This window comes from Microcoleus sp. CZ3-B2 (assembly GCF_036705055.1).
GTDB lineage: Bacteria > Cyanobacteriota > Cyanobacteriia > Cyanobacteriales > Microcoleaceae > Microcoleus.
Map to the genome: position 1 here is coordinate 1 of NZ_JAUBTN010000014.1, position 57,671 is coordinate 57,671.

Annotated in this window: 48 protein-coding genes (1 of these 48 running past the window's edge); 21 read left to right on the forward strand and 27 right to left on the reverse strand. The window is 46.1% G+C overall.

Features of this window, described 5'->3' with window-relative positions; genetic code table 11:
* Positions 1–373: 373 nt before the first annotated feature.
* Positions 374–595, forward strand: coding sequence for a hypothetical protein (locus QUA97_RS08685; protein WP_194068015.1), 222 nt, complete (start codon positions 374–376; stop codon positions 593–595).
* Between the two features lie 51 nt (positions 596–646).
* On the opposite strand, the gene QUA97_RS08690 is transcribed toward QUA97_RS08685, so the two are convergent.
* On the reverse strand, positions 647–793 hold the full coding sequence (locus QUA97_RS08690; RefSeq protein ID WP_194068016.1) for a hypothetical protein: 147 nt from the start codon (positions 791–793) through the stop codon (positions 647–649).
* Between the two features lie 80 nt (positions 794–873).
* On the opposite strand from QUA97_RS08690, the gene hmpF reads away from it, so the two are divergent.
* Positions 874–2,619 carry a pilus motility taxis protein HmpF gene (gene hmpF / locus QUA97_RS08695; protein ID WP_333194382.1) on the forward strand — a complete coding sequence of 582 codons (1,746 nt, stop codon included), beginning with the start codon at positions 874–876 and terminating at the stop codon, positions 2,617–2,619.
* Here hmpF and tilS read toward each other — a convergent pair.
* The 3 genes from tilS to ccsB all read right to left on the reverse strand — a co-directional run bounded on the left by tilS (position 2,616) and on the right by ccsB (position 6,248).
* Positions 2,616–3,701, reverse strand: a complete 1,086-nt coding sequence (gene tilS, locus QUA97_RS08700) for a tRNA lysidine(34) synthetase TilS (RefSeq protein WP_333194383.1) — start codon at positions 3,699–3,701, stop codon at positions 2,616–2,618. The two genes, hmpF and tilS, sit on opposite strands and share 4 nt — an antisense overlap.
* Positions 3,702–4,339: 638 nt before the next feature.
* The gene (locus tag QUA97_RS08705; RefSeq protein ID WP_333194384.1) at positions 4,340–4,765 is read right to left on the reverse strand and encodes a KGK domain-containing protein; all 426 of its coding nucleotides are present in this window, start codon (positions 4,763–4,765) and stop codon (positions 4,340–4,342) included.
* A 424-nt stretch (positions 4,766–5,189) separates the two neighbouring features.
* On the reverse strand, positions 5,190–6,248 hold the full coding sequence (gene ccsB, locus QUA97_RS08710) for a c-type cytochrome biogenesis protein CcsB (RefSeq protein WP_333194385.1): 1,059 nt from the start codon (positions 6,246–6,248) through the stop codon (positions 5,190–5,192).
* A gap of 799 nt (positions 6,249–7,047) precedes the next feature.
* On the opposite strand from ccsB, the gene QUA97_RS08715 reads away from it, so the two are divergent.
* Positions 7,048–7,956: an Rpn family recombination-promoting nuclease/putative transposase gene (locus QUA97_RS08715; RefSeq protein ID WP_194068021.1), complete on the forward strand. Its 909-nt coding sequence runs from the start codon at positions 7,048–7,050 to the stop codon at positions 7,954–7,956.
* A gap of 96 nt (positions 7,957–8,052) precedes the next feature.
* Here QUA97_RS08715 and QUA97_RS08720 read toward each other — a convergent pair whose 3' ends face one another.
* The 3 genes from QUA97_RS08720 to QUA97_RS08730 all read right to left on the reverse strand — a co-directional run bounded on the left by QUA97_RS08720 (position 8,053) and on the right by QUA97_RS08730 (position 12,189).
* On the reverse strand, positions 8,053–8,211 hold the full coding sequence (locus QUA97_RS08720) for a hypothetical protein (protein WP_194068022.1): 159 nt from the start codon (positions 8,209–8,211) through the stop codon (positions 8,053–8,055).
* A 676-nt stretch (positions 8,212–8,887) separates the two neighbouring features.
* The gene (locus tag QUA97_RS08725; protein ID WP_333194386.1) at positions 8,888–10,627 is read right to left on the reverse strand and encodes a DUF3352 domain-containing protein; all 1,740 of its coding nucleotides are present in this window, start codon (positions 10,625–10,627) and stop codon (positions 8,888–8,890) included.
* 470 nt (positions 10,628–11,097) lie between these two features.
* Positions 11,098–12,189, reverse strand: a complete 1,092-nt coding sequence (locus QUA97_RS08730) for a hypothetical protein (protein WP_333194387.1) — start codon at positions 12,187–12,189, stop codon at positions 11,098–11,100.
* Between the two features lie 149 nt (positions 12,190–12,338).
* On the opposite strand from QUA97_RS08730, the gene QUA97_RS08735 reads away from it, so the two are divergent.
* The 3 genes from QUA97_RS08735 (at position 12,339) to QUA97_RS08745 (ending at position 15,550) form a co-directional block, all read left to right on the forward strand.
* Positions 12,339–13,577: an LL-diaminopimelate aminotransferase gene (locus QUA97_RS08735; RefSeq protein ID WP_333194388.1), complete on the forward strand. Its 1,239-nt coding sequence runs from the start codon at positions 12,339–12,341 to the stop codon at positions 13,575–13,577.
* A gap of 380 nt (positions 13,578–13,957) precedes the next feature.
* A complete protein-coding gene (locus tag QUA97_RS08740) occupies positions 13,958–15,277 on the forward strand; it encodes an alanine--tRNA ligase-related protein (RefSeq protein WP_194068025.1) in 1,320 nt (439 codons plus the stop codon).
* A gap of 114 nt (positions 15,278–15,391) precedes the next feature.
* Complete coding sequence (locus QUA97_RS08745; protein ID WP_194068026.1) at positions 15,392–15,550, forward strand: hypothetical protein; 159 nt, start codon at positions 15,392–15,394, stop codon at positions 15,548–15,550.
* Between the two features lie 44 nt (positions 15,551–15,594).
* Here the strand turns inward: QUA97_RS08745 and cofH are convergent, their stop codons facing one another.
* A complete protein-coding gene (gene cofH, locus QUA97_RS08750) occupies positions 15,595–16,740 on the reverse strand; it encodes a 7,8-didemethyl-8-hydroxy-5-deazariboflavin synthase subunit CofH (RefSeq protein ID WP_194068027.1) in 1,146 nt (381 codons plus the stop codon).
* 139 nt (positions 16,741–16,879) lie between these two features.
* On the opposite strand from cofH, the gene QUA97_RS08755 reads away from it, so the two are divergent.
* Together QUA97_RS08755 and QUA97_RS08760 are read left to right on the forward strand one after the other, a co-directional pair.
* On the forward strand, positions 16,880–18,094 hold the full coding sequence (locus tag QUA97_RS08755; RefSeq protein WP_333194389.1) for a glycosyltransferase: 1,215 nt from the start codon (positions 16,880–16,882) through the stop codon (positions 18,092–18,094).
* 150 nt (positions 18,095–18,244) lie between these two features.
* Positions 18,245–20,035, forward strand: coding sequence for a glycosyltransferase family 39 protein (locus tag QUA97_RS08760; RefSeq protein ID WP_333194390.1), 1,791 nt, complete (start codon positions 18,245–18,247; stop codon positions 20,033–20,035).
* Positions 20,036–20,128: 93 nt separating this feature from the next.
* Here QUA97_RS08760 and QUA97_RS08765 read toward each other — a convergent pair whose 3' ends face one another.
* Entirely contained in the window at positions 20,129–20,539 is a 411-nt protein-coding gene (locus QUA97_RS08765; RefSeq protein ID WP_333194391.1) for a hypothetical protein, read from the reverse strand.
* 151 nt (positions 20,540–20,690) lie between these two features.
* Between QUA97_RS08765 and QUA97_RS08770 the strand changes: the two genes are divergently transcribed.
* A complete protein-coding gene (locus QUA97_RS08770; RefSeq protein WP_194068030.1) occupies positions 20,691–20,948 on the forward strand; it encodes a helix-turn-helix transcriptional regulator in 258 nt (85 codons plus the stop codon).
* A 276-nt stretch (positions 20,949–21,224) separates the two neighbouring features.
* Here the strand turns inward: QUA97_RS08770 and QUA97_RS08775 are convergent, their stop codons facing one another.
* The 4 genes from QUA97_RS08775 to QUA97_RS08790 all read right to left on the reverse strand — a co-directional run bounded on the left by QUA97_RS08775 (position 21,225) and on the right by QUA97_RS08790 (position 24,835).
* Entirely contained in the window at positions 21,225–21,563 is a 339-nt protein-coding gene (locus QUA97_RS08775; RefSeq protein WP_333194437.1) for an HNH endonuclease signature motif containing protein, read from the reverse strand.
* Positions 21,564–21,679: 116 nt separating this feature from the next.
* Positions 21,680–21,952 (reverse strand): hypothetical protein, encoded by a 273-nt coding sequence (locus QUA97_RS08780; RefSeq protein ID WP_333194392.1) that lies wholly within the window; start codon positions 21,950–21,952, stop codon positions 21,680–21,682.
* A 47-nt stretch (positions 21,953–21,999) separates the two neighbouring features.
* Positions 22,000–22,605: a DUF3318 domain-containing protein gene (locus tag QUA97_RS08785; RefSeq protein WP_194068050.1), complete on the reverse strand. Its 606-nt coding sequence runs from the start codon at positions 22,603–22,605 to the stop codon at positions 22,000–22,002.
* A 652-nt stretch (positions 22,606–23,257) separates the two neighbouring features.
* Positions 23,258–24,835, reverse strand: coding sequence for a NupC/NupG family nucleoside CNT transporter (locus QUA97_RS08790; RefSeq protein ID WP_333194393.1), 1,578 nt, complete (start codon positions 24,833–24,835; stop codon positions 23,258–23,260).
* 221 nt (positions 24,836–25,056) lie between these two features.
* Here QUA97_RS08790 and QUA97_RS08795 point away from each other — a divergent pair, with 221 nt between their 5' ends.
* Positions 25,057–25,344: a hypothetical protein gene (locus tag QUA97_RS08795; RefSeq protein ID WP_194068034.1), complete on the forward strand. Its 288-nt coding sequence runs from the start codon at positions 25,057–25,059 to the stop codon at positions 25,342–25,344.
* Positions 25,345–25,427: 83 nt separating this feature from the next.
* Here QUA97_RS08795 and QUA97_RS08800 read toward each other — a convergent pair whose 3' ends face one another.
* Positions 25,428–25,622: a hypothetical protein gene (locus tag QUA97_RS08800; protein WP_194068035.1), complete on the reverse strand. Its 195-nt coding sequence runs from the start codon at positions 25,620–25,622 to the stop codon at positions 25,428–25,430.
* A gap of 61 nt (positions 25,623–25,683) precedes the next feature.
* Here QUA97_RS08800 and QUA97_RS08805 point away from each other — a divergent pair, with 61 nt between their 5' ends.
* Entirely contained in the window at positions 25,684–25,884 is a 201-nt protein-coding gene (locus QUA97_RS08805; protein ID WP_194068036.1) for a hypothetical protein, read from the forward strand.
* Between the two features lie 223 nt (positions 25,885–26,107).
* Complete coding sequence (locus QUA97_RS08810; protein WP_194068037.1) at positions 26,108–30,949, forward strand: CHAT domain-containing protein; 4,842 nt, start codon at positions 26,108–26,110, stop codon at positions 30,947–30,949.
* Between the two features lie 463 nt (positions 30,950–31,412).
* Here the strand turns inward: QUA97_RS08810 and QUA97_RS08815 are convergent, their stop codons facing one another.
* The gene (locus QUA97_RS08815) at positions 31,413–32,105 is read right to left on the reverse strand and encodes a hypothetical protein (protein ID WP_194068038.1); all 693 of its coding nucleotides are present in this window, start codon (positions 32,103–32,105) and stop codon (positions 31,413–31,415) included.
* A gap of 31 nt (positions 32,106–32,136) precedes the next feature.
* Complete coding sequence (locus QUA97_RS08820; RefSeq protein WP_228050053.1) at positions 32,137–33,519, reverse strand: GAF domain-containing sensor histidine kinase; 1,383 nt, start codon at positions 33,517–33,519, stop codon at positions 32,137–32,139.
* Positions 33,520–34,157: 638 nt separating this feature from the next.
* On the opposite strand from QUA97_RS08820, the gene QUA97_RS08825 reads away from it, so the two are divergent.
* Entirely contained in the window at positions 34,158–34,478 is a 321-nt protein-coding gene (locus QUA97_RS08825; protein WP_194011340.1) for a DUF3155 domain-containing protein, read from the forward strand.
* Positions 34,479–34,936: 458 nt separating this feature from the next.
* Here the strand turns inward: QUA97_RS08825 and QUA97_RS08830 are convergent, their stop codons facing one another.
* The 3 genes from QUA97_RS08830 to QUA97_RS08840 all read right to left on the reverse strand — a co-directional run bounded on the left by QUA97_RS08830 (position 34,937) and on the right by QUA97_RS08840 (position 36,794).
* A complete protein-coding gene (locus tag QUA97_RS08830; RefSeq protein ID WP_194011341.1) occupies positions 34,937–35,473 on the reverse strand; it encodes a cofactor assembly of complex C subunit B in 537 nt (178 codons plus the stop codon).
* A gap of 318 nt (positions 35,474–35,791) precedes the next feature.
* Complete coding sequence (locus tag QUA97_RS08835) at positions 35,792–36,184, reverse strand: PadR family transcriptional regulator (protein ID WP_194068040.1); 393 nt, start codon at positions 36,182–36,184, stop codon at positions 35,792–35,794.
* Positions 36,185–36,590: 406 nt separating this feature from the next.
* Positions 36,591–36,794 (reverse strand): DUF751 family protein, encoded by a 204-nt coding sequence (locus QUA97_RS08840; protein ID WP_194011343.1) that lies wholly within the window; start codon positions 36,792–36,794, stop codon positions 36,591–36,593.
* A 70-nt stretch (positions 36,795–36,864) separates the two neighbouring features.
* Here QUA97_RS08840 and QUA97_RS08845 point away from each other — a divergent pair, with 70 nt between their 5' ends.
* Positions 36,865–37,065: a hypothetical protein gene (locus tag QUA97_RS08845; RefSeq protein WP_194068041.1), complete on the forward strand. Its 201-nt coding sequence runs from the start codon at positions 36,865–36,867 to the stop codon at positions 37,063–37,065.
* A 111-nt stretch (positions 37,066–37,176) separates the two neighbouring features.
* Here QUA97_RS08845 and QUA97_RS08850 read toward each other — a convergent pair whose 3' ends face one another.
* The 3 genes from QUA97_RS08850 to QUA97_RS08860 form a co-directional block, all read right to left on the reverse strand.
* Positions 37,177–38,469, reverse strand: a complete 1,293-nt coding sequence (locus QUA97_RS08850) for a type II restriction enzyme (protein WP_333194394.1) — start codon at positions 38,467–38,469, stop codon at positions 37,177–37,179.
* A 2-nt stretch (positions 38,470–38,471) separates the two neighbouring features.
* Positions 38,472–39,362 carry a DNA adenine methylase gene (locus QUA97_RS08855; protein WP_194068043.1) on the reverse strand — a complete coding sequence of 297 codons (891 nt, stop codon included), beginning with the start codon at positions 39,360–39,362 and terminating at the stop codon, positions 38,472–38,474.
* Between the two features lie 162 nt (positions 39,363–39,524).
* On the reverse strand, positions 39,525–40,460 hold the full coding sequence (locus QUA97_RS08860) for a metallophosphoesterase family protein (RefSeq protein ID WP_333194396.1): 936 nt from the start codon (positions 40,458–40,460) through the stop codon (positions 39,525–39,527).
* Positions 40,461–40,559: 99 nt separating this feature from the next.
* On the opposite strand from QUA97_RS08860, the gene QUA97_RS08865 reads away from it, so the two are divergent.
* Positions 40,560–41,606 carry a hypothetical protein gene (locus tag QUA97_RS08865; protein WP_333194397.1) on the forward strand — a complete coding sequence of 349 codons (1,047 nt, stop codon included), beginning with the start codon at positions 40,560–40,562 and terminating at the stop codon, positions 41,604–41,606.
* 349 nt (positions 41,607–41,955) lie between these two features.
* Here the strand turns inward: QUA97_RS08865 and mrdA are convergent, their stop codons facing one another.
* Positions 41,956–43,770, reverse strand: coding sequence for a penicillin-binding protein 2 (mrdA, locus tag QUA97_RS08870; protein WP_194068046.1), 1,815 nt, complete (start codon positions 43,768–43,770; stop codon positions 41,956–41,958).
* A gap of 214 nt (positions 43,771–43,984) precedes the next feature.
* Between mrdA and QUA97_RS08875 the strand changes: the two genes are divergently transcribed.
* Positions 43,985–44,278, forward strand: coding sequence for a phage holin family protein (locus tag QUA97_RS08875; RefSeq protein WP_370589102.1), 294 nt, complete (start codon positions 43,985–43,987; stop codon positions 44,276–44,278).
* On the opposite strand, the gene QUA97_RS28285 is transcribed toward QUA97_RS08875, so the two are convergent.
* The 4 genes from QUA97_RS28285 to QUA97_RS08890 form a co-directional block, all read right to left on the reverse strand.
* On the reverse strand, positions 44,257–44,430 hold the full coding sequence (locus QUA97_RS28285; RefSeq protein WP_370589103.1) for a hypothetical protein: 174 nt from the start codon (positions 44,428–44,430) through the stop codon (positions 44,257–44,259). The genes QUA97_RS08875 and QUA97_RS28285 overlap by 22 nt on opposite strands.
* Before the next feature lie 73 nt (positions 44,431–44,503).
* Positions 44,504–45,178 carry an N-acetylmannosamine-6-phosphate 2-epimerase gene (locus QUA97_RS08880; RefSeq protein ID WP_194068047.1) on the reverse strand — a complete coding sequence of 225 codons (675 nt, stop codon included), beginning with the start codon at positions 45,176–45,178 and terminating at the stop codon, positions 44,504–44,506.
* A 196-nt stretch (positions 45,179–45,374) separates the two neighbouring features.
* On the reverse strand, positions 45,375–45,740 hold the full coding sequence (locus tag QUA97_RS08885; RefSeq protein ID WP_194068051.1) for a four helix bundle protein: 366 nt from the start codon (positions 45,738–45,740) through the stop codon (positions 45,375–45,377).
* A gap of 87 nt (positions 45,741–45,827) precedes the next feature.
* Positions 45,828–48,380, reverse strand: a complete 2,553-nt coding sequence (locus QUA97_RS08890) for a hybrid sensor histidine kinase/response regulator (RefSeq protein ID WP_194067643.1) — start codon at positions 48,378–48,380, stop codon at positions 45,828–45,830.
* Between the two features lie 249 nt (positions 48,381–48,629).
* On the opposite strand from QUA97_RS08890, the gene QUA97_RS08895 reads away from it, so the two are divergent.
* From QUA97_RS08895 to QUA97_RS08915, 5 genes are all read left to right on the forward strand, one after another.
* Positions 48,630–49,916, forward strand: coding sequence for a chemotaxis protein (locus QUA97_RS08895; RefSeq protein ID WP_333194398.1), 1,287 nt, complete (start codon positions 48,630–48,632; stop codon positions 49,914–49,916).
* Between the two features lie 474 nt (positions 49,917–50,390).
* A complete protein-coding gene (locus tag QUA97_RS08900; protein WP_333116346.1) occupies positions 50,391–52,310 on the forward strand; it encodes a response regulator in 1,920 nt (639 codons plus the stop codon).
* A 646-nt stretch (positions 52,311–52,956) separates the two neighbouring features.
* The gene (locus QUA97_RS08905; RefSeq protein WP_333194399.1) at positions 52,957–56,430 is read left to right on the forward strand and encodes a PAS domain S-box protein; all 3,474 of its coding nucleotides are present in this window, start codon (positions 52,957–52,959) and stop codon (positions 56,428–56,430) included.
* A 700-nt stretch (positions 56,431–57,130) separates the two neighbouring features.
* Positions 57,131–57,439, forward strand: coding sequence for a DUF1830 domain-containing protein (locus tag QUA97_RS08910; protein WP_333194400.1), 309 nt, complete (start codon positions 57,131–57,133; stop codon positions 57,437–57,439).
* Between the two features lie 69 nt (positions 57,440–57,508).
* Positions 57,509–57,671 carry the start of a late competence development ComFB family protein gene (locus tag QUA97_RS08915; protein ID WP_194008929.1) on the forward strand. It continues 182 nt past the right edge of the window, so only the first 163 of its 345 coding nucleotides appear in the window; the start codon lies at positions 57,509–57,511; its stop codon lies beyond the right edge, outside the window.

Genomic DNA, 57,671 nt, shown 5'->3' on the forward strand with positions numbered 1-57,671 from the left:
TCTATCCAATGTCTAAGAGTTTTGTTTCTGACAAATTGAGCCGTCCGAATCATGTCGTCGATGATTCGATATTGCTCCGCTTTGCCCTTCAACTTAAACTCTAAAACTATCATTGGAATAGTTTATCACTTTTGCTAAAACTTTTACTTATAAGTCTGTATATTTAACAAGTCTTCACACTTGTTGTAATTAAAGCCGTCCTATAAGGACGGGGCTTTAGACCCAATTTTTTGGTAAAATTATGTGCGGTCAAACATGGACACTCGATCGGGCTAAAGCCACGCTCGATTATTGCTTCTACGAATCGACTTGCTGATGCACCCATTACTTCAACTAGACAGTTTTTGACTGACCCCGACCAAAAACGGGTGGCGTGCCGCCTACTCCGATCGCGGCGATCGCCAATTTTGAAAAGAACGTTCCTGCTAGGGTGATTCATCTCCTGCAAGTAAATCGAAAATCGAAAATCGAAAACTTGTACAGCGAAGCCGAAGTATCGAAAACTTGTACGGCGACTCGTGCCCTGGGACTTGTGTCCAGCGAAGCCGAAGTAAGCCGCAGCAAGCGGAAAAATCTAAAATCTAAAATCGACTGACTTTTTTCGGCTTTGGGCTGTGAGAGTCGCTGCGGTTTTGCTAGTCTTGAATCAAGTGGCATTGAGACTGCTCTGCCATTCTTCCAGAAAGCGGGCGGTGGCAAGGTTTTCGAGACGCTCTCCGTTGGGGGAGTGTTGTGGGTGATTGCTGTGCGCGATCGGGGAAAGGATGCTATCCCCGGATTGGGAAAACGACACCAAAGACTACTTAGTATTTTCGGTCTTTAAGTAGCTTAAAGTATGTTTGGATAGGTTTTAGGAAGCAGAGGACTATTAGTGTGCTGTATCTAGCAGAAGTACAAAAACAGAGAAGCGGCTTTGGTCTCGGTGGCGGTAAGGCTGAACTGAAACTGCTAGCTTGTCAGCGGGGCGAACACAATTGGAGTGCCGTACCGGGGGATGATGCGATTCCAGTTGAGGAAGCTAATAAGTTTAACGACGGCACGCTGGTGCTGGTTGAGTTGAGCGCTAACAAGCAAGTACAGCGGATTCAGGAGGCTGCCCGCCAGTTGGTGAGCATTCTGCAAAATTTCTCGCGCTTGCAGGACAAGTTTAAGGATAAGGAAGAGGAAATTGAACAGTGGAAGGCTTCTCTGACGTTTTCGAGTCAGGAGCTCAATCGCCGGGAAATGGAAATGCAAGCCCGCGAAGAGCAGTTGGCTCAAATGGAGGAGGAGTTGGAGCGGCTGGAGGCTCAGCGCTCGGAAATTGAAAATACTCGCGATGAGGCTAACCGATTGCGGGATGAGGTCGATCGCAGCCGGGTGGAAATTGAGACGGCTTGGGAACAGTTACGGGGCGAACAGCAGCAGGTGGCTCAGCAGCAGTCTCAGATTCCGCAGGGGGCTGCGATCGACGAGCAGCAGGCACTGAGGATTCAGGAGTTGATGAACAAGCTGGGAGGTGCAATTTCTGCCGCTCAAGGGGTTCGGGAACAATTGAATCAGTCTTTTGGTGTTGTGGGAGCTCAGCAAGCAATTTTGGATTTGCACTGGCAGCAGTTGGAGCAAAAACGGGCCAATGCTCAGCAGCAGCAGGAAGAGGTCGAACGACAGCTTCAAAGCCTGCAAAGCCGCTGGCTGGAGTGGTATCAATCTCAAGATGTTTTGGGACAAGCTCGGGCGGATCTTAAGGGGCATCAAAGTACGCTCAGCGCTAAGCAGGATCAGGTTGAGTCGATGTATTTGCAGGTGCGGGCTGTTGAGGATATGTACGAGCAATTTTCTCGGTTCGCATCTGCTGCGGGTGCTGGGGGTATGGAGCAGGCAGTAGATGTGTCTGCTCTGGAGCAGATGCCGGTTGATGAGTTGCAGGGGCTGGTGCAACACTTGCAAGAGGATTTGGAAAAGGTGTTCCGCTTTGTTAACGATCAAGAGGAGGAGTTGACTCTCCAACGGGAGACTATTGAGGAGCTGCAAGGGAAAATTCAAGCGGCTTCGGAGTACGATCGCATGGCTTTGGAAAATGAAATGGCCGATGAGCTCGAAAGTTATCAGATGTTGAACGAAACTCTGGTGGGACAGCGGCTCCGCTTGCAGGAACGGGAGGATGTTTTGAAGCAGCATCAGGGGGTGCTGTGGCGAAGATTGGGTACTGCTAATGCTCCAAAACAAGATCCTGCTGATATTGATTGGGAGCCGATGGTTGCAAAGCTCAATTCTGTGCGCCAGCAGCAAAGCCAAGAACTGCAAAGGCTGGAAAATGAAATTAAGCAGGTGCGGGAACTCATATCTCAAATTGAGGAAAATGTCAACATCCAAAATGTAGAAAGTGAGTCGAAACGTTACGAACTCAAGCAGTTAGAGCAGAATTTGTTCAACCAAAAAGCTGCTGTGGCGGAACTCTGGGGCCGGGTGAATGTTTATCAAGAAATGTTGCAACCGGTGCAGGACAATTTGAGCGGGCTGCGCCTGAAGCTGGAAGCGGCGGGGGCGGAACTCGATCGCGTGCAGCATACTGGGGAGGAGCAAGATCGGGTAGTTTCGGATCTGCGACAAGTTTTTTCGGGCTTGATGACTGCTTAAAATTTAAGATCTAAAATTATCCAAGGTTTTTCAACTCGGGCGATCGCTCCTCCTGGAAATGGATCGGTTTGCGATCGGTTGGGCGCTGCGATTAAGCTGGTGAGTTTTTCTACGCTCTCAAAGCTGGGCGCTGAGGGTAATATTTGTTGCAGTAGCTGTCGCATAGCCCGTCGCTGCAACGCTAGGGGTGCTTCTCGCAAAATCGGGCGATTTAAGTTGACGGGCAGTTGAAATTTCACCTGCTCGCTGTCTGCAATGGGACAGATTGCTCGCTGTAGCAAGTCACGGGCTGCAAGTTCGAGATATTCGACGTCGGCGCGGAGGAGTTCGGCTGTTTGGGCGATCGCCTGTTGGGCTTTTGGATTGAAATGAGTTTCTAAGTAAGGCAATAATTCCGATCGAATGCGGTTGCGGGCATATTTTAAGTCTTGATTTGTGGAATCTTCCCAAATTGGTAGTTTTTGCTCTTGACAAAATTGACCGGTTTGCGAGCGGGTGATTTCGAGCAAGGGACGAACCAATCTAAAATCGGCCGATATTTGGGAGTTGGGATTTTCCTCGGAATTCTCCAATCCAAAATCTAAAATCGGCGATCGAAAATCGCACAGGGGGCGCGTCCAGGTGAGGGCAGAAAGTCCGTCGGCACCGCTACCGCGAATCAGGTTGTAGAGGAGTGTTTCGGCGCGATCGCTGGCTGTGTGGCCTGTGACAATGTAGGGGTAGTTGTGGGCGATCGCAATTTCGGTTAAAGCTTGATACCGCCACTGTCTTGCGGCCGCTTCGGTTTTGGGGACTAACAAGGCGGTTTGCAAATAATAGGATATGCCCCAATTTTTCGCTAAATTTTCTACATGACTTGCATTTAATTGAGAATCAGAACGCCAGCGGTGATCGCAGTGGGCGATCGCTAAATCCCAACCCCATTTTGGTTGCAAATCCACCAGTAATTTGAGCGAACACAGAGAATCTTGGCCGCCGGATACTGCTACCAACAATCGCTGATTTGAGGGCAATATTTGTCGCAGCAGCAGCGTCCGGTGCAGTTGAGCGTGGAGGTGCGTCCAATTGGAAGATTGAGCCATGAGAGCAGTTTTTCATGCAGTAAGTCATTGGGCATTGGCCCGCGCAGGGCATTAGTCATTAGTCATTAGTCATTAGTCATTAGTCATTGGTTATTGGTTATTGGTTATTGGTTATTGGTTATTGGTTATTGGTTACTTGCTACGAATTCCCAATTTCCACTTCTCAATTCCCAATAACAACTAACAAATAACAGTCAACAGTCAACAGTCAATAGTCAACAGTCAATAGTCAACAGTCAACAGTCAACAGTCAACAGTCAACAGTCAACAGTCATTAGTCATTGGTGCTGTCCTCCCCGAGCTTTCCGTCCAATGTCCAATGTCCGAAGAGAAATGGAAGAAGGAAGAAGGAAGTTCAGCGTACTCGCAGTCTAGCCTGCAAGCTATGGTAGTGCTGTCCACGAAGAGCGGTTAGACAAAACTCGCTCATCGCCGACACTAAGCCCGTGCTATATCGCGACAGCTTGCAAAGCGAAAAAAAAGCTTTTTGCAAAAATATGAGATGCTCCTAACAAATGGGTGTTGAGGGAATTGGGAATTGGGCGGAGCGAAGCGGAGGGATTGGGAATTGGTAATAGGGCAATTTCCCTTTTTTTCACTCACAATTGCCACTTTCCCATTCTCTAAATTTCTGCTTTTTAGCTCCACATTCCTCTACTTTGAGGGTTGCTGTCTGGATACCCAGACAAAGGATAATTGTCACTTATTTGTGTTGAATCGGCTACAGTTGGTTCATCATTAGTATCAGTTGGGAATGAGCTATTTTGGTCGTAGGCCTGCGCGGTGTCTGATGTTTCTGGGGAGGCTGGAAGGGCTTTTTGTTCTGTTACCTCAGATTCTATCGGGTAAAACTCCAGACGCATCCTAAGTTTGCCTTTTGTCCAGTTTTTTCCGGCACTTAAAACTTCGCAATCCATGCCGTCTGAAAACAAGTGTTGTTCTAGCAATTTTGACTGCATAATGGTCATAAATTCGCTAACTTTGAATGTACACTGATACATTAAAGCGCTGGCAGGAGCAGACAAAACATCGTCTTCTTTGAGAAATATTTGTGATTCGTCCATATCAATTGTCCTGTTAATGAAGGAAGACGGAAAAGGGAAGAGAACCCTTCGGCTACGCGAGCGGGTAAAAAGAAGGAAAAGGGAAGAAAGTTTTTGATTCTCGATGCTTTTATAAGCTGGCATTGCATTGATGTCAAGTTTACCTCAAACGCAGTACCGGTCTGCTGTTTTACGATCGGGCTCCGAGCCCCCCAAATTCTTGCCCCCTACTCCCCCTTAAGAAGAGGGGGGGTGGAAGCGATGGAAGTCCCCTTTTAAAGGGGAATTTAGAAAGAGTCAGACTCGGATGCAAACGAGAGATACAGAGGATTTTAGGCTGAGTTTGACACTAATATTGGGCGTTGCCACCTGAGAACCGGAGATGCTATTAATCCCTATGCTTGGATTTATGCTGTTTTTCTGTGGCTGATTGGTGGCTGGGAAATTAGAAAAACCAACCGTAGGAATGTAAACCTTTGCCTAGCAGATTAACGCCTAAATAGCAAATCCAAACTACTACAAAACCTGTGGCGGCTAAAATTGCTGGGCGTCTTCCCTGCCAGCCGCGAGTGATGCGGGCGTGCAGGTAGGCTGCAAATACTAACCAAGTAATTAGCGCCCAAGTTTCTTTCGGGTCCCAACTCCAGTACGATCCCCAAGCTTCGTTGGCCCAAACGGCACCGGCGATAATTCCAACTGTCAGCAAGGGGAATCCTAAACCGATGATGCGATAGCTAATGTTATCAAGGGTTTCTGCTAGATTCAAACGCTGGGGCGAGAGAAGTTCTGCGGTTTGAGTTGGGGCGGTTAATGCGGTTTGAACGGTTGCTAGTTCTAGCACTGCGGTGGTGCTGTAACCGTTATTGCTGTTGAAAGCGGGTTCGCCAACAGGTTGTCGGCTGTCGTCGTCGGCTGGGGGTTGGGGGTTTTGCGGGCGTTGGAGGCGGTAGTTGCCGTTGCGGTTGCTGTTGGTGCCGAAGGAACTGCCGGTGAGTTCGATTTTTTGGCCGCGGGTGACGATTAAAAATGCGATCGCCAGCAATGCTCCTACCATTAAGGTGGCGTAACTGAGCATCATGACGCTAACGTGCATCATCAGCCAGTTGGATTTGAGGGCTGGTACTAGGGGCTCTGCCGATTGCATGGTGTCGGGGAGAGTCAGGGCGGCAAAGGCGGTTATTGCCATTGCTACGGGGGTTGTCGCTACTCCTACTAGGCGGGAACGGCTCATGTTTTCGGCGACTAGATGGATGGCGGTGATGCCCCAAACTAGGAAAAATAGGGATTCGTAGAGGTTGCTGAGCGGGAAGTAGCCGGCTTCTATCCACCTAGAACCGAGTAAGGCGGCGATGGAGAGGTTGGCGACGGCCATTCCTGCGGTGCCTAGGGCGGCCAGGTAGGGAATGTTGGGGAAGGCTGCGCCTACCCAGTAGATGAGCATTGTTGCGAACAGGATGGCGAAGGAGATGTTGTCCAGCCAGTTCTGAAGTACGACCAGATCCATATTATTTACTCCGGTAGTGTTTTTACTTATTTTTGCTAACTAGATCGATCGTACTGGGGTTCGGGAGTTTTGGGTTTGAGATTTTGAATTTTTGTGGCAATTATGAGTTTTTGGGGGTGGTTGAGGTGCCTGGGGGCGATCGGGCGGACGCATCAAATAAGCTACTCTTGACCCACCAGACGAGTGTCACCCCGTCAAGTCGCGCTGGTTGATTCTGGCTGACGGCTTGAGGTTGGACGAGTTGAAAGTAAGGAAACACCGAATGCTGAGGGGCGAAATTAGATCGCCCGCTAACAAATTTATTCCTGGACGTAGAGGGGGCAGAAACAGGGTTTTTTCAGGAAAATGCTTCGTTTTCACCCAGAGATTAAGTAAAAAACCCGGTTTCTTTGTCGGGAGTGCGTCTAGGACTGAAAATATAGGATATTTTTTGATATTGGGCTATCTCGAATCGTTTAAAATTGATTTAGCAGATTACCCACTTGCTGTTTTTGCAACCAGCAAAAAAACGGAATCCCCCGAATCAAGTCGTGGATACTCCCCAAATTTTAGACAAAAGCTTAAGCTCCGGTGATTCATCTAGAAAAGTCAATTCTAAAATTGAAAATCTAAAATCTAAAATCGACTGATGGTTGGATAAGTTGCACAGGCTAGATGATATCATGTGCAGTCGATTAGTATAACAAAAATAGTTCGTAGTGCGGACTTGCATACGCAATCCCGGAGCGGACTTGCATAGGCACTACGAACCAATCCGAGATCGGTCAATCGATCGCACACGATAGGAGATGTTGAGTTAATGCGTCGAGATTCAATTTTTTATAAGTTATTTCAAGAAGCTCCGACGCTGTTGTTTGAGCTATTGGAAGAGTCACCATCAAATGCGGAACAATATCGATTTGATTCGGTGGCGGTGAAGGAACCGAAGTTTGAAATTGATGGGGTGTTTTTGCCGCCGGATGCTGCACCGGGAGTTGTATATTTCTGTGAGGTGCAGTTTCAGCGGGATGAATTGCTTTATGAGAGATTGTTTGGTGAGTCGTTTTTGTATTTTTATCGCAACCGCCAGCGATTTACTGATTGGGAAGCGGTGGTAATTTATCCGAGTCGATCGACTGAACAATCCGAAACGCATCCCTATCGATCGCTCACCTGCAGCAATCAGGTACATCGGGTATATTTGGATGAGTTGGGTGCGATCGAACAGTTGCCGCTGGGAGTGGCGCTGATGGCGTTGACGACTATCGACGAAGCGAGTACGCCGGAAGCTGCGCGATTGTTGCTGGCGCGATCGCAGCGGGAGGAATCGGAAGCGGCGAGTCGCGCCATAATAGAGATGCTGACGACAATACTGGTCTACAAGTTTACAAATTTGAACCGAAGGGAGGCAGAGGCGATGTTAGGGATTACGCTTGAGGAAACTCGGTTTTATCGGGAAGCTAAGGAAGAAGGCATTGAACAAGGCATTGAACAAGGCCGCGAACAAGGCATTGAACAAGGCCGCGAACAAGAAGGAAGAGCCTTGATTTTACGTCTGTTAAATCGCCGTCTGTTAAATCGGCGAGTTGGAACTTTGCCGGAATCTATTACCTCTAGAATTGCTGATTTGTCGATCGAGCAAATTGAAACTCTAGCAGAGGAATTGTTAGATTTTCAGTCGATCGCAGATTTAGAGATTTGGCTGGAAAATTTGCCGCAGGAAGACTGAGGCGATGTGAGGGATTACACTTGAGGGGGCGATCGCGCCCTTTGCGCGCACAAACACATCAAACGCACTCCCCCTCTGCTTCCTGGGTTCTGGGGCCTATGAAAGTGCATCCGCCGTTGCTGGGAGGATGTTAAGGGTGCGATCGGGGATGATTCCGGCGGATTTGAAGCGGATTGATGATGGAAGATGTTTTGGGCGATCGTACCCACAGACTGATGTTAAATTTTTCTGTATGGCTAGTCTAAATGGGAGCATCTCACTTTTGCAGCCAAGCTAGAAATTGGAGGTAGGAGGCAGGAGACAGGAGACAGGAGGAAAGAGGAAGAAAGAAGGAGTCAAAAGAAGTCTTTTTACAAATATGAGATGCTCCCGTCTAAATCAATGGCGTAATTCTTTTAGGAGAAATCCCCCCTTGGAATTTTATTCATGACTACAATCACCAAATCCGATTAGCAATGCTGAAGATTCAACCCCCCTCAATTTTCTCCATCCTTTACATAAAAGCACTACCAAAATAGCCTGTACAATGACCTAACATTAACAGTCCAGCACGCAATCGCCCGCCAAGAAACCCGGTTTCTTTGCATGACTGGGGACTGCAGCGGAGGATTTTAGTCCATTAAACCCGGTTTATGACAACCGCTGCACAAGTCCTAATTAAGTTATAAAAATAATCAACGATCTTGCCTCCCGCCGTTGCTGTTTAATATCATATCCGCACGACGAACTGCACGCGCAAGCAGGTTCGTAGTGCGGACTTAACTCTGCTTTCCGCCAGCAGAAAATGGACACTATAAACCAGATTCGTAGTGCGGACTTAAGTCCGCTTTCCGCCAGCAGAAAATTGACACTACAAACTTTGTTTGTTATGACAATCGAACCGACAGGATATAAAGAGTTTTCATGGCGGATTTGTTCAATGATTTAAGAGTTAATTGGGAGAAGTTTGGACGGTGGGCGAAGGACTCGGTGCACTAGGATTCGGCGAGGGCTTTGGAGAAGGAGTGGATTGGTCGGATTTTTTGAGTCTGACAAAAGCGTCGTAGCGGGTGGTACGATCGCTAATGACGGCCGCTGTAACGCCGATCGACCGCGTGGCATCTATCCACATTTTTTGGGTGGGAGGAAACTCCGGTAAAGCTAGGTTTTTCGGGTTAAACGCAGTTTCGGTGTCGATGAAAAAATTGCCGTTGTTGGGCTTAAGTTGCGATCGTACAGTTTTCTGAAAAATTTCGCTGCTTAAAAGCGGACTTTTCGGCGCAGGAACGATCGCCTCAACCACGGGAGCTCCTACTGCGATAAACGCAACATTATTCATCCAGCCGCGAGTTACCGCAATCCCTCCAAACTGCGATGTCCATTTAGTCGCAGGTTGACCGCCGACTTTAATTTCCTCAACTCTAAACCCTTTCATTTTCATCGTTTCATCAAGCTGTTTCAGGGATTTGTTAGCTGCGCCGCGGTTGTTTGTTTCCACCATAAATACAAATCCAGCAGCATATTTGTCTTTGGGATTTGGCGCGCTGGCAGGTATTAAGGACAGAGAAAATTCTCCCCCCATCCAGTCGAGCAAATCTTTATCTAAATCCAAGCCGGTAGTGGATTTTAAACCTGTACGCAAAATTTGGGGATTAATTGGGGACAGCGGGTTAGCATCCGCTCCCAATACATAGTCTTGCCACAAACGCTGCAAGTTGCCGCCGGATACCATCATGATTGTATTGCTTGGGAGGCGGTCAACCATTTTTAAAGCGTTGTTTTCTACCACTATCTTTCTAGTGGAATCTGGTTTTAGCCAAGAGATGGATTTGAATCCAATGCCTTCTGAATCTAGTGTCGCTGTGGTGGCAAATCCCTGATTTTGTTGCAGTTTTTCCAGGTTTTCTGGCGAAATTTCGCGGGCTGAGTTGGCTGCTGTAAAGGCTGCTGCAACGGGCATATTGACGTAGAGTTGACCGAAGGCTGCTGGATCTTTTATTTGTTGGATGGCGTCTGCATAGCCGGGGGTTTTGGCGAGGGATGGTTCGCCTTTGTAGGTGTCAATTATTCTGTCTGTGGCGCTGGGTTCTGTGGTGACTGCTAGATAGTTTGTGCCGAGTACCGCAACTGAAAAACTGCGATCGGGTATACCTTGAGTTTCTGTAACTTGCACGCCTTTATAATTGCGCTCAACCATTTTTCCTTGGTTGAGGGATCTGGGTTTTGCTAATAATTCTTTGGCTTTAATCGGGTTAGCAATTGGCAAGATAATTGCGACTGACTGCTGCATTGGCTGAGGCGGGGGCGAGTTGGGTGTCCGTGGGGGGACTGGTATTGCTGTTTTGTTTCGCAGAAACGCTACCATTGCTGTGTTACCTACCCACGGTTGAATGTCTTGCGCGTAGGCGTAACCGTTGGTTGTCAGGAGGCGATCGCGCAATTCGCTTAAAAACCTTTCAAACGAAGCTTTTGACTCGGGCGTACCAAACTCTCGCAGTTTATTCCACTGCGATTCATCGGTAGTTATGGATAGAGTCATCATCGCATCTTGCGGGACAACCGTTGCTCCCGCCGGTAAGTCTTTGGCGGGCCCGCGAGAAATGACGAGGTAGTACGCGAGAAAGCCTAAACCGATCAGAAGTGTAGCGGCTCCGATCGCAAACAGCAGGGAAGATTTATCTTTCTTAAACATTATTCGTAAGGTTTGGGTGCTCGCAACATCATAAATTATATCGGGCATCGGGCATCGGGCATCGGGCATCGGGCATTGGTAATTTGTTATTTGTTATTTTTTATTAGAAAAACTACTAACAAGTAACCACTAACCACTAATCACTATAGTCCTAGATACGGAAACCGTTTTTTTACTAAATAGTGCATTTTCGCCTTTAATACTGGTGAAAAACCCGGTTTATTTCGTATTTACGCGAATTCCTAAGCTGTTGCACATTTAAATTGTATATTCGGGGCGGGCAGGATGCCCACCCCACAAAACTTTGATTATTTCTTGACACACAATTTAAAAGCAGAACAGCTTACACTAACTATGCCCAATCCCTCCGCTTCGCTCCGCCCAATCCCTCCGCTTCGCGCTCGCCCTGCGCGGGCCGATGCCCAATCCCTCCGCTTCGCGCTCGCCCTGCGCGGGCCAATGCCCTAATGTTAGTTTCTAGCCTTAAAGTCTTTAAAAATCGTTTGAAACGAGTACATCAACCGGTGGACATCGTTTGTCGCCCTCGGAAAAATGTTGAGTTCCCATTTTTTGCGCGCAGTTGTTAGTAGTTTTGCTACGGGCTGGGAGTAACTGTTAGAAATGAAATAGCTGCCGCCTTCGTAACGAATATCTGACGCTAATCCGATAAAAGCACCAGCCGTTTCTAGTTGAATTTCCGAGGTGTAGTGTTCAGTTTTGACCGCTAAAATTACTTGCGAGTGTCGGGGTTCGCGGTTGAGCAAGCGACAGATATTCGCTTCTTTTTGGTACAAAATTAAAACGTTGCAGTTGTGCAGAACTCCGGCTCTACCTTGGACTTTTACTCCGAGGTGAATTTCTAGGGCTGGTTTGTCGGGAAATTCCACCACAGCATGAGTGTATGGATGTGCGGTGCCGTGGATTGTTCCGGCTGTTTTTCTAAAGGTTAGATATTTCGGTGTTTCGTCGTCTAAAACGTTGTTGTAATAAATATTACCGCCTTCATTAGCAACTGCTTTTAGCAGGATGGTGAATAGGTAAGCGTCAAAAATTCTTGCTTGTTCTGCTGCTCCGTTAAAATCGGGGTCGATGGAGCTTTTTAATTTGCTTTTAATGTCGGAATTGAGGGCGTAGTTGCTAGGCTCTGAGGGCAGTTTTTCGAGTAGTTGCTTGAGGGCGATCGCCTGTTTGTGGCGAGGGGCCGTCACACTGGAGGTAAACTCGATTGTTTGGGCTGTTTCTGCACCTGAATTGGCAAAAATAATTTTTGTTCCCAGAGGAGAGGTTTCCGATTCTACTTTCAAGAAATAAGCTATTTCGTCTTCCATTTCGGAAGTGTTCACCGTCGCTTGTCCGACAGCATCAATTAACAGCAAAAGTTGTTCTTTTGCGGTATAATCTTCTATCTTGAGCAGAGGTGTCTTTCTTTTGAGCGATCGCTCTTGAATTACTTTACCTATCTCTACAGTATCTGCTACTTGTTGAACTACCCAATCCAATTTAAACTCATTTAGAATTGCCGCCAGTTCTTGATAGAGTTTGGCGTACTCGATGTCGTCCATAATTGCTTCTGCACTGCACACTATATCTAATTATACAAGGCGGTTGATTTTTTTGTCAATCTGCCAACAGCCAACAGTCAACACTCAACACTCAACACTCAACTGCCAATTAGCAGTAAGCTATTTTACGACAAACTAGCGATCGAACTATGGCAACTATCAACGACAACTACCTCAAACTCAAAGCCGGCTACCTGTTTCCCGAAATTGGGCGCAGGGTGAAAGCCTTTGCAGATGCGAATCCCCAAGCGCCCATCATCCGGCTGGGGATTGGCGACGTGACGGAACCGCTACCGGCTGCTTGTCGCGAGGCGATGGTGGCGGCGGTAGCAGACATGGGTTCGCGGGATACCTTCAAAGGATACGGCCCGGAACAAGGTTATGAATGGCTGCGGGAGAAAATTGCCCAGCACGATTTTAAGTCGCGGGGATGCGAAATTGATGCTTCGGAAATCTTTATTTCTGACGGTTCTAAGTGCGACTGCGGCAACATTCTCGATATCTTTGGCAACAATAACACGATCGCAGTTACAGACCCAGTTTATCCGGTGTATGTAGACACGAACGTGATGGCGGGGCACACGGGAGATGCGAACGAAAATGGCGAATACGGCGGCTTAGTTTACCTGCCAATTACCGCAGAAAACAATTTTACGGCCCAAATTCCCACAGACAAAAAAGTCGATTTAATTTACCTGTGTTTCCCCAACAATCCGACGGGCGCAACTGCAACGAAGGAACACTTGCAAGCTTGGGTAAATTATGCTAAGGCGAACGGTTCGATTATTTTCTTCGATGCGGCCTACGAAGCGTATATTACCGATCCGAGTTTACCGCATTCTATCTACGAAATTGAGGGTGCGCGCGATTGTGCGATCGAATTTCGTTCTTTTTCCAAAAATGCTGGTTTCACCGGTACTCGCTGCGCCTTTACAGTAGTACCGAAGACTTTAACCGGAAAAGCAGCCGACGGTTCCGATGTCGAAATTTGGAAGTTATGGAATCGCCGCCAATCTACTAAGTTTAACGGCGTTTCTTACATTGTCCAGCGCGGTGCAGAGGCGGTTTATTCGGAGGTGGGAAAAGCACAAATTCAGGCGTTAGTCAATTTTTACATGGAAAATGCGGCGATTATTCGCGAGAAATTGACAGCGGCCGGAATTGAGGTTTACGGTGGCGAAAATGCGCCTTATGTGTGGGTGAAAACGCCTCACGGTTTGACGAGTTGGGAGTTTTTCGATAAGTTGCTGCAAACTTGCAATGTGGTGGGGACACCGGGTTCTGGTTTCGGCGCGGCGGGCGAGGGTTATTTCCGCATTTCGGCGTTTAACAGTCGGGAGAATGTGGAGGAAGCGATGAGACGGATTGGGGAAGAGTTTAAGGTTTAATATCCTGTTCTGCTTAAACCGAAAAGCCGCCAGGGAATTCATTCCCTGGCTGATAACTAAAGTCCTCGCTATGAGGACTGAAGAACTCATTAGTTTTATGCAAGAGGATTTTTGATTTGAGGTAAGGGTTTCAACCGCCGTCTTATCTCATACATCATATCATGCGCGATCGATTACGATAATAAAAACGGTTCGTTGAACCAATCGCGAGATCCGTCAATCTACTGGACACGATACCACAACCAAAGAAACCGGGTTTTTGCAGTTTTTGCTTTCTGTAACCCAATATTCTCGAAAAAACCCGGTTTCTGACCGCCCATGCTGTCGAGCCGGAAGAGCAACTTTATGTTTTAATTGTATCCATGATTGGGAACAAAAATATGCACCTGAATAGCAACCAAATTCGTCAACAGTTTCTTGAATTTTATGCAGCTAGATCTCATCAAATCCTCCCGACTGAACCTTTTGTTGTCAAAATTCCCTATTTAAATTCAATATCGCGAACTAATTTGTGGACGTTACCATTCCACCCTATTTCCCTCGGAGAGAAATACTCGCCCGAAAATCACAGTGCGATTTTACAAAAACATATTTCTCCGAATGTCCGGGTACTCACCGAGCGCCATCCTACCTTTTTCGAGATGTTAACTCACTGGGGCGATTACTCCAAACAACAAGCATTAATTTGGGCTTGGGAACTTTGCACGGAAATTTATCAAATTCCGCGATCGCGATTGGTGGTGAGTGTAGATGCACGCGATACTGAAACTCTGGCTATCTGGCGCGACAAAATCGGCATACCCGAACAACAAATTATTATCAGCCGCTGGAATTCGTGGCATCCCAAGCCTTCCGGTCATTGTGGGATTTCTACTCGCATCCATTACGATTGTTATCCTGAAAGAGGCTATGAATTAGCTGCGTCGCAAGAAGATATCGAATTTCGATCTAAAAGTAAAGAAGAGTACGATCGCGAAGATTCTATCGGTCACATTCTACCAGAAGAAGATTTGCGATTTTTGAGTTTTTACCATCTGGTATCTATGGACTCAGAATCACCGCAATATGGAAATACAAGGACTCCTCTCAAGACAAATTATATGGCTTGTGGGATGAACTTAGAACGGTTGGCGGCGATTTTGCAAGGAGGATCTAGCTTTTATCAAACCGATTTGATATTGCCCATGATTCTAAGGACGGCTAAAGTTGCGGGTGTGGAGTACGATCGCGCTGACAATTTAACTAAAGTTTCTCTCAAACTAATAGCCGACCAAATTCGTCCTGCCGTTCATTTGACTGCCGATTATATTGTCAAACCACCGCATCACTGGCCGCAGTTTATTCATCAACTAATTCAAATGTGGTTAATGCGTGGGGTATTGTACTCCCAAATATTAGGAATTGAGGAGCCTTTTGTTGAGTTGTTAATTGACAAGATTGTAACTTGTGGAGAAGTTTTTTATCCTCACCTGCGACAGTGGCAGAAGGAGATTGTTGCTTATCTGAAACCGCAAGAGTCTTACTGTTGGAGTATGTTGGAGGACGAACGAAAAAAAGGGATTGTTAGCGGTTACTTGTTAGATAAACTTTTCCGCACCTACCATTGCTACAGACAAGACATTGAAAAATGGGCCCAGAAAAATAGCTTAACTATTGATTGGGATGGGTACAATCTGATGTTGGGACCGGAGATAGATTGATAGTAGTTTATAGCAGTTATTATAAAGATCGGGTATCTATCGATAGCTCCCTCAATCCCTCAATCCCTCAATCCCTCAATCCCCCAATCTAAAATCCCCCAATCTAAAATCTAAATGAGTCCGAATTTTCCAGAAATCGCGATCGCCCAACTGATTCCGGCTACAGTGGAACGTGCTTGGCAGGTTGGAAATTTGCAAGCGCTAGAAGAATTTGAAAGTGCGATCCTCTCCGTTGGCGTAGCCCCCGTAGGGGCGGGCTTCGCTAACGGCTAAACTCGTAGGAGACGTTACGCACTTCGCACTTCCCATCCAAAAAATCACACACTTACTGCAAAATTGTCAACCCCCAAAGGTCGATAAATTGTATCTCTTTGCTGATAATCCCGCCCCAAAGAACGAATCGCATTCTGCAAATCTTCCACAGACTGACAACTGCCGCCAACTGCACCAGCCATTGTAGTAATGTGCTCTTCCATCAAAGTGCCGCCGATATCGTTGCAGCCCCATTTCAGCGCTTCTGTAGCTCCATCTAAACCCAGTTTTACCCAGCTTGGCTGATGATTGGAAATCAAATTTCCCAAAAAGATTCTAGATACAGCGGTGAGCAACAATGTATCTGCTAAAATCGGTTGGTCGCGGCCGACTCGACTCCGCAAAGGAGCCGGTGCATCCTGTCCGACAAAGGGCAGTAAAATGAATTCTGTGATGCGCGCCCCATAGTTGTTGTTAATTGCAGTTTGTTGGAGCGATCGCACTTTTTCCAAATGCAAAACCTGCTGAGAGGTCGTCTCAATATGCCCGCAAAGCATCGTGCTAGTTGTCGGCAAACCCAGACGGTGAGCAGTTCCCACAATTTCTAACCAAGTTGCAGAATCTAGTTTTTCCGGGCAAATTATCCTCCGCACCGCATCGTCGAGAACTTCCGCCGCAGTACCCGGCATCGAACCAACTCCCGCATCTTGCAAAGCTGAAATTACATAGCTGAAACTCAGATTATCTTGTCGGGCAATAAATTCTATTTCTTGGGGCGAAAAAGCGTGCAAGTGCAACTGCGGAAACTTATCCTTAATAGTTTTTACCAATTGCAGATAATAAGGCAAAGATGCGCCGCCCTGTTTAGCTTGAAGATTTAAGCCGCCCTGCATACAAATTTCCGTCGCACCCCGCTGCACTGCATCAGTTGCCTTTTCCTGAATTTGGGCTGCATCTAACCAAAAAGCGCCTTCATCTCCGTCGTCGCGGCGGAACGCACAAAAACTGCAATGCTGCTCGCAAATGTTGGTAAAATTAATATTGCGATTTATAACATAGGTGACAGTATCCCCTGATTGTCGGCGGCGCAGCAAGTCAGCGGTTGCTTGAATTTGGGCGAGATCCTCTGGATCTCTTTGTTGCAAAAGTATCAAGGCTTCGGCGGTAGAAATGTTATAACCTTGTAAAGCTCGATCTAGAATTGCATCCACAGTTTTATTTTTGGCTCAGTTACAGAATTACTGCCTAGAATTAAGGCGTTTTTATATCTTAACAAATCGATCGTAGAGGAACGCTCTGCTAAAATCTCAACTTTTACAAAAGCATCTTTTAATTTGTGAAACTTAATTTATGGGCATCAACCAAACAAATCATCTGTTACCAGTGCCTTCTGGACTTTTGCAAATTCCTGCTGTACCGACTTTCGCTTCAACTTTTACAGACGCAAATACAGCGCCCATTTATTTTTCCCTCGTCATTCCCACCTATAACGAGTGCAAGAATGTCAAGAGTATTGTGGAACAATTGAGCCAATTGCTTGATGGCATGATTCCCGGCAACTACGAGTTAATTGTAGTCGATGACGACAGCCCCGATCGCACCTGGGAAGTTGCCCTGTCCCTGACACCAGAATATCCGCAATTGCGCGTGATGCGCCGCTCAGACGAGCGGGGACTTTCTACCGCCGTAATTCGCGGGTGGCAAGCCTCTAGGGGCGAGGTTTTGGGGGTGATCGATGCCGACTTGCAGCATCCGCCGGAGACACTATTGCAGCTTTTAGCAGAAATTCAGCGGGGAGCCGATTTGGCCGCTGCGAGCCGCCACGTTGACGAGGGCGGGGTGAGCGACTGGAGCGTTGTCAGGCGATTGTTGTCGCGGGGAGCTCAAATAGTCGGATTGATCGTACTACCGGGAGTGGTGGGCCGAGTTTCCGATCCGATGAGCGGCTATTTTATGGTGCGCCGCAGTTGCATTGCCGAGAAAACCATGAATCCTGCCGGTTACAAAATTTTGATTGAAGTGCTTGGGAGGGGAAACATCCGCTGGATTGGAGAAGTTGGTTACGTGTTTCAGGAGCGGAAAGAAGGCGAGAGCAAAGTTACTGGGAAACAGTATATTGAGTATTTGCGGCATTTGCTCATATTGCGGTTTGCCCGCTGGCCGATGGGTAAGTTTCTGCGGTTTGGCGTGGTTGGTTTCAGTGGCGTGTTTGTGAATATGGCGGTTTTGTACGTGCTGCGTGAGATATTAAATTTGGAGCTGACTCGCAGTCTGATTCTTGCTGCTGAATTAGCAATTATCAGTAACTTTTTTTGGAATGATTTGTGGACTTTTGGGGATATTTCTAAGCGACAGCCGGGAATGAAGCAGCGCTTGAAACGGCTGTTAAAGTTTAATACAATTTGCTTGATGGGTTTGATTTTGAATGTGCTGCTGGTTAATGTGATGTTTAATATTTTGGGGATGAATGAATATTTGGCGACTTTAATTGCGATCGCAGTCGTGACTCTGTGGAATTTCTGGATTAATATGAAGCTGAGCTGGCGGGTTACGGAAGTTGATTAGAAACTGGGTAATGGGGAATTGATAATTGGCGATTCGTAATTGATAAAATGACGTTGGACGGAAAGCGAGTTATTGAGGTGCTCGCACTAATGACTAATGACTAATGACTAATGACTAAGGACTAATGACTCTTCTTCCCTAGGGCTTTGAATGACTGAATTGATGATTAAAAATAAACAACTGTTGCTAATATTGCTGTGGATGGCGATCGCCCTAATGCTGCGCTTTGCCAATTTGGACTCGAAACCGCTGTGGACGGACGAGTTTTCGACTCTAGTGTTTAGTTTGGGGAACAGTTTTCGCGGTGTGCCGATCGATCGCGCGATCGACCTTCCCACTCTACTACAACCGTTGCAATTTCGTCCCGATGCTGGCATTGGAGATGTCCTAAACCATTTGCTGCTAGAAAGCAACCATCCGCCAGTATATTTTATGCTAGCCCACTGGTGGATGCAGTTGTTTGGGCCGACCGAAGATAGTTTAGTGTGGATTGGGCGATCGCTGCCGGCATTATTGGGCGTAATTTCAGTTCCAGCCATCTACCTTTTAGGCAAATTTGCATTCAATTCTCGTTTAGTTGGTCAATGTGCGGCCGCAATGATGGCAGTTTCTCCCTACGGCATTTATCTCGCTCAAGAAGCCCGCCATTATACATTGGGAATCTTATTAGTTATTGCCTCTCTTTTTTGCTTGACCTTAGCTGCCAAAAAACTGCAACAGCGCGCTCCGCTGCCTATTTGGGCGGTGCTGCTTTGGATAGTTGTTAACTGTTTGGGAATTGCTTCTCACTACTTTTTCGTGCTGACTTTGTGTGCCGAAGCCATCGCCTTAATTGCTGTAATCTGGCAACAGTTTTATGGAAAATTGGCGCTTTCAGACAGTCAGCAGCCGAATATTTGGCAATTTCAAATTCTGTGGCGGCTTTTCGCAGTAGCGCTGGGGACTTTAGCTGGCGGTTTAGTTTGGTTGCCGATATTTTTGTCAAATAAATACGGTAGCGAACTCACGAATTGGCTTGTCAGTGGCGATCGCACATTTTTAGATTTGATCGCGCCGATTTTCCAAGCTTGCGCGGGATGGATTACTGTCGTGTCGCTGCTGCCGGTGGAATCGCCAAATTTGGCAGTAGTGGCTGGATCTGCGATCGGCATGACAATATTTTTGCTGTGGGCGCTTCCCATCCTATTTGTCGCTCAGAAAAACTCCTTAAAAACGCTAAATAATCGTTTAGGTACTGTGATTTTCGGCGGATTTGTGCTAGGAGCAATTTTCCTATTTTTCAGCTTTGCATACATTCTTGGAATTGACCTAACTCGCGGCCCTCGATACAATTTCGTCTACTTTCCCGGCGCTATATTATTGTTAGGAGCAACCTTAGCAGTTATTTTTAACACACCTACAGTAAAAAGTCGATGGTTTAATTTACCTGCCGTAGAAATTTCTGGCAAAAGAGCAGTCATGCTAATTTTAGCAATGAGTTTTGTCAGCGGTATCACAGTAAATTCCAATCTCGGCTATCGCAAATATTACAAACCAGACCTTTTAATTCCGATTATCCGCGAAGTTTCGTCGAAAGTTCCCGTTTTAATTGCCACTACTCAAAAGACTCATGTAGAAATAGGAGAGTTGATGGGGATTGGATGGGAATGGGAAAGAAGTTCGGCAACGGATTTTGTAGCGGATGTAACGGATGTTAGGAATAAAGAAGAAGTTAAAGCCTTTGATTCTCCGCTGTTTCTTTTGGCTAATCAGAGAAGGGATGGGCCGGAAATAGCGGCAGGGACACTTGACAAAACACTCAGTCAATTAGAACGTCCGCTAGATTTGTGGTTAGTAAATTTTCGCACACCTGTCAACTTAGCATCACAAAAATGTCAGCTTGAATCGCGCGAGTTTCCGGCAGTAGACGGGTATGAATATCAAGTTTATCACTGTTTTTGAACGGGCGGGCGATCGCAATATTAAGGTTCCTAGTGTGGACTTCAGTTCGCAACAAAGAGCGGACTAAATGCCACACTACGAACCGATCGCCCGCTAAGCATCAGCGGCAAAATATTTAATTAAGACGCTCATCACTTCACCGGGATTTTGAGTTGGAACAAGCGGGCTCCAGTCAGTAGCGCAGGCAAAATTATCGCGGTGAAAAGAATGAATGACGCGGGAAACAACAGGACGAGAACTGATCATGAAAAGTTTCAAGAGTTCTCGGTTAACTGAAGTTTGCAAGTTTGGCTGCTTAGCAGGAGGCTGCATGAGTTCGGTAGTTGGATTGTCTGGCCCAACCTCGAAAGCAAGTATTAATTCGGTATTGGGCAGCAGTTGCCGGATGACTGTCAGAGATGATTCTGCTTCGCTGCGGCTGCGAAATTGCGCGACGGGTAAGCGCTGAAAGTTGGGCAGCAGTCGGTAAATAGTCCAAGCATTCGGAGTTTCTGGGGTGTTCATGGTTGTATTGTAAATTGGGTATGTTTGCCCATAGGAATCTGACAGACTTGCATCTTTTATTGTTAGTGCAGTCTGTTTTGGCTATGGTTGTGCCTATCAAAATCCAGCTAACCGCTTAATTTAAGCGCTTAAATTAAGATTTTATAATTATATGGTAAAAAAAAGGCAACGTCAACGGCAACCAGAAAATGAGTTGCCTTTTCGGAGACTGCGGGAGGATGCTAACCTCAGCCAAGAAGAGTTGGCTGTACTGATGGGCGTATCGGGTTCGTCGGTGCGACGATGGGAAAAGGGAGACGAACCGACGATGACTGTTCGGCAAATGAGGGATTTTTGCCGTTTGGTGGGGGTATCTTTTGATGAGTTGCCGGATTATCTCAGTCGGTGGGTAGATGAGGAGGAGTCATAGGGGAGCATCTCATATTTGTAAAAAGACTTCTTTTGACTCCTTCTTTCTTCCTCTTTCCTCCTGTCTCCTGTCTCCTGCCTCCTACCTCCAATTTCTAGCTTGGCTGCAAAAGTGAGATGCTCCCAGTCATAGGAGGTCGATCGGGCGATCGCGCTTTCGATTAAAATAATTAAAATAAGTACGTTAGCCAAGCTTTCGGCAGAAATCGAGCTTTCATTTCAGTACAAATTTCTAGGCAGAAGTAGCCGCTCAAAGTTTGAGTAACTCTCAGTATGCTCAACTTTCTGATTGAATTAAATCGCCAGCAGGTGGATGTCGTTTTATAGCTTTGTCAGCGGCCCGAATATTAATGACTCTCTCTCGATTTAAGACTAATGCTGTAACTGTAGCTCGTCCAATTGGAGTCAAACCAACTATTGATAATCCATCCGCAGACCAAATAAAATGTTCGTTCCAACTATCTTGTCTGGGGTTAAACAAGGGTACTTCTACGTCTGACTGAGCATCTATCGCTCTAGTTTTATCAGATTTCTTGCGGTTGCAGTGAAAGCAAGCTAGTGCCAAATTGTCAATATCGTTAGTCCCATTTTTAGTTAAGGGAATGATGTGTTCGATAGTAAACTCTACGTACTGCTATTGTTCGGAGGCATGACAATATTCGCACAGACAGTTTGCTCTCTGACGAACTTGATTTTGAATATTTTCAGGGATTAGACGACGAGGGGACATTTCTATGCAGTAGGCTGAATCAGACCCAAGAAAAGATTGCGGACAGTCCGATTGACAAAACTGAGGTAATCGTCGATTTCTTCGTAAAGATTGAGTTCTTGTTCTTCCTCATGATTTAGGGGCAAAGTTTGTTGTTTATCCAACAGTTCTTGGATTCGATTTTTAACAGCGGTGGAGGCTTTAAAAATGGGTATGCCTTCCACTAATTCAATTCGGACAGCTCCTTCTATAGGTAGAGTATCGCGCAGGTTTTCCAGTTTTGGCAGGATTAGCATAGTTGTGGATTTTATGGGTTTCCGTCTTGATTATATCAAGGTTTTTTTCAATCTTTCCTCACACTATCCGGCACGCCCACCGCCGAAATACCCGCTATCGCCCTTAAATTCTGACACCGAATCAACTCATTAAAATCCAAACTGCGCCCTTCAATTTGCGCCGCAGCTTCAATAGCAGACAGCAAATGTCCGGCGGCCTCGGCTTCGCTGTAACCGCGCCTTAGAGCCACTTTAATCGCCGTCTCGTCAGCATCTAACTCTACTTGCGAACTGCGGTTGTCGCGCCAAATTCGAGTCATCGCCAGTCCCGTCAACCCACCGGCGATCGCAATTCCGATCGCATCACCCTGCAACAACTCTACAACAGTCCCGACAATTCCCGCCAGAGCAGCACCTTGATAAATATCCGCTTTAAACCACTTGAAATTGCCCAAAAAACTCACATTTCGCAATAGCAGCAAATCTCGCTGCGGCTTAGATAGCAACCTCCACAAATCAAAATTAATATAAATCGGGCGAGATTGATTCCAAGGCAAAGGAAAATCGCAATCAATTACCGTCGATTGTTGAGGCTTATTAATAATTTTACACGTCATGCGACCGGAAGCGGGCATCACATCTAACAGGCGGCGAATTTCAGGTTCGGGATTCATAGTTGAAGTCATTAGTCATTGGTCATTAGTCATTGGTCATTGGTCATTGGTCATTAGTCATTGGTCATTAGTCATTGGTCATTAGTCATTGGTCATTAGTCATTGGTCATTGGTCATTGGTCATTGGTCATTGGTCATTAGTCATTGGTCATTAGTCATTGGTCATTAGTCATTGGTCATTAGTCATTGGTCATTAGTCATTAGTCATTGGTCATTAGTCATTAGTCATTGGTCATCAGGAAGAGGGAATTGGTGCGATAAATCTCGTTTATTACTACTCATTAACAGGCTCTGTATGGTAACGCATATCCGGAGGCTCTGCCTCCTTTTTCCCAGTCGAGGCAGAGCCTCTGAATATCGGTTCCAAGGCAGAGCATTGGAACCAGTTTAAGTAAGTCGGTGGGGAAAAACACAACTGTGTTAAGAAAGATAAATGAGGCTCAAACCCCAATCCCTCCTGCATTCTGTCTCCTGACTCCTGCCTCATCCCAACTACAAATATTTACGCCTTTCTACTTACCAGTTAAATATTGTTGGCCAACCCACCCCTACAAGCGGGATTTTACTGTTGCGTGAGGGCGGGTTTTACCGAATTGTCAATAATTGATAAATATTGTGGGTGAACCCGCTCCTACAAGCCATTAGAAGATAATTAAGGCGTTTTCTTCGATTCAGATTTAGGAGATTCTTGAGCTTTCGGAGCCGCTTTTTCACCCTTCGGCGAAGGCTTCGGGCTGGCAATTTCTGGGGCAACGGACGGCTGGGAAGTTACGCTTGGGGATGCCTGCTGTTTTTGGGAAGCGGGGGCAGTTATCGGAGCTGCAGGGGCTGCCTTAGCACCTAAAATGCTCGCGTCTCCGGTGTCAAATAAGCCGGCGATGCAGGCAATCATCATTGTTGCTAGGGTGCCGACAAATAATGCTTTCCAACCGAGTTCGGAAATGTCTTTGCGGCGGGAGGGAATTAGGGCGATCGTACCGCCGACAAATATGCCGACGGATGCTAGGTGGGCGAAACCGGAAAGGGCGTAACTGACAATCAAGACTGTGCGATCGCTAATCAGTCCTTGTTTTGCGGCTTCTGCTAAACTTTGATAGGGCGGAATTGCGGTTTCTAACAGGCGCCGTCCGATGATTACTGATGCTACCCAAGAATCCTCAATGGGAACTCCAGTTAACAAGGTTAGCGGATAAAATAAAACTCCTTGGATATTTTGCAGGGTGACAAAACTAAAGATTGTGCCGATGGGAGCCGGCAACACGGCTAGCCAGCCAAAGAATTGATTGATTAAGGAAACTAAGCCCAAGATTAAAATCAAAACAGCGGCGATCGCCACTGCCATTTTTACACCGTCCAATGCACCAATTATCGCTGCATCCAAAGGGCTGACTCGTTCGATGGGTTCTCCGCCCACAGTCTCTTGTTTGAGCGCTTCGCCGTCGATTTCCGAAATTTCGTCGCTGATAAATTCGCCGAGGCCTTGAGGCTTCCGTTCTTCCTTGGGGATGCCGCCCATTGTCAGCGGCACGCCTGTTTCGGGAACTAAAATTTTGGAGATGACAAAGCAAGCGGGAATGGCGATAATTGAGGCGGAAACTAAATGTCCTAAAATATTGGGAAATACAGGCTTGAGAAAGCTGACGTAAATTGCTAAAGTTGATGAAGCGGCGGTTCCAAAACAGCAGGAGAGAATGGCACAAAGTTCGGAACGAGTCATTTGCGGCAAGTAAGGCTTGACGACTATTGCTGCTTCTATTCCTACAAAAATATTGGCTGCGCCGCTGAGGGCTTCCGCGCCGCTCAACCGCATTGTCTTATAAAATATTTTGGCAAAAACTTCGGTGACAATTTGAATTACGCCGATGTTGTACAGTAAGGCCATGAGGCCGGAAAAAAAGACGACTGTCGGTAAAGCTCGAAAGGCGAAAATATATCCTAAATTAATTGCCGGCTCTTTACCCGGTACTGGTACAATATTGCTCCCGAATACAAATCTCGCTCCGGTGTCAGCAGCGGTGAATACTCCATCGAGCAAGCCTGTAAACCATTCTAGGGCGATACGAGTTGGGGGAAACAGGAATACTAAAAATCCTAAGACTAATTGCAGGCCAATTCCCCAGATGATGACGCGCCAAGGTATATAACGAACTTGGCGGTTTTCTGAGAAAATCCAGGCGATCGCGCAGAGCCCAAAAATGCCCAGAAATGAGATAAAGTTGTAAATAGACATGAGTCTAGTCCTTAAAATAGCTGAGAATGCCGATCGACGGTTTGTACCACATCAGTTATACTATTCATCGGACGGCAAGTGCCAAAAAAATAATTAGCAGATCAATTACGCACTCAACAGCGTATTTATGTCGTTGTTCATGTCAGCGCCAGCGGAAGCGGATCTTTAGCAACCGTTGATTTGCCGTAATTACCAGCAGTTTAAATAAAAACACGCAACACATGGAAGCTTTTGCTCCACATCCTCCCGAATGGACTGCGATGGCGGTTCACGCTACTGAGTTTTGCTGTCCCAAGTGCGGTGCTAGCTGCACTGATGCCCGCGAGGTCTGGATTAATCGCCGATCGCCAGTATACAGTGAGTTCCAGCGTCGCAAGTGGCAAGAATTTTATCGCTGTCAGTGCGACGGCGTGTGGTGGGCCTGGAGTAGCGATAGGCCTCCTTCTGAACTTGTGCGTCCCGATGAGAGTTCGGATGAGAGCTCCGATGAGGACTATGATGATTTTTAGAAGGACTTTCGATTTGATTTCAAATTAGGGTAAGGTGCGTCCGGGCGCACCTTACACTTACATTGGCGCGTGCAAGTTTTCAATTAATTCAGCACGTCGAGTACGCCCTTGACTACGCCTTCCATGACTTTTTCAACTAAGATCAATTCATTTTCGCCGATCGACTCGTCTAAGAGCATTGACTGAATTCGCTGTCTGTCTTCGCGAGTCAGTTCGCCAGAGGCAAAGATCCGTTCAACTACTTGTTCATTTAAAAATGGGAAGGGTTGATTTTGCATTATCTGTCCCTAAAAGCATCAATATTTTATTTTTAATTTTGCTAGAGGAGGCAGTTATTTTGTGGGTTTTTGCCTTCTCACCCAAATCTTTGCTCCAATCTTAGGACTCAGCAGGCGTTTTGTCAAGACACCTGCGACCGATAAATACGGAATCTGCTTGGTATTTCTGACATTCTGGCAAAAGATGGTTTTAGAGGGCGATCGACTCAAAGACGCTGATTTGCACCCTGGGAGCAAACCGCCGTGCCCGCAAGCTTTTTAAGTTTATTGGCACTTTAGCGGAACATTACAGCTCAAAAAAAATCAAAACTACAATAGATTAGAATGGGGCATGGCGAATGGGGAATGGGGAATTGGGAATGGGGAATTGGGAATGGGGAATTGGGAATGGGGAATTGGGAATGGGGAATTGGGAATTGTCAACCACTAACGACTGATGACTGATGACTAATAACTAATGACTAATGACTAATAACTAATAACTAATGACCTATTTTCGCTCTGCTATAATTTTGACATTAGGTTTTTTGCTGCTACCGCTAGCAGCGCGATCGCAATCTGTCATTCCGGCAAATGACGGCACTAATACTATTGTCAACCAGGAGCAAAATCGCTTAGAAATTAGAGGCGGACAACTGTCTGGAAACGGCACAAACTTGTTTCACAGCTTCAGCCAATTTAATCTCAGCGAAGGTCAAATTGCTAATTTTCTAACTAATCCAAATATTCAAAATATTTTAGGGCGAATTTCCGGCGGCAATGTTTCCTTCATTAATGGCGTGATTTCAATAAGCGGGGGAAACTCGAATTTATTCTTAATGAATCCGGCGGGAATTGTTTTCGGTCAAAATGCGAGATTGAACGTGCCGGGGTCTTTTTTTGCCACAACTTCTACGAATATCGGTTTCGGCGATCGCTGGTTTAATGCGGCCGGAATTAATGATTATAAATCCTTGCTGGGAAATCCCACTCAATTTAATTTTAATAACTCACAATCTGGGATAATTGTCAATGCTGGAAACTTAGCAGTTGGTAGCGGTCAAAATTTAACTTTGTTGGGCGGTGCTGCGATCAATACCGGGCAATTGTCCGCCCCGGCCGGTCAAATTACGGTGGCTGCTGTTGCGGGAAGCAATACAGTCCGCATCAGTCAGACTGGTAATTTATTGAGTTTAGAAATTACTCCGTCTTTGCAGTCAGACAAATCGGCGATCGCCCCAGTTGCTTTACCTGTGTTGCTGACTGGCCCAGGCCTAGAGTCAGCCACAGGTTTAACGACTAACGAACAAGGTCAATTAATCCTGACTGGGGGCCAAACAGTGCCGGTAAATGCCGGAAGCGCGATCGTATCGGGTGCTGTAAATGTCTTTGCACCTTCTGGTGCCAGAGGCGGCACAGTCAATATTTTAGGGTCAAAAGTCGGACTGTTCGGCGCAAATATCAATGCTTCCGGGACAGATGGCGGAGGAGTCGTGCGCGTCGGTGGCGGTTTCCGGGGGACGGAACCAGTGCCAAATTCCCTGGTAACTTATGTTAGTCCTGATTCTACGATCGCAGCAGACGCGATCGACCGCGGTAACGGCGGCACAGCGACAATTTGGTCAGACAATACAACTCGCTTCTTCGGCAATATTACGGCTCGCGGCGGCACAGCAGCAGGTAACGGCGGCAGAGTGGAAGTTTCGGGTAAAAATGCTCTAACTTTCCAAGGAGAGGTGGATACCCGCGCGCCTAACGGGGCGATCGGCAATTTGTGGCTCGATCCGGCAAATATTGCGATCGTCAGCGGTAACGGCGAAAACAGCCCTTCATCCTCTGCTGGCGGGGAACTCCAAGCCACAGAATCACCCACTGAAACATCGATCTCAGAAGTGCAGTTGGAACAGATGGCGGCCGGCAGCAACGTAGTTGTAGAAACCCCCGGCTACATCACCCTCCAAGACTTACCCGACAACAAACTCGCACTGCAAGCGCAAACCGGAGACAGCGTAACATTTACATCAGGCGGAGTGTTTTTTGTCAATGACCCCAAGGATTTAATCGAGACTCAAGGTGGCAACATTAACATTTTTGCCAGCAGCATTTCTCTGGGCGGAGTCAACGCTAACGGCGGCAATATCGCTCTGACTGCTAACGGCATTGACTTCAGGGGCGGCAGCAATTCCGTCAGCAGTGCGGGGGGGAAAATTCGCTTGCAGCCCAGCGACGGCCGAGGGATTCGGGTGGGCGGCACTGGCGATATTTTAGGGGTTTTGGACTTGACGGGAGGTGATCTGGGTGCTTTGGCGGCGGGTTTCGGCTCGATCGCGATCGGGCGCGCCAACAGCAGCTCGATCGCGATCGTCGCACCCATTACCTTCAACAGCCCGCTGACACTTCAAGGCAGTTCGATCGCGATCGACCATCCCCTCAGAACAACCGGCAGCGCTAGCTTGACACTCGACGCGCCCCAAACGGAGATCGGTGCCAACATCGCCGCACCGGGCGCAGATATCGCTTTTACTGGCAACCTTTCCCTGAATGCTGATGCAGCTTTGGACGCTCAAGCCACGGGCAGCATTCTGTTTTCCGGCAGCCTGGACGGAGCTCGCGCCCTGAGACTTGACGCTGGGCGAGTGCGGTTCGGCGGTACAGTCGTCGGTGAAGCTGCACCGCTGGCGAGTTTGACTGTCAGCGGCGGGGGTACCGAGATAGCTGGCGATATCGCCACATCTGGCGACATCACTTTCAAAAGTCCCGTCACAGTCGATCGCCGCAGCACAATTTCGGCCAGTACCGGCAACATCACTTTTGCCAGTACCCTCGACAGCATCCAAGGCCGGGCAAATAATTTGACGCTGCGCGCTGGCGGCAACATTACCTTTACCGGCGCAGTCGGTCAAAGTCAGAGGTTGGGCGTGCTCTCGGCTGATGCTGCTAGCGTGACGGCTACTTCCCAAATTGCAGCCCGCTTTTTGAGCGTGAACGCGCGAGATTTTGCTACCATCAGGGGGGACAGCACGGCCGCTTTGGGAGCCGATATCAAGGCAGGAAATGTACTCTTAGAGGGTAATTTAAGGACGGATGGCGGCAATGCGAACTTGCAAGCTTTGGACGAGGTTCGGACTGGCAATATTACCTCCAACGGCGGCAGCATTCGGGTTGAGGGAAATACTGTTGCAGCAGGGGCGATCGACTCTTCGTCAGCAACGGGAACAGGTGGCGCGATCGCCGTCAAAAGCAATGCCGGCGCTTTAACTGCGGGAGGTTTGAACTCTTCGGGGGCGATCGGCGGCAATATTGCCCTTACCTCGCAAGCCGGCATTTCTACTCTCGATCTCAACTCCAGCGGCACTCAGGGAAACGGCGGCGCAGTCTCTCTGAGCGCGATCGGTAACATTCAGTCGGGCTTTATCAACGCTAGAGGTGGCAGTGTTGATGTCACAACCCTCGGTTTGTTTCGATCGAACAATGTTTTTAACGATATATCCGGCAATCTTGCCAGTATTTCTACTGCAGGAGGTACAGGAGGCGGGGCGATCGCCATTCGGCACGGAGGCGGTAGCGATCGACCCTTTGTAGTTGGCGGGGCGATCGACAACGGAACTCAGGGAAGCATTAATGCTGGCGCAGAAAACGCCATTTTGCCCAGTTTTTCCTTTGGGCAAACTTACACCCAAGGAAGTTTACAAAACCAGATTTCCCTAATTACACCGGGCGCGCCCCCTACTCCTCCACCAATCCCCGAACCAATCCCCGAACCAATCCCCGAACCAATCCCCGAACCAATTCCCGAACCAATCCCCGAACCAATTCCCGAACCAATTCCCGATCCGGCGCTGTCATTTCCTGCATCTTTGCAAGTACAATTGCGACCGCCAAATCAAAACAGAAATTCCCCAACTAGCCCGGAAATTTTCGTTCCTTCTCGCAGATTCGATACCGCAGTATCCGGTATTTTAGCCTTTGAACAAACCTTCACTCGCGAATACGAAAAATATCTAGATTTGCCCGCCCGAAAGCCGATTACTAATATGTCGGTAATTTACGAAACCCTTCGCAAAAACGAACAAATTACCGGGGTAAAATCTGCAATCATTTATATGAATTGGGTCAGCGAATCAAAAGCAGCAGCCACAGAAAATGATTCGGTGCTGGTGGCAAGTCGAGATTTATCTAATCTATTTCCTGTCAGAAAAAACCTCATCCCGCCGCCTCCAAAAATGTTAGAAGATGGGTTGGGGGAGAATTGGCAACTAGCCGGCACAGAAGTTTCCGATGTTCCTACCGGCGAGCATTTAGAATTAGTGTTAGTCACAGCTAACGCTCAACCGATGCGCGTTTTAATTCCGGCGACAACGCGCTGGCAGGTACTGCAATTAGCCGACGCTTTGCAAACGGAAATTACTAATCCCAGAAGAAGAAATAGTATCAGTTATTTGGATGCAGCTCAAAAACTTTATCGGTGGTTAATTGCGCCATTTGCAGGAGAATTGGCAGCTTTAAAAATTAATAATTTAATTGTAATTCCGGCAGCGGGTTTGCGAAGCGTGCCGTTTGCAGCTCTTCACGATGGCAAACAATTTTTAGTTGAGAAATATAGCTTGAGCGTGATGCCGAGTCTGAGTTTGACTGATATCCGCTACGACAATATTACTGACGATGAAGTGTTGGCGATGGGGGCGTCGGTATTTAAGGATAAAGCGCCATTACCGGCGGTACCGGTGGAGTTAGAGTCGATCGCCCCGCCGACGCGCGGAAAATCATTTTTGAATCAAGATTTTACTCTCGCGAATTTGCAAGCTCAACGGGCAAATCAACCTTTTGGAATTATTCACTTAGCAACTCACAGCGAATTCCAGCCAGGAGAACCGAAAAATTCTTACATTCAGTTGTGGGATACTAAATTGCGCCTCGATCAAATGCGGCAGTTGCGGTGGAATGAACCGCCAGTGCACCTGTTAGTTTTAAGCGCGTGCAGTACCGCTTTGGGCGATGAAGAGGCGGAGTTGGGGTTTGCGGGTTTGGCGGTAGCTAGCGGTGCGCGATCGGCTTTGGCGAGTTTGTGGGAAGTCAGCGATGAGGGGACTTTGGGACTAATGACGGAGTTTTACCGCCTGTTGCGGACTCCCAGAAGCGGTGGTAATTTGATGATTAAAGCCGAGGCTTTGCGGTGGGCGCAATTGCAGATGTTGCGGGGGCGGGTGCGGATTCAAGACGGGATGTTGCGAGTTGAAGGGCTTTCTGAGGCGATCGCTTTACCTCCTGAAATTGCGGCCAGGGGCGATCGAATGCTTTCCCATCCTTATTATTGGGCTGCTTTTACAATGATTGGCAATCCTTGGTAATTGGGCATTGGGCATGGGGCATGGGGCATGGGGCATTGGGCAAACAGGGCATTGGCCAAACAGGGCATTGGGAATTGGCCCGCGCAGGGCATTGGGCGGAGCGAAGCGGAGGGATTGGGCATTTTCCCTAATGACTGATGACTGAGGACTGATGACTGATGACTGTTGACTGTTGACTGTTGACTGTTGACTGTTGACTGTTGACTGTTGACTGTTGACTGTTAACATCATGTATGAGTGCAACCGGAATTGATATAACCAATAACTAACAACTAACAACTAACAACTGAGGGCGGGCACGCACCATCCACCGCCCCTACCAACTAACAAATAACAACTAACAACTAACAACTAACAACTAACAACTAACAACTAACAAATAACAACTAACAACTAACAACTAACAACTAACAACTAACAACTAACAACTAACAACTAACAACTAACAACTAACTCTTCTTCCTTAATATTTTTCGCTAGGCTGGAAATGCCGCGCAACTTCCTGATGACATACGTGCCAAAAATACAAAGCCAAATTCAGAAGAGCTAATAACTTAGTGCCATCTTCTAACATCGCGTGCAATCCTGTACTTGGAGAGTTTATAATATCCTCAAACCGCGAGATAGCAAACAACAATAATGCTAGGACTAATGGCAAGTAAGGAGTAGTTTTGATGTACCGCCAAAAATTAGATATGTAAAGAAAAATCCCGCTCGCATAACATAAATAAATTATTTTTTTAGATATTCCCAGCCGAGTAAGAATCAAAGTCATCCGAAACCTGTCATCCACATACAAGACTCCCAGCAGTAAAGCACTAAAAAATAAGAAGATGGTCGATCGACTGCGGGGATCTTTTTGGCGCAGCAATCCAAAACTAAATGCACAAATTGCCACACAACTGCACCCTAGGACTTCGGAAACTCCGGTGAGAATGCCTTCGTAAGGGAACCAGAAATTAAAAGGATCGCTAAACAGGCGTTCAACTCCGTCTCCCTTCTTGTTGAGTTTTGCGTAGACGCTTAGCCAGCCCAAAATCAGGACAGTCAGAATGTTGAAAGCAGCTAAAAACGGTACAGTAAAAAAGTGTGTTTTGAAAAATTCTAAAGAATTTGAAAAATTGGGAATTTGATCTAATAAAGACCGACGCTTCATAAAAACTATCTCCAAGCAATAGGCTTAGTTACTACTGATTGAGCGGCAGCCAAAGTACAAATGTAGTACCGCGATCTGTTGGATATAAATGAGTTTCTGCTGGTGGCAGCCATTCGGGATTTACTGGAGAAAATACTTCAATTTCTCCTTGCATTTGGCGGACTAAATCGCGGGCGATCGCCAAACCCAATCCGGTGCCGGGAATTTCTGTCTGCGCTTTTTCTCCCCGGTAGTGCCGCTCGAATAAATGTTCTAAATCTTGGGGTGGAATCCCGGCACCTGTGTCGCTGACTGCCACTGCGATGGCAGGTGATGGGTGGTGTGTTGCCCGATCGCCCTTCGCTTCCTTGTACCTTACTTTAATATAAATTTGGCAGCCGACAGAGCTATATTTCAAAGCATTGTCAATTAAATTGCTCAAAACTTCGCGCAAAGCTCGATCGTTCGCCGAAACTGGCGGCAAATCTGCCGGAATGTCGGCTACCAATGATAGACGCCTTTCAGATGCGATCGCCCGGGCGGAAATTAACAGCGGTTGTAGCACCAATCCCACAAAACAGGATTCTTCCAAATTGGCTGCTGGTGACAGCGACAGAGAAGAATGCGACATTAATTCTAAATTGGACACTGCTTTTTCTGAAGTGCCCAATGGGAGTCTGAGATTTGCTTCGCCGGTGTCAAGGGTGCGATCGAACTCGGCGAGCAAGTCTTGCAGCCGATCGCTCTCTCGGACAATACTAAAAGCCACATTGCGATTTCTGTCTTCCGGTACCAGCCTGCGCGCCAACAGCTTACCAAAAGTTCGCAACGCTGTCAGCGGACTTTTGAACTGGTGCAGCAAATTGTGCATCGTATCGTACACCTGAGTCTGGATTTGCCTCGCCGTGCCCAATTCCTGCTGCATCCACTGCGATCGCTGGTCTAAAATACAAGCCAGGGTCAAGGTGCGAGCAATTTGCTGCATTTGAGCCTCCTCTCGATCGTTCCAAGGCCTGTCTTGCCTGCCGCACACCAGGAGTCCCATTACAACTCCCTCGTGTACCATAGGCGTCACAATTTGCCGGCGTTGCTGCCACACATTCTCCGGGCCTTGACACCGATCGTTCCGCCGCTGATTATCCGGGCTCTGCTCGGGCGCGATCGCCCCCACCGTCGATTCTTCCACAGGAAAAGCTGGCGCAGCCAGCCGCGGCACTGGTTTGGCTGTCGAGTTTTGGGAAGATTGCAGCCTCAGCCCCAGATTTTCTTCCGATTCGGCTGATGTTTCTGGGTAAACCGCGATCTCTACCAACTTTGCTGCGCTTCCGGGTACGAGTTCTTGTGTCAGGTATACCGCGCTGAATGTCGCTCCCAAACTGACGGCGATCGCCACCTGCGATCGGCAAAGCTGGACAAATTCGGAACTGGCTGGCATTAACATGAGCGCCACATTAAGATATCTAACGGAATTCTAAGTCAATTACAACTGGGCCGGTGCCGATTACAGATGAGAAACTTCTAAATTTCTGGTGTCTCCGCTTTGATGGAAGGCTGCTAGGTTCAAAGCATTCGGCTTTCACAAACAAAAATTGCTTAAAAGTAAAGTCCCGCCTGCATACTTTCCACAGATTTCCCAGCTTGGCTGCTGCCGGAACTTGCGGCCTACATTACCACAACTGGTGTATTTTGTCGATCGGCACGAATGTTAAGATTGTGTCGATATATTAAAAACCGTTGATTTTTTGAGCTAGAAGGGATATACTGGCCTCGGATTTGGTAGCTATGATTACCTAAAAAATCGATCTCAAACCCCGTCCGATCGGGACGGCTTTGATGATTGAATCATATATTGTTGATTCGCCAGATGTAAAAATCCGGTCTCAACTCTAGCATCCAAAAAATCTCAAATAGGTTGGGGCATCAACCTGGGGCTCGGCAAGATCGGACAAGCCGTGCTTGAGGAAAGCTGTTAGAATCCAGAATCCCCATTTTTTTTAGGGATGGGGAGTATGTCAAAACCTGTCTGTTCATACTGTCTGCTCATACTGTCTGCTTACAGAGGAGGTAAAGAAATTGGCCAGGAGACGCAAACGCAAGAGTCGCCGCCGACAAGAAGGACGCAGAATTTTAGAGTGCGTGCCTCAATATAGCATCGAGAGCGGCGAAGATAAACCCGTAACAGCGGCTCGCAAGTTCATCCATGCTGAAGGCATTGCTCCCCCTGCTTTGCTGTTAGTCAAGCGTAACGAGCATACCACCGACAGATACTTCTGGGCTGAAAAAGGTTTATTCGGAGCCCAATACGTAGAAGAGAACCATTTCTTGTTTCCCAGTTTAAAGGTAATGCTGGAAACAGCCTCCGAAAAAATTCCTGTGGTGTCCGCCCGCGCATAGGTCAAAATGTTGAGTTCAAAACATTGACAGCAATGTTTGTCTAGCTCTTTTAACAAAAGTGCGAGAGTTCTCATTGTCTGGAGAGTGCTGGCTGAAATTTACGCGAAAAGTCCTTAAGAATACAGAATAAGGGTATAAGGCTCCATCGCAACAGGATACTCGCCTGCAAAGGGCGATCGCCACAGCGCGCACTCTCAGGATAATGGTTTTTTTAGACACCGCTCACGGATACAAGCCCCGCAGGGCTGTCGCGGCTTCAAATTTTAGACGAAAATTCAAATTCCCAGATTCATCTTGAGGATAAATCGAAAATCTCAAATCTCGACTCTAAAATCGACTGAGTGTTCTGTCGATCGAGCTTTCGGACTCTTTGAGAGATCCGCAAACATTCATCGGTTAGTCGGCTAGAACTTTAAGCACGGCATCTAGCATATCAAAAAACGTTCCACACCAAAATTTTAATATTCCAGCGGTTTTAAATCTAAAGCTTTTTCCATAGCTGCTAGTTCATCGCGGTGAGCTCTGACAGTAACCAGGCTCTTAGTTTGGCTTCCCGACTCAGCAACAGATTCGAGTTTAAGGGAAACTTGCTCCGAGCGTCCAGCTTTTTTCCAGTAAAATATTCCCGCCAGCGGTGACAGCAGTACCAAAGCTAGGAAAATTTGACCTTGCTGGGGAAGTAGCATTCCCAAAAGCAAGCCCAAGGACAGAGTGCCGCCTGCACTCAGCAAAGTGAGAAAAATAGCTAAAAACCAACTAGGCCGCACAAAACCTTCAAAAGTGACTTTATAGTTTGGGGCATCGACGGCTACAACTCGGTAAGCTCTAGAAGCAAAATACTCTTGTAGCTGGGTTAAAAGCGACTCTTGGGCGCGGGGCGAAGCAAACTTGATTTGTTCGATTCTTTCTTTGACTGAGGCCTTGATGAAGAAAAACAAGCCTACAGTCATCAGCAGGGCGATCGTAAACGTTGAAGAAAGAACAGTAGTATCCATCGGTAGAAGTTTGTGTAATTGAAATTATCTACTACTACTTTACAGAACTTTACAGACAAAAGCGATCGAGGACTTACGCAGACACTTGCTTACCAAAATTACCAACAAGCTTTGTAGCAAGGTTTTTTTCTCCCCATCACCAAATTCTTATATCTCCCCACGCTTTCTAATTTTCAAGTGACAATGCGTAAGTCCTGACGTAGTGTAGCTGCTCTAATTCCTGTGCGGCGATGCTTGCAAAGCGAAGACAAGGAAGGCAGTTCGCTTTGCTAGTAGCGCCAGCATTTCAAGGGTTTAGGCATCCGATTCCAACACCGACTAACCTGTGTGACCGGTTTCTAGGGCACGGGGGCGACGGCCAGACGCGCCGTTTCCCTGACCGATATAATCGTGCCACAGGCGAGCTAGGTCTTGAGCTTGGTGCCGCCACTCGGGGAGGATTTGATACATCCGGCGGGGGCGGCCGCGTCCTTCTACTTTTTTCCAGTAACCGGTGATGACGGCTTCATCTTCGAGGAATTTGAGAGCGCTGTAGAGGACGGTATCGGAAAGTCGGTAGATGGGGAATTCCCGCTCTAGTTGTCCGATGAGTTCTGTACCGTAGGAATCCGATCGCAATAACACCGAGAGAATGTAGCACACTGCTAGTTCCTTGTTTAGATAAACAGGAGGGGGGTCTTGAAAAAATTGATAGATATGTTCAAATTTCATCTGTCTTGTCCGCTAGAAACTCTCGCGATACCGTCAGGTTGACGGGAGAGGAAAGCGGGGCGGGGTGTGCCGCTTCCTAAGAACTAAGTGGGAATCGGGGAAACAGAGGTGCAGTATTTCCCCAGTTGTGTTGATGGCTCGAAAGAGTTGTGCTGCACTTAGGTAATGTTTGCTTGCGCCAAGGTTGAGGAGCGCTCACATAACTAGGGTAACTTTCTTTCTCTTATAATCTATCGCAGCGGCTATTGCCGGCGCGGGCGATCGCACATCAGAATTTCGTTGGCTTTAGTGATTAGTGTTTCCGCTCAAACTCAGCAGCAGAAACTTCCCTAAACCCTCTACCTGCCTTTCCAAGGGGGCCACAGTTTGTCAGAGCAAGCCGGCTTTTTCGGGCCGAAACTTGCTTTTAAACCGGGCTCAGACCTAACATGGCGCGCAGGGTAAAAGTTAGAAAGACAAAAGTCGCTACAATCGAAGTAACCAGGACGATGGCTGTTGCCGGTCGATCGAGTAGAGGTTTGAGTCGCTCGAACAGGAAAAAGAAGATTCCGAGACAGACAGTAATCAAAAAACGGGGGTACCTAGAGACGTTATTAATGAAATCTTGCATGAGCGCAGATGGGGTAATTTGTTACAGCTCGATCGTTGACTGGTAACACTTGTGAGCGAGTTAGATAATTTTGGCACAGCCGGAGCTAAATCGGCTCCTCGGGCGATCGGGCGTTTTTGCCGGCGAGGCTGATATATATAATTCTAACGAATATTTTTGGTCGATCGATCGCGGTCTGTTTAATCCCGTGCAACATCCGGTGACAACTTCAGAAGTATTTATATTCAGTTCTAGTTGCGATCGACATTATAAGGCTGTTATTTATAGATAAATGTCTGCTTCCGCACCTTCTTCCCTCTTGCCGCGTCCGTTTCAGAAACCGGCCTTACGGTAGAACTAGGTCGAAGGTAATAAAAGCCCACAGAATCAAACTATGTGAATTTTAGTCTTTGATTTGGAACCAAATCCAAGAAATCCACCCTCGGACAGTAGAATAACGCCTTTTTATAGTTGTATCATTAATATCTGAACGATTTTCTGAGATTATTTTACAGATTGCATCTTCTGGCGGAATTTGTCCCAGTTCAAGCGCTAATTGAAACACTAAATAAAAAACTTTACGTTGTAAAATCTTATTAATCAAATCTAGATATTTTAATTTAGGTCTTTTATGTAAAATTGACCTTCCTTCACTTGTCAAGCGAAAAATTACTTTTTTTGTTAGGGAATCTTGATAATTTTCTATCAGTCCAATATACAATCCAGCATTAGTATAATAATCAGTTTGCCTGCGGTCAAATTCATAGTTTTCTGTAATATCATCTTTAGTTAAATCTCTTTCTAATAACAATGATAATAAATCTACTACTCTCTCAAATTTATCAGCTTGGGGAAATGGAACATCTGGCTCTGCAATTAGTTGAATATTATTGAATACCCGATCGACATCGCTCAGTTGTATTTCTTGGGGAGCGATCGTATAATTCTTTTGTTCTCTCAGTTTCAGAGAGTTATAATCTTCATCATTGCTAAATTCATAAATAAAAAAGCTAAAAACGTCGTTAGAGTATGTCATCAATACTGGAATTACTTTTTTAGTTATTTTTTGTGACCACAATCTGTAAGGATAGTAAAGTTGTCTAATCAAAAAATCCTCGATCGAATAGTTCTTAGCTTCTATCAATACAAAATAGTTGTCGCTTTCAAATCCGGCATCTATCTCACACTGAGAATTTTTAACCTTGATTGAATAGGGTTTGTTGGTGGTGGGATTGATAATATTAAAATTAAAGGACTCTGTAGACATTCTCCCAGAAACAGTATAAGCTGTTTTTTCGCCTAATAAATCATCTATAAGACCGATATTAAACGCACAGTGCAATGCGGAACTTTCAGAATATAAATTTGTGCAATCTATACTCTCTATGTGTGAAGGAAAGTCAAAAGGAATTACTTCTATTTCAGGATCGTACTTAACTTCAAAGTGTGTACCAAACTTACCAATCACATATTTTGAGCGAGAAATTGGCAAGATTGATAGATGATTTTCTCGAAAGATATCCGGCAAATTGACAGAGTGATCGAACTTTGCCATCAGCCTGCTTTCTCTTAGCTTGTTGATTTGAGCCGATTCTATTTCAAAACAGCCATTTTTATCTACTTCTTCTAAGATATTATGCGTTTCAAATAGTGTTTCCCAGGCTTTATCGTTAGCAGTCTTCTTGTTTTTTCTCATATTTATTTGTCCTGAACTTGATAATTTAAAATTAATACTTCATCAATCTTACCTCTTTTCAAGGCATTTGAGTTGATACTTCTCGTTGCCCTAACTTTTTTGATTGTATCCCGATAATCATTGTACAAATCCAGAATAAAATCCGTACAAGAATTACTCATCATCACTTTGCAACCTTTGGTCGTTAGGTCGTCAAAAACTTTTTTTAGTCTTTCTTGTTCGTGTCTATTAAAGCCATTCACATCATATCCAGTAAAAGAAGCTGTTTCCGAAACAGGATCGTAAGGAGGATCTAAATAAATAAAATCTCCTTTTCGGGCATCTTTAACAGCTTCTTGAAAATCCAAATTTGACAGTATAATGGTGTTGCTACTTAAGTATTTGTTTACAGCTCTTAAAACAGCCTCATCTAAAAAATTGGGATTTTTATATCTACCAAACGGAACATTAAATTGACCTTGGGAATTAACCCTAAACAAACCATTGTAGCAAGTTTTATTTAGATAAATGATTCGTGCTGCTTTTTCAACTGCCGACAAATCGGCATATTTTTTAGCTGAACGATCTAAGTCTCTCATATCATAATAAGAAGTTTCGCTATTGCTATATTTATCCTTGCTTAATTCCTCCATCAGCTCATCTAAAGAGTCTCTGATCGCTTGATAGCAGTTAATCAGTTCTCTGTTGCTATCATTGATAACAGCTTTTTGGGGTTGTAACTCAAACAAGAGTGCACCTCCACCTATGAAAGGTTCATAGTATGTATGTTTGCTTGTCAGCTTGGGAACATACTTAACAATTTCTGGCAATAACTGCCTTTTACCTCCTGCCCACTTTAAGAAAGGTCTTACTAAGGGATTAATTTTCCCTCTTACTAACGTATCGCTTTTCACTCAGATGCCTCTAACGCTGAACAATTCATTGTACTTGAATTTTTGTTCAAGTCAAGAGTAAAGGGTGATATTGATTCAAGGTGTAAGTCGCAGTTAAATCTATCGACAAAGACACCTTGACAAAATTTTATTAATCTGATATGTGAGGGCAAAAATTTTGAATTAAGCCGATCGCACTTCAATCACCCCTCTATCAAAAACCCGCTTGTCAGTACCGATAGAACTGACAAACATCCGGTCTTCATAAATATCAAACGTCGCAAAACTCAGCCGACTAGCCGAAAACTCCGTCCACTCAGAACGCCCCACCGGACGAGTGCCCCCGCCGGCCCCGCAAATCAAATAAGTCGTACCGTCAATCGATCGGGTGCGTTCGTAGCTGTGCTCGTGTCCGTTGATATAAAGCTGCACGCCGTACTTTTTAAACAAAGGTGTCAAAGTCTTAATAAAAGGTTGATTCACTCCGTAGATACCAGAGGAATAAATCTGGTGGTGGCCGAACACAACTTTCCACGGTGCAGTGCTTTTACTCAACTCTTTCTCCAGCCAAACAAGCTGATTTTTCCAATCCGCATTGCGATTGGTATCTAATGCAAAAAACTGTACCGGATCGCGCCGAAAAGTATAGTAGCGACCTTGCATATTAAAACCCGCATATTTAACTTGCGGGTCGCCGTTAGCAGTGCGGATGTCGTGATTTCCCAGACAAGCATAAAATTTTACGCCTTGCTGCAATAATGACTGATAAGGCTTCTCGAAAACAGCATTAATTTGTTCAATTTCGCCGTTATTGTAGATATTGTCGCCGGCGAGAACAGCAATATTAAAAGGATTTTCCCCGTGATATTGGGTCATCGCCTCAGCCACAGCATACTGACCTTTAGCCCCGGTGCCGGTGTCGGCAACCGAAATAAAGCGTAAAATAGGCGGTGAGGCCGGCAATGGGACGATCGCCCTTTGAGCCTCAACATTAGAAGGTACAGCAGCATTCGCGTCTGTACCCCAGAAAGTCCGAAGCTGAAGCATTTTCCAGACTCCGGTAAAATCTAAGCTGCTGAGACTGGCTAAAAATAGAAAGCGACGGCGTTTAAGGCTCATGATGATTCAGTTACAACTAATAAAATGATAAATTAAGGCTGAGAAGACTCAACTAAAATTCAATTTTAGATATATTTGCAACGCTCCAAGGCAAAGAAAATGTCAGAAGAACAACTAAACCAACCAACTCCAGAAGCGTCTCAATCTCCGAAAGCGGAGGTTGGCGAGGCGGCTGCAAAGTCTGCCGCCACAACCAGCCAAGCTCAAAATGCCAGCAGCGCCGTTCCCAAAAATCAGAAAATCAAAGCTTTGATTGTCTCAATTCGGAATTTGGGGAAAAAAGGGAAAAATGTAGCAGCAGAACCCCCGTTGCAGCCCCAAAAGCCGATCGCGCCCACCGCTTCTGACTCAGTAACAGTAACTCCTCCGGCTGTTGCTGCGGAAGTTAAAGCGCAAGTTAACAGCGTTCCCCCCCCAAAAGTTATGGTAAAATCCGATAATAAAAAGTCTGTATCAAAACCCGCAGGCGACAGTTTTTTAGAGAAAGTCGTTGTACTTTGGCAAAGTATTGTGCGGTTAGTGCGCGAGCTGCTGCCGCCTTTTGTCAGCGCCAAGGTGTCAGATCCAATTTTAAACGCTTCCTTAGCAGCAATTCTCATCGTTGCAGTCGGTTTAACCTTCAACAGTTTCTCAGCAAAACCGCCGGAACAACTAGCAAAAGCGCCTATTGCAGCACCGCCGCAGTCGCCGGCTACCTTTAGCGATTTTTTGCCGGACACAGCCAAATCACCAGAGGCGATCGCAAATTCTCAGCCAACATCCGCTAAATTAAAAAGCAAATCGCCCGATTTAGTAGCACCAGACAAACCGCAATCGATAGAAATTATCCCGCCACCACTAACGCCGGAACAGTCTTTGATTGCTGCAATTCAAACTCAAGTTGCTGACATTACCGATCGACTTGGCGGCGGTTTAGTTAGGTCTGTTCAAGCTGATTTCTCCATCGGCCTTTTGACAGTGAATGTCGCTGAAGATTGGTACAATCTCAGCACAATAGAGCAAAATCAGCTAGCAAGTAAAATGTGGAAAGAAGCTAATGCACTCGATTTCAGCAAGTTACAAATTGCCAATTCCGAAGGTAAATTAATCGCTAGAAGTCCAATTGTTGGTTCGGAAATGATTATTTTAGAAAGAGGCATTAATTAGATTTTTAACTTTTTGTATCTGTAAACCGTCCGACCATTTTTAAATTCTAGGACGCAGAATCAAATTATGTAAGGTGTGCAATGCACACCTTACCGCTGTTAATCTTTTTAAGAAATCGCATTTTCTTGGAAGTGATATCAATTCCATTAGGATCGGAATTATTCATTTCTCTCTGACCTCTCTGTGTTCTCTGTGTTCTAGCGCCGGTTAAATCATTCCGATGCAACCGGAAACGATAGGAGACAATGGGTAGGGGAAAACTTTTGAGCGCACTGATAGCAAAAAGGTGCGCCTCGCGCACCCTACATCACAAAATATGAACAGTCAACAGTCACCAATTAACTCATGACTAGAAAGGTTTATTAGTAGGTTTAAAACCCTGCTTTTTAAAATAGGTTCGGAATACCTCTTGAGCAATTGGTGCCGCCGAAACCGAACCAAATCCGCCGCCTTCAACAATAACTGCGATCGCAACTTCCGGCTTGTCAGCGGGAGCAAAACCTACATACATAGAATTGTCAGGATGTCCGGGCATTTCCACAGTTCCAGTTTTACCAGCACTTAAAGGAATAGTACCGTCATTCATCGCGCGGGCTGTACCTTTTTTCACCACGTCAATCAATCCTTGTTTAACGACGTTTAAAGTTGCCGGCTTAATACCTGTTGGAATTTTTTTAGTAATAGGCGTATTGGTTTGAGAAGCCAACAAATGCGGCTGTACTCGCGAACCGCCATTGGCAATAGTTGACACCATCACAGCCAATTCTAGGGGAGTACAAAGTACCAAACCTTGACCGATCGCCATTGTCACCGTATCGCCCACATACCAATCTTCCCCATACATTTTCTGTTTCTCAGCAGGGATCGGAACTTGACCGTGATTGGCTGCATCCAACCCCAAAAGCTTTAAATTAATAGCACCGCCAATGCCCATTTTTTTAGCCCATTTCGCCATTTCTTCCGGCCCTACAGCCATGCCTACTTGATAGAAAAATGTATTGCTGCTGTAGGCTAAAGCGTCCCGAAAACCGATAACGCCGTAACCAGCGCCGTGTTCGTTAAAGGTAATTCCGCCGATATTAATAGAAGAAGATGATACTAAAGTCGAGTCAGGAGAAAACTTGCCCGACTCCATCCCGGCTACAGAAGTTACAATCTTAAAAGTGCTGCCGACTGGATAGCCTTGAACTGCCCGATTTAAAAATGGTTTGTCTGGCCCTTGCAGTCGATCCCATTCTTTTTGAGTTACCTTCCGAGTGAAAATATTGGGGTCAAACGTCGGCCAACTAGCCATTGTTAAAAGAGCTCCGGTTTTGACATCGATCGCCACAACTGCACCCAGGCGATCGCCCAAAGCTTTTTCTGCAGTTTTCTGCATATCCAAATCTAAAGTTAGCTGCACCGGTTTGCCGGGAATAGGAGCTTTTACACCTAAATCTTGGATTTCCTCGCCCTTAGCATTCACCTCGATCAAACGGTTTCCCCAAACGCCTTCTAAAGTTTTATTGGCTAATTTTTCAACTCCCATCTGACCGACAATCATTCCCATCGGATATGTAGGATTAGCTTTTAATTCGTCTAAAGTAGCTTCGCCGACGTATCCTAAAACGTGAGCTGCTAGTTGTTCGTTGGGATTGTCTCGGCTCGATTCGGCGCGAATTTCAACTCCCCGCAAAGTATTAGCTTGTTCTCCCAATGCGACAAAAGTACCGACATCGATATTTTTACTAATTCGCACTGGGAGGGCAGATTTGTAGCCTGCTTCTTCGATTTTTTTGAGAATTTCGGCTGCGGGAAGTTTGACGATCGGGCCGAGTGTAGCGGCGACTTCTTCCCAGTCTTTGGTCGATCGCTCTTTCGGCCACAGATAAACCGATCGAGATACGCGATTAGCCGCAAAAATTTTGCCGTTGCGGTCTAAAATTTGACCGCGATTAGCTGCGACAGAAACAGGGCGAATGCGGTTATTTTCCGCCCGCTGTCGGTTGTATGCTCCCTGTACCAGTTGCAGTTCGGCCAGACGAAATACCGGCAGCGTCACCAAAGTAGTGACTAGCAGCATCAAAACCATCACTTGGAACGATCGGCTGCGCTGGCGCGTACCATTATCCAAGGCATTTTTGTCGAATCGGACGTGAGATTTAAAAGAAAAATCGCCAGCCATATTAATTAATCTGCTCTTTTTATTCAACTAACAAGTAGATGCAGTTGCCATCCGGATTATTTGGAGGAAGATGCAACCATTATAACTTCTCACTCTTTAGTGACAGACAGACATTCTGCCGGTTGGCAGACGAATCTGGCAGATTTTGTGATTAAAGTAGCTTTTAAATATCATCTTTTTGTGACAATTCAAATTTTAAGGAGGTACAGGCGCTGTGGAACCGCTCGATTTTTTGATTGCTTGGCTGGTGACGGGCAGCAGCTTGCTGCTAATTTCTCAACTGCCAATCGGTGTGGAAATTGACAGCACACCGAAAGCCGTAATTTCCGCTGCGGTGTTGGGATTGTTGAATGTTTTAATTTTGCCCATTCTGAAAACAGTTTTTTTCCTGCCGAACTTGCTGACGCTGGGATTGCTTTCCGGCGTGTTTGCTTTTGTGATGAATGCGATCGTTTTTGCCTCTGCTGCGAAGCTAGTGGAAGGATTTCACCTACGGATGGGCCTGTGAGCGCGGTATTGGGGGCGATCGCCCTGGCAGCAGTTAGCAGCTTTATCAATAGCGCGCTGATTTAGCAATTTCCCCAGAAAAAGGGCGATCGAAATCGCCCGATATTTCCACACATTACCTTGCGCGTTTCGTTTCTCTAGAACCGATTTCAATCGCCGAATATTCCTTATTCCTTCTTCTTTCTCCCTTCTTAGTTGTCCCCTATTCCCTCTTCCTTCTTCCTTCTTACTTCCCAATCACCGACTTATAGGCTGTTACTTTGATGTCAATTCCAGTAATATCTGTGCCGACAACTACAGCGGCTGCTCCTAAGTTTAATGCTTTTTTTGCCATTTCTGGCCCGGCGATTCCGCCTTCGCAGATAACTGGAACCTTAAGCTTTTCTACCATTTGGGCTAGCAAATCAAATCCGGGCGGCGAGAAACTTTGCGTCTGTGGAGTGTAGCCAAAAAGAGTAGTTGCGACAGTATCTGCACCAGCTTGGGCCGCCGCGATCGCAGCTTCGATCGTGTCTACATCCGCCATCACCAATTTCCCTAATTCGCTGTGAATTCGATCGATTAACGTTTTTAACTCTTCGCCAGCAGGACGGTTTCGCAAAGTCGCGTCAACGGCGATAATATCGGCTCCAGAAGTGGCGATCGCCCGCGCGTCTTCAAACCGAGGAGTAATGTAAATCTCGCATCCCGGCAATTGCTGCTTCCAAATCCCAATTATCGGAGCCGATACCTGTTTTCGCACCGCCGCAATGTGAGCCGGAGAGTCAATCCGCACCCCCGCAGCCCCTCGATTGACAGCGGTGCGAGCCATTGCCGCAATGACGATCGGATCGTGCAGCGGCGAATCGGCTGGTGCTTGACAAGAAACAATTAATCCTGTAGGAATTTGACAATTAATCATGGTGAATTAGGAATTGGGAATTGGGCATGGGGAATTGGCCAAACAGGGAATTGGCCAAACAGGGCATCGGCCAAACAGGGCATCGGCCAAACAGGGCATCGGCCAAACAGGGCATTGGGCCCAGCGAAGGGATGGGCATGGGGCATGGGCCAAACAGGGCATCGGCCAAACAGGGCATTGGGATTTTTTTTGTAATTTATTCCCTGTGTCCTATTGAACTCAAATAAGCGTTAAGTTTTGGTAGTAATTTATCAACAATTGGTTTAAATTTGCTTACTTGTTCGCTTGTGATAAGTTGTCTAGCATACGCTAATCTTAACCAGTGTACTGTTTCGTACAAAGAGCCTCTGGCAATTTTTACAAAACGCCGATTATCTTGGTCATTATAACGACCTCTTCCTTCAGCAATATTAGCACATACACTATCAGCAGACCGAACGATCTGTTTGCCCATCGTATCTTTTGTGAAATAATCCCATTTTTTAACAATCTCCCAAATCTCATTCGCCAAACTTTCCGCCAACTTATAAACCTCTAATTCCTCAAAATCAGGTCTTCCCATAATTACCTCAAACACTCAATTATATTAAATGCCCCATGCCCCATGCCCCATCCCTCCGCTTCGCTCCGCCCCATGCCCCATGCCCAATTATCCATTACCAATCCCCACCATTAAAGAAAGAATTTTGTCTAGCAATTGCTGAGGGTGAATCGGTTTAGCCAAACAATCGTTAGCTCCCGCCGTCACGAAAGATACTCGATCTGCAGGAATTTCCTGGGCGCTTAAAGCCAGGATTTTGAGATTTTCAGTAGCTGGTTTTTGGCGCAGTTGTTGGATGATTTCGCAGCCATTCATTCCTGGTAAACGCATATCTACAATCACAGCATTCGGTTGCAAAAGTTCAATTTGTTCTACGGCTGCCGAACCTTCAATCATCCACACTACTTGCAGTCCTGCTGCTGTCAGGATATCGCAAATGAGCATGGCAGTTTCTTCATCTTCTTCGACGAGCACGATGCTGCCTCGCAGGGAGGAGGAGTGCAGCGGTAAAGATGAATTGGATTTTTCATATTTGAATTTTGTGGATTCATCTTTGCTTTTAGTTTGACTCGGTATAAAAACGGTAAAGGTAGAGCCGACATCAACTGTAGAGTTGACTTCGATCGCGCCGCCGTGAAGCTCTACTAACTGTTTGGTTAAGGCTAATCCCAGACCGGTGCCGCCGTATTCGCGGCGGTAGGGAGAATCTAATTGCTGGAATTTTTGAAACAAGAGCGATCGCTGATTTTCGGGGATTCCAATGCCAGTATCTTTGATTTGAAACACAGCGGTGCTACCTGCAGGTGCAGTACCGGGCTGTCGCACTGCTGGCGTTTGATTTTTATCTTCTGTTACCCAAACTCGCAGGATGACTCGCCCGCCTTCGGGAGTAAATTTGATCGCATTTCCTAAGAGATTGAACAGAATTTGTCTCACGCGGCGCGGATCTGCAGTGAAGCGATCGCACTCTTGTTTTACCCGCTGTTCTTGTATTAGTTCTACTCCTTTAGCCGCAGCTTTTTCTTTGAGGGCGTGCAGGCTCTGGGAAGCTAATTTAGAAATTGAAAATTCACTAATTTTTAAGATTGCTTTTCCCGCTTCTACTTGCGATAAATCTAAAATATCGTTGATTAATTCTAATAAGTGGTCGCCGCTATCTCGGATAGTTTGCAGGTATTGTCGCTGCTTTTGCAGCGGCACTTGTTTTGTGCCAACTTTGCCGTAAGACCACCGCAACAGCGTGTCGGAAATGCCGATGACGCAGGTGAGGGGAGTCCGCAATTCGTGGCTCATAGCTGCCAAAAATTCGCTCTTGGCGAGGCTGGCAGACTGGGCGGCGACCAGTGCATCGCGCAGTTCTCGCGTGCGCTCTATGACGCGCTGTTCTGAGGTGCGCTTTTGTTGCTGAACTTCTGCATAAAGTTCGGCTTGGTAAATGGCGATCGCCAAATGTTCTGCTATTTGTCGCAAAAATGTTATTTTGCTTTCTTCCCACTCCCGCACAGTACACTGGTGGGCAATTAGCAGCCCCCACAAGTCGTCTTGAACTACGATCGGCACTAGCAATTTCCCCCGCACCTGAGCCCGCCGCATCAACTCTAAAAAACAAGGGTGCGAAGAGTAAGTTTTTTCCACATCCGCGACGCACAAAGCCAAACCTTTGCGATACTTCTCTGTGTCGATGACTCGATCGAGAAAACAGTCGGCACCTTCACTAAAATTGAGTACAGACGAGATAGCATCGCTGGCTAAAGCTTCGTAGGTAACGCGACCTAAATACAAGAAATACTGGGAATTTTCTTTGAGTTCGCCCGACGCAGAAACCTCTGCCAGTATTTGTTTACTTAATTTGCCATCGGGAGAGGCTGGCATTTTGTCAAATTGATAAATTAACAGGCGATCTACATCCAAAAATTCTCGCACTCTCGAAACTGCTTTTGACAAAATGACAGGCAATTCCAAACTCTGGCGGATTTGAGTTGTCACCTGATTCAAAAGTCGCTCTTGTTCGAGCTGCTGCTGCAAAGCATCTTCCACTGGCTGATAAAATTGAATGCAGGAATTTGGCATTTCTTCTGCGCGATCGCCCACTTCAGTCATCTGGTGCTGTAGCGTTTCGGGAGCGATCGGTTGGGGCGCGGAATTTTCCTCTATTTCCGTTTGGGCTTGTAGGGGCTGGTGATTATTTTTTCTGGCATCGATTGCGAGAATATCCAGCAAATTCAGGGTAAATTCGCTTTGAATAACGGCCGAGTTTGACTGTATATTTTTAATGGCTTGTTTCAGGGCGCGAATATTAATTTTTCCCTTGGTTCCTGGCGTTGTTTTGGCGATTTTTGCTACTATGGGGGAGAGGAAATTTGCGATCGCCTCTGGCTCGAAAGTCAACTCCACATTTAATTGCCAATTGAGATGTTTTTCGCTGTGTTTGCGTTCGTTTGTTGCAGCAGCATCTAATGGCTTCCCCCGCAGCAGCGCGCTAAACCCCTCTGATATTAATGCTGCAAACCGTTCCGACGAGTTTTCCCGATTTTCAGTAAAGGCAGGAGCATCGTCCGCCAGCCAAATCGCCCCCGGGAGTTCAGCCATTTGCTGTAACAACTGGTAAGCAGCCTCAAAGGTTGCTAGTGGCAAAGTTCGACTTAAGCTTTTTGGTTTCAATCTAGGTATTTTTCCGGTTGTTTTCAAGAACACAAGATCGAGCCCGATATTTTAGGGACGAAACCGGGGCGCAGCAGGCGCGAACGCTCCCAAAGACTTGAGATGAAAGTAATCAGAAGGCAGGCTCTCATCAGGCCCGCGAGTGGGAGAGTACATTTCTCCCTATAGTTGTGATTACTTTAAACAATCTTATTCCAGTATAATATCAATATATAATTTGTTAACTTCTACTTAACACTATCCGGGTAAATGAGCAATCCAACTCAACTCACCCCCGATTTCACGATCGGACATCTGCCGTCTCACCACTGCCAAGTGAGTGCTGCAACTCTAGGACAGGTAGTGGCTGAAAAATTCGAGGAAGAACCAGACCTGCCGGGAGTAATTATTACTCACGAATCGCAGGTGTTGGGAATGATTTCTCGTGTCAAATTTCGAGAGCAAATGATTCTTCCCGATCGGGTAGAACTTTACGGGCAGCACCCGATTCGCTCTTTGTTAGATTTTATTAGAATTCCGCCTTTGGTGATGGAGGAAAACTGGAAAATTGATGATGCCGTGCAAGCCTCTCTCAACAGGCAAAAAGACTTGATTTATGAACCAATTATTGTGGTAATGAAAAACCACACACTCCGCCTTTTGGACGTTCAAACTCTGGTAATAGCGCAATCTCAAAATTTAGCGCAAGCTTACAAAATTATTCAAAAATATCGAGCAGAAAAACAAAAATATCTGGCGATAATTCAAAAAGAGCAAGCCCAAGTTCGCGAATATCATAAGCTTTTACAATCCCAACTTCTGGAAACAAAAAAATCGCAAAATACTCCCAGTTCTCAGGAATTGGCACTGGTAAAACAAGCCGAACAAATTGCTCAAATGAATCGGCGATTTGTGAGAATTGCGAAGTTGATTTCGTCGGAGGGTCGCCAAGCATTTCAAGCTACTTTTCAAGGTGCTAATTCTATTTGCAACAATACAGATAAAATTTTGGGAGTTGGCAAAGCCATAGCTAACGATCTAGAAACGGTTAACCGCACTTCCCGAACTATCCGGGAGGCGATCGAACAAGTCAGGCATTTAGCAGTACAGGTGGCTGTAGTTACCAATCAGATGGGAAGCAAGCCCAACGGTCTTGGCCAAGTGAGTTTAGAAATTGGCCGACTGGCAAGTAAAACTTTTGAATTGGGGACTCAAATAGAGCAAATTGCCAGCCGGTTTAAACTTCGCGTTCACGAACTCACGGAGGCGGCAAGAGCTGGTGCTAATGTGGCAAAATTCGTGACCATCAAGATCGATCGTGCCGAAATGGCGCTGTTAGAATTGGAAGAATTAATAGCAGAAAAAAATCCTAATTCATTTATAGATACTAAAGAATCTCTAGGTGTCAACAAAAGTGTTACAGCCCATTCTTTAGTTAAAGATATAGAACACGCAGAAATCGCCGTTTCTGAATTAGAAGAAATAGTTAAGCAACAAAATTCTTCGCAATATCTGATCGAAAAAATTCAGCAGGCTCTGAAGTCAAAAAAGCCCTGAAATTTTAGCAAGAATATGGTAATAAATTGAATTTTTTCCAAAATCACAAGCATAATAAAACTTTACATTTTGACTGTTGAAAAAATACTATTTGTTTGAGCGAGGTGAAACAAATTAAAATAAGAGTTGGAAAAGGCTATTGAACATGGGTGTCAACTTAATCTCTTGTGCCGTGCCGCTCTATTGTTTGACGGGCAGAACCCCCTGCGCCCCTGTTCCCTTGGGAGAAGAGTGTTCAAAGTGAGTATTGTTGAGGGGTATTAGTGGGTATTGCTCCCCATCGAGACCAATCGGACGAGAGATACAAAAGACCTCTCATAAAAAGCCTGTACAGAGCAGGCATCCTCGCCGCTCCACAAGAATTATTCGAGAGGTATCAAGAAGTTATGATTTCATTTGACATGATGCCGGCTATTGAAATCCGCAAAAATTGATCGCAAATTACACAAACAGCTTAATTAAAAGGTGATATTTATGAAAATCTTGCTAGTAGAAGATGACACAATTACAATTAATTTGTTAACTCAATCGCTCAACGCTCACAATTACAATGTGAATGCGGCGACAGACGGTGAAACAGCATTACATTTGGCGCGGGCTTACGATTACGACTTGATTGTTTTGGATGTGATGATTCCTAAATTAGACGGTATTAGTTTGTGTCGTAAATTGCGATCGTCCGGCTGCAAAATGCCGATTTTACTGCTGACGGCGCTAGATAGCAGCAGCAATTTAGTTGAAGGTTTAGAAGCCGGTGCAGATGATTATGTGGTCAAGCCCTTCAATCTGAAAGAATTAATTGCTCGCATTCGGGCTTTGTTGCGCCGGGGTAAGGCAAGTTTGTCGAGTACAAATTTGACTTGGGAAAAACTGCAAGTCAACCCGGATACTACGGAAGTCACTTATGCCGAAAAGATGCTGCATTTGACTCCTAAAGAGTACAATTTGTTGGAACTTTTTCTGAGAAATCCCCGGCGCATTTTCAGCCGCAGCGCTATGCTCGATCGCATTTGGTCGTCCGGCGAATTTCCTCAAGAAGAAGCCGTTACCGCTCACATCAAGGGGTTGCGGCACAAACTGAAAGCAGCCGGGATGACGGTAGATTTAGTCGAAACTGTGTACGGATTGGGCTATCGGCTCAAAAGTCTGCCGGAGGATATGGAAAACCAAAAAATTCTCCAGGAAACGGCAGAAACTACTAGAAGTCAAGAGAGTTTATCTGCTGAATCCAGCGGGCAGAATCAGGAATTAAATAATGAGGATCGCCACTTGAAAGTCCTGAGTGCGATCGCCCAAATTAGGGAAAAGTTAAAAGTCGATTTTAGCGAAAAGGTGGCGATATTCGATCGCGCGATCGCTCAACTCAAAAGCGGAAGCTTGGAGGACGAACTGCGGCGGGAAGCTCAGGAGCAAGCTCATAAATTAGTCGGTTCTTTGGGAACTTTAGGGCTGCCGAAAGGTTCGGAAGTGGCGCGCAAAATCGAACATTTGTTCAAGGCGGAAAATGTCTTGAAACCTGGGAATGCTGAGCTGATGGAGGAATTTCTGGATTTGCTCAAACAGGTATTCGATCGCCCGCCGGAACCTGAAACCGAGCCTGTTGCTCAGGTTGTCCAACAATACCGAATCCTGATTGTTGATGATGATACTTTGCAGAGCGATCGACTAAAAATAGCCGCCTCCGGTTCCGGCTTCGAGATAGAAGTCGCAAACTCTCCGCAATCCGCAAGAAATGCGATTTCTCAACGGCCTCCCGACGCGATTTTGCTGGATTTGACCTTTTCCAGAACTCAGGAAAACGGACTTAATCTCCTAGCCGAACTCCGCAGTGAAAAGCCCGAAATTCCGGTGATGGTTTTTAGCGGGCACAATCAATTGAGCGATCGAATAGAAGTTGCTCGTTTGGGAGCTTCCGGCTTTTTACACAAATCAATTCCCGCAGCAGATATACTCAAAGCAGTCGCCCAACTCCTCGACCATACGGACTCTACAGAAGCCAAAGTTATGGTGGTAGATGATGACGTGCATCTATTGGCTGTACTGAAAGTGATTCTACAACCTTGGGGATTTCAGGTGACAACATTAGATAATCCAGAAAAATTCTGGGATGTACTCGAAACCACTTGTCCCGATTTGCTAATTTTAGATGTGGAAATGCCCGGTTATAACGGTATTGAGTTGTGTTTGGCAGTACGGAACGATTTGCGTTGGAGCAAGCTCCCAGTCCTATTTTTGACTGCTCATTCCGAGTCGGAAATAGTGCGCCAAATGTTTGTTGCGGGTGCTGACGATTACGTGAATAAGCCGATCGTAGAACCGGAATTGATTGCTCGCCTCCTGAACCGTTTGGAACGAAGCCAACTCAGACACAGACTGTCTCTGACACAGGGTTAAGCTTAGTCTCGATCCTCCCAGCGCCCTCCTTAAGAAAGATGCCGATCGAGCATAGCTTTTTAAGGAGGATTTAGGGGGATCTAATCTCGACGATAAACCAGAGATACAAAGGTTTTCAGGGGATTCGTGACATCAATCATGCAGCAGATGTCCGAAACTGCCAATCCCAGCTTTCACCCAGAGTTGGGATGGTTAGGTTGTGCGATTGGGAGCATCTGGTGTTTTGCAAAAAGCATTTTTTTGTAGTGCGAACGTCCCCGCTCGCGTCTTGTACCACTCGCGAGCTCTTGAGGTGCTCGCACTATAAATGCAAAACTGAGATGATCCCGTGCGATTCGGATGCGTGTCGATCAATGTTTGATATCATGTAAGTCGATTACCAAAACAAATACTGTTCCCGCGTGCCCACAAAAGTACCCAATATTGAGCCTGTGCAAGTCCGCACGCGCGAACCTTATACCATTTTTCTAAAGATTTGCTATGGATGAAGTCATAGCCCCCCATGCTTTGAGGGGGTTGGGGGGAGGTAGTATGTAGCGCTACTTTATGAAATTGGTATTACTGCGGTCAATAGACCAGACTGGATATGACCGACAGGCAAAAACACAAACTCATTTAAAAACATATTTACAAAAACACGAAAGTAATGGCATTACCCTCAGACAAAGCCGCTCTCAATGACAGCGAATACGAATTAATTTACGCACCGGGTTCCATTCAACCTCACGGTATTTTGTTGGTGCTAGAATCTCCGCTGTTGAAAATTTTGCAAGTTAGCAACAATACTTTTGAGGAACTCGGCATTGACCCCGAAGCACTTTTGGATCATTTTTTACAGGAATTTGTTGAAAGTGCGGAAATTGAGGCTATTGAAAAAGCTTTATTGGGAAATAGCTCTCAACGTAATCGTATTACATTATCATTCAAAAATCAAAAGCGCCAGTCTGTTTTTGAGGGAACGCTGCATCAATCAAGTTCAGTATTAATTGTGGAACTAGAGCCGATTGTTGCGCCCAAAGCTAGCGATTGTTTCAATTCTGATGATTTGATTCAACAGCAGATTGACAAAATCCACAACACGCCAAACCTGCAAGCGCTGTGTCAGACAGCAGTTGAAGAAGTGCGGAGAACGATCGGTTTCGATCGGGCGATCGTCTATCAATTTGATGCCACCGGTGCCGGGAAAGTCGTCGCCGAAGACAAAGTAGAAAATTTAGCTCCTTTATTGGGGCTGCACTATCCGGCTACTGATATTCCCCACCAGGCCAGAAACCAGTTCACGATGAATTTAATTCGGTTTATTCCCGATATTCACTATCAGCCCGTACAACTAATTCCTCACTGCAATCCGCTGACCGGTCGCCCTCTGGAGCTGGAATTTTCTTTGTTGAGAACAGTTTCTCCTTGCCACCTTCAATATCTAAAAAATATGAAGATTGGCGCCAGCATGACGGTGACATTAATGAAAGACCAAAAACTCTGGGGATTAATTGCCTGTCACCACCAAACACCAAAGTATCTCAACTACAGAACAAGAAAGACTTGCGAATTACTAGCCAAATTTGTCAATTTAGAACTAAACTACAAACAAGATAGCGAAAATCGAAACTATGCAATTTCTTTAAAAGAAATTTGCCGTAAATTTATCGCTGAATTTTCTCAAGAAAACTGTTTTGTAGAAGGTTTACTTAAATCCCCAGAGGCATGGCTGGCATTGGTGGGGGCTACCGGTGGAGTTGTGTGTGCCAATGAAAATTTGATCGCTACCGGCCAAACCCCGGAATTAGGAGAAATCGAGAAGTTAATTGCTTGGATCAAACCTCAAATAAATAATGAAATTTTTTATACAGATTGTCTGGCAAAACTGTATCCGCAAGCCCAGAAGTTTAAAGAAGTTGCTAGCGGTTTGCTGGTGATGGCTTTGTCGGAAATGCAAAATTATTATATTTTGTGGTTCCGTCCCGAAGCAATTCAAACTGTCAATTGGGCCGGTCAACCAGACTGGCCAATTGAATTTAAACCGGATGGCAGCAGGTTGATGTCTCCTCGCACTTCCTTTGATTTGTGGCAAGAAACTGTGAGGTTAAAATCTTTGCCTTGGCAGCAGTGCGAAATTGAAATTGCCCGAGAACTGCGAGTGGCGATTGCTAGCATTGAGTTGCGGAAAATCAACCAGCAGCTTAACTTAGCTTTGTCGGCTACCAAAATCGGATTTTGGGACTGGGACGTGCAGAAAAATTACATTGTTTGGTCGAGGGAACACCAAGAGTTGTTTGGTTTGGCACCGGGAACTTTTGCCGGAAATTATGAAAATTTTGTAGCCTGCATTTACCCAGAAGATTTAGAAACTTTGGAGAATGCTGTGAATGTGGCGCGAGTGCAGCGGGCAGATTTCTATCACGAACACCGCGTGATTTGGCCTGATGGCAGCATTCACTGGATTGAGGGGAAAGGTAAGTTTTTTTATAGCGAAGCGGGCGATGCAGTGCGGATGGTGGGGACTGTTAGAGAAATTACCGATCGCAAAGCTAGAGAATTAGAGTTGCGTTTGTTGGAATCTGCAGTCACCACAACTAACGACGCGGTGTTAATTACCGAAGCTGAACCGATTGACGAACCGGGCCCGCGAATTCTGTATGTCAACCCAGCTTTCACGCGGATGAGTGGCTATACGCTAGAAGAAGTTTTGGGCAAAACGCCGCGCATTTTGCAAGGAGAAAAAACAGATAGAGCAAGTCTAGATAGCATTCGGACAGCTTTGAAAAATTGGCAGCCGGTGCGGGTTGAGTTGATAAATTACCGCAAAGACGGGACGGAATTTTGGGTAGAATTGAGTATTGTTCCCATAACCAACGAAAGTGGTTGGTTTACCCATTGGGTGGCCGTGCAGCGCGATATTAGCGATGCCGTGGCGGCAGCTACGCAACGCAAACAAGCTGAAGCCGCCCTCCAACAGCTCAACGAACGGTTAGAAATGCGAGTTTTGCAGCGAACCAGAGAACTAGAAAATTCTCAAGCAGAACTCCGGGAAAACGAAGCTTTATTTCGCTCTCTGAGCGAGAGTTCCCCTGTGGGCATTTTCAAAATCGATGGTGGGGGACAATGTACCTATACAAATCCGCGCTGTCAAGCAATTGGTGGCTTCACAGCAGCAGAAGCTTTGGGAAGCGGCTGGATGCAGTTTGTTCACCCGGAAGACATTAAACTAATTCGGTCTAAATGGTCGGAATCGCGATCGCTAGAAGAGGTATTTTCCTGCGAATTTCGCCACGTCAAACTAGACGGAACAATCAGGTTTTGTTGGCTAAAAACAGCTCCGATTTTTTCCAACCGAGGTCAACTAATCGGTCACGTCGGCACAGTCACGGATATCACAGAAAGCCGGGAAATTGAAAAAATGAAAAATGAGTTTATTTCCATTGTCAGCCACGAACTGCGAACGCCACTTACTTCAATTCACGGTTCTTTAGGTTTGCTGGCTGCTGGGGTACTCAAAGACAAACCGGAAACGGCCAATAAGATGTTACAAATTGCGTCGAGCCAGACAGAACGGTTAGTGCGTTTGGTTAATGATATTCTCGATTTAGAGCGGCTAGAATCGAGCCAAGTTACGATTATCAAGCAGTGGTGCGACGCGGAGGTTTTGATCCGGAAGTCTGCGGAAGCTGTGCTGTCTGTGGCGGCTGAAAATCAAATTAATTTGTCGATTTTGCCCTCTTGTGCACAAGTTTGGGCAGAGCCCGACAGGATCGTTCAAATGCTGGTAAATTTGTTGAGCAATGCGATTAAATTTTCGCCGAGCGGGTGTACAGTAACTGTTAGGGTTGAAGATTTAGGCGGTTCCCTACGGGATAGCTACGCTTCACGAGTTTTATTTGAAGTCAAAGATCGGGGTCGGGGGATTCCTGCCGATCAACTAGAAACTATCTTTGGACGATTTCAACAGGTGGATGCTTCTGACTCCCGCCAAAAAGGAGGTACGGGTTTGGGTTTGGCTATCTGTCGCAGCATCGTACAGCAGCACGGCGGCAGAATTTGGGTCGAAAGTGTTGTTTCTGAAGGCAGCAGTTTCTATTTCACGGTGCCTGGACCGTTTGAAAGCGAAGGGGAAAAAAGTTAGCTAACAATCTCGGAAAAAAGCGACAATATCAAGGTCAAACCCGCTAAAATCGCGGTAATTTCCTTGCAAAGATCGCGCAATTATGTTAATAAATCGGGTTTATGCGTCCAGGAAAATCCTAATTCGGCTGTTTTCAGAATTTCCTCATTTTTTTGATTTAGCTTTGAGATCGGGTGATTGGTTACTTTAAACCCTGATTCCCCAGAAGTTCCACAGATAACCTCGGGGAGTCCGGGTTTTTTGTTGCCGGCAAAATATAGCGGACTCTACATTATTTACGCGCAGAATAACTGTTGTTGAAGTTACCGAGACTTGCGTCAAGCACTGGTTAAAAACCCGGACTGTCGAAGGCAGCGAAGTTTTTTTAGGACTGGCGCGCGGGCGGCAATCACCTTGATTTTTCACGAATATACAGAGTCTGCAGCCGACAGATTAGGTAAAAAACCCGGGTTTCTGCGCTAGTGCGGTAATGCCTGCTGCGGCAAAAGTATATTCATCGAAAAAAAATGATAGTCTTCATAATTCCCTCAGATTTTTTAGATATTGTTTGTTTTAGGTTCTACAGTTGAAGGTCGCACTCTCAGCAGTATCCCGCTGCCGAAGAAAAAACCTGCAGTCTGGGGAGTCGGGGTCAGGGATGGTGCTTTCGATTAACTGGTGCCACAGCATAAGTTTTTGAAAGATTGTGGAGATTTGTTAAATGTTAGACCGGGTATCTTCTAAAGATAGCGACCACATTTTGTGCTATTACCCAAATACTACGAACCAAATTCAGGTGTTTCGGATTGGGAACATTCCTAATTGGTACTTTGAAAGGGTGGTGTTTCCGGGAGAGCGACTGATGTTTAAAGCTGCGGTAGAAGCAGTCTTAGAAATTCACACCTGCGCCGTAGCAACTGCTATTTTATCAGACAAGATTCCGTGCTACGTGTTGCGGTTTATAGAAGAGGTTGGTTCTGAGTTAGCTCTAGTTTTTCCTAAAGAAAAATGTGCCGTATTGTCGCGCTAAAATTAAGGAGAAATCCAAATAAATAGCACGGAAAAAGTATTAGTTAAGTAGTCTTTTAGGACGGGAAAAATGCAGAAAAATCTGGTCAATATGACCTTGGCTTTAGTGACAGAGGAAGTAGAAATTATCTTGGGTTCTTATCCCAAGTATCCTTACCAAGAAGCTTTTTCCCCTTGGGGCTTGCGGCAGGATTTGATTGCTTACGTGCTCAGCCGAGTTCCTAATAAATATA

Coding starts and splice junctions, on each gene's coding strand:
- QUA97_RS08795 (WP_194068034.1), top strand. CDS start 25,057: ATGGAAGCTTTTGCTCCACATCCTCCCGAATGGACTGCGATGGCGGTT.
- QUA97_RS08810 (WP_194068037.1), top strand. CDS start 26,108: ATGACCTATTTTCGCTCTGCTATAATTTTGACATTAGGTTTTTTGCTG.
- QUA97_RS08785 (WP_194068050.1), bottom strand. CDS start 22,605: ATGAATCCCGAACCTGAAATTCGCCGCCTGTTAGATGTGATGCCCGCT.
- QUA97_RS08725 (WP_333194386.1), bottom strand. CDS start 10,627: ATGTTTAAGAAAGATAAATCTTCCCTGCTGTTTGCGATCGGAGCCGCT.
- QUA97_RS08830 (WP_194011341.1), bottom strand. CDS start 35,473: ATGGATACTACTGTTCTTTCTTCAACGTTTACGATCGCCCTGCTGATG.
- QUA97_RS08715 (WP_194068021.1), top strand. CDS start 7,048: ATGCGTCGAGATTCAATTTTTTATAAGTTATTTCAAGAAGCTCCGACG.
- QUA97_RS08755 (WP_333194389.1), top strand. CDS start 16,880: ATGGGCATCAACCAAACAAATCATCTGTTACCAGTGCCTTCTGGACTT.
- QUA97_RS08850 (WP_333194394.1), bottom strand. CDS start 38,469: ATGAGAAAAAACAAGAAGACTGCTAACGATAAAGCCTGGGAAACACTA.
- QUA97_RS08735 (WP_333194388.1), top strand. CDS start 12,339: ATGGCAACTATCAACGACAACTACCTCAAACTCAAAGCCGGCTACCTG.
- QUA97_RS08760 (WP_333194390.1), top strand. CDS start 18,245: ATGACTGAATTGATGATTAAAAATAAACAACTGTTGCTAATATTGCTG.
- QUA97_RS08860 (WP_333194396.1), bottom strand. CDS start 40,460: ATGAGCCTTAAACGCCGTCGCTTTCTATTTTTAGCCAGTCTCAGCAGC.
- QUA97_RS08865 (WP_333194397.1), top strand. CDS start 40,560: ATGTCAGAAGAACAACTAAACCAACCAACTCCAGAAGCGTCTCAATCT.
- QUA97_RS08780 (WP_333194392.1), bottom strand. CDS start 21,952: ATGCTAATCCTGCCAAAACTGGAAAACCTGCGCGATACTCTACCTATA.
- ccsB (WP_333194385.1), bottom strand. CDS start 6,248: ATGGATCTGGTCGTACTTCAGAACTGGCTGGACAACATCTCCTTCGCC.
- QUA97_RS08815 (WP_194068038.1), bottom strand. CDS start 32,105: ATGAAGCGTCGGTCTTTATTAGATCAAATTCCCAATTTTTCAAATTCT.
- tilS (WP_333194383.1), bottom strand. CDS start 3,701: ATGGCTCAATCTTCCAATTGGACGCACCTCCACGCTCAACTGCACCGG.
- QUA97_RS08895 (WP_333194398.1), top strand. CDS start 48,630: ATGAGCAATCCAACTCAACTCACCCCCGATTTCACGATCGGACATCTG.
- QUA97_RS08730 (WP_333194387.1), bottom strand. CDS start 12,189: ATGGACGACATCGAGTACGCCAAACTCTATCAAGAACTGGCGGCAATT.
- QUA97_RS08765 (WP_333194391.1), bottom strand. CDS start 20,539: ATGAACACCCCAGAAACTCCGAATGCTTGGACTATTTACCGACTGCTG.
- QUA97_RS08880 (WP_194068047.1), bottom strand. CDS start 45,178: ATGATTAATTGTCAAATTCCTACAGGATTAATTGTTTCTTGTCAAGCA.
- QUA97_RS08910 (WP_333194400.1), top strand. CDS start 57,131: ATGTTAGACCGGGTATCTTCTAAAGATAGCGACCACATTTTGTGCTAT.
- QUA97_RS08705 (WP_333194384.1), bottom strand. CDS start 4,765: ATGGACGAATCACAAATATTTCTCAAAGAAGACGATGTTTTGTCTGCT.
- QUA97_RS08900 (WP_333116346.1), top strand. CDS start 50,391: ATGAAAATCTTGCTAGTAGAAGATGACACAATTACAATTAATTTGTTA.
- QUA97_RS08885 (WP_194068051.1), bottom strand. CDS start 45,740: ATGGGAAGACCTGATTTTGAGGAATTAGAGGTTTATAAGTTGGCGGAA.
- QUA97_RS08745 (WP_194068026.1), top strand. CDS start 15,392: ATGAGTCCGAATTTTCCAGAAATCGCGATCGCCCAACTGATTCCGGCT.
- QUA97_RS08835 (WP_194068040.1), bottom strand. CDS start 36,184: ATGAAATTTGAACATATCTATCAATTTTTTCAAGACCCCCCTCCTGTT.
- QUA97_RS08905 (WP_333194399.1), top strand. CDS start 52,957: ATGGCATTACCCTCAGACAAAGCCGCTCTCAATGACAGCGAATACGAA.
- QUA97_RS08770 (WP_194068030.1), top strand. CDS start 20,691: ATGGTAAAAAAAAGGCAACGTCAACGGCAACCAGAAAATGAGTTGCCT.
- QUA97_RS08740 (WP_194068025.1), top strand. CDS start 13,958: ATGCACCTGAATAGCAACCAAATTCGTCAACAGTTTCTTGAATTTTAT.
- QUA97_RS08840 (WP_194011343.1), bottom strand. CDS start 36,794: ATGCAAGATTTCATTAATAACGTCTCTAGGTACCCCCGTTTTTTGATT.
- QUA97_RS08790 (WP_333194393.1), bottom strand. CDS start 24,835: ATGTCTATTTACAACTTTATCTCATTTCTGGGCATTTTTGGGCTCTGC.
- mrdA (WP_194068046.1), bottom strand. CDS start 43,770: ATGGCTGGCGATTTTTCTTTTAAATCTCACGTCCGATTCGACAAAAAT.
- QUA97_RS08820 (WP_228050053.1), bottom strand. CDS start 33,519: ATGCCAGCCAGTTCCGAATTTGTCCAGCTTTGCCGATCGCAGGTGGCG.
- QUA97_RS08800 (WP_194068035.1), bottom strand. CDS start 25,622: ATGCAAAATCAACCCTTCCCATTTTTAAATGAACAAGTAGTTGAACGG.
- QUA97_RS08720 (WP_194068022.1), bottom strand. CDS start 8,211: ATGCTCCCATTTAGACTAGCCATACAGAAAAATTTAACATCAGTCTGT.